The sequence below is a fragment of the Qipengyuania sp. B-5 genome (assembly GCF_056857815.1).
Genome location: NZ_JBSXNU010000045.1, coordinates 1 through 54350 on the forward strand (window position 1 = coordinate 1; position 54350 = coordinate 54350).

General features: G+C 60.5%; 62 protein-coding genes and 1 tRNA gene (1 of these 63 running past the window's edge). 30 read left to right on the plus strand and 33 right to left on the minus strand.

Translation table 11 applies throughout. The features are described from left to right. The first annotated feature begins 330 nt into the window (after positions 1-330). Entirely contained in the window at positions 331-828 is a 498-nt protein-coding gene (locus AC13CE_RS07475; RefSeq protein WP_482972051.1) for a rolling circle replication-associated protein, read from the plus strand. Positions 829-962: 134 nt separating this feature from the next. After that, positions 963-1259 carry a hypothetical protein gene (locus AC13CE_RS07480; RefSeq protein ID WP_482972052.1) on the plus strand — a complete coding sequence of 99 codons (297 nt, stop codon included), beginning with the start codon at positions 963-965 and terminating at the stop codon, positions 1257-1259. A gap of 5 nt (positions 1260-1264) precedes the next feature. Here the strand turns inward: AC13CE_RS07480 and AC13CE_RS07485 are convergent, their stop codons facing one another. Next, the gene (locus AC13CE_RS07485; protein WP_482972053.1) at positions 1265-2575 is read right to left on the minus strand and encodes an SH3 domain-containing protein; all 1311 of its coding nucleotides are present in this window, start codon (positions 2573-2575) and stop codon (positions 1265-1267) included. 189 nt (positions 2576-2764) lie between these two features. Here AC13CE_RS07485 and AC13CE_RS07490 point away from each other — a divergent pair, with 189 nt between their 5' ends. Then, positions 2765-3364 (plus strand): tyrosine-type recombinase/integrase, encoded by a 600-nt coding sequence (locus AC13CE_RS07490; protein ID WP_482972054.1) that lies wholly within the window; start codon positions 2765-2767, stop codon positions 3362-3364. Here the strand turns inward: AC13CE_RS07490 and AC13CE_RS07495 are convergent. Together AC13CE_RS07495 and AC13CE_RS07500 are read right to left on the minus strand one after the other, a co-directional pair. Continuing rightward, positions 3357-4472 carry a tyrosine-type recombinase/integrase gene (locus AC13CE_RS07495; RefSeq protein WP_482972055.1) on the minus strand — a complete coding sequence of 372 codons (1116 nt, stop codon included), beginning with the start codon at positions 4470-4472 and terminating at the stop codon, positions 3357-3359. The two genes, AC13CE_RS07490 and AC13CE_RS07495, sit on opposite strands and share 8 nt — an antisense overlap. 219 nt (positions 4473-4691) lie before the next feature. Beyond that, positions 4692-4768: transfer RNA gene (locus tag AC13CE_RS07500), tRNA-Arg, on the minus strand. Between the two features lie 110 nt (positions 4769-4878). On the opposite strand from AC13CE_RS07500, the gene AC13CE_RS07505 reads away from it, so the two are divergent. From AC13CE_RS07505 to AC13CE_RS07540, 8 genes are all read left to right on the plus strand, one after another. Beyond that, the gene (locus tag AC13CE_RS07505) at positions 4879-5277 is read left to right on the plus strand and encodes a hypothetical protein (RefSeq protein WP_221538090.1); all 399 of its coding nucleotides are present in this window, start codon (positions 4879-4881) and stop codon (positions 5275-5277) included. 47 nt (positions 5278-5324) lie between these two features. Beyond that, entirely contained in the window at positions 5325-5810 is a 486-nt protein-coding gene (locus AC13CE_RS07510; RefSeq protein ID WP_221538091.1) for an MmcB family DNA repair protein, read from the plus strand. Positions 5811-5860: 50 nt separating this feature from the next. Continuing rightward, positions 5861-6577, plus strand: coding sequence for a sterol desaturase family protein (locus AC13CE_RS07515; protein ID WP_221538092.1), 717 nt, complete (start codon positions 5861-5863; stop codon positions 6575-6577). Then, the gene (locus AC13CE_RS07520; protein WP_221538093.1) at positions 6574-7020 is read left to right on the plus strand and encodes a DUF2141 domain-containing protein; all 447 of its coding nucleotides are present in this window, start codon (positions 6574-6576) and stop codon (positions 7018-7020) included. The genes AC13CE_RS07515 and AC13CE_RS07520 overlap by 4 nt, the downstream gene beginning before the upstream one ends. Positions 7021-7120: 100 nt before the next feature. Next, positions 7121-9130, plus strand: coding sequence for a PAS domain-containing protein (locus AC13CE_RS07525; RefSeq protein ID WP_221538094.1), 2010 nt, complete (start codon positions 7121-7123; stop codon positions 9128-9130). A 41-nt stretch (positions 9131-9171) separates the two neighbouring features. Beyond that, on the plus strand, positions 9172-10278 hold the full coding sequence (locus AC13CE_RS07530) for a phosphatase domain-containing protein (RefSeq protein WP_221538095.1): 1107 nt from the start codon (positions 9172-9174) through the stop codon (positions 10276-10278). A 120-nt stretch (positions 10279-10398) separates the two neighbouring features. Next, positions 10399-11781, plus strand: coding sequence for a M48 family metalloprotease (locus tag AC13CE_RS07535; RefSeq protein WP_221538096.1), 1383 nt, complete (start codon positions 10399-10401; stop codon positions 11779-11781). Between the two features lie 19 nt (positions 11782-11800). Next, positions 11801-12487, plus strand: a complete 687-nt coding sequence (locus AC13CE_RS07540; protein ID WP_221538097.1) for a DsbA family protein — start codon at positions 11801-11803, stop codon at positions 12485-12487. A gap of 25 nt (positions 12488-12512) precedes the next feature. Here the strand turns inward: AC13CE_RS07540 and AC13CE_RS07545 are convergent, their stop codons facing one another. Beyond that, positions 12513-13121, minus strand: coding sequence for an HD domain-containing protein (locus tag AC13CE_RS07545; protein ID WP_221538098.1), 609 nt, complete (start codon positions 13119-13121; stop codon positions 12513-12515). Positions 13122-13194: 73 nt separating this feature from the next. Between AC13CE_RS07545 and AC13CE_RS07550 the strand changes: the two genes are divergently transcribed. From AC13CE_RS07550 to AC13CE_RS07565, 4 genes are all read left to right on the plus strand, one after another. After that, the gene (locus AC13CE_RS07550; RefSeq protein WP_482972056.1) at positions 13195-14412 is read left to right on the plus strand and encodes a sensor histidine kinase; all 1218 of its coding nucleotides are present in this window, start codon (positions 13195-13197) and stop codon (positions 14410-14412) included. Further along, positions 14409-15212, plus strand: a complete 804-nt coding sequence (locus tag AC13CE_RS07555; protein ID WP_221538100.1) for a LytR/AlgR family response regulator transcription factor — start codon at positions 14409-14411, stop codon at positions 15210-15212. The genes AC13CE_RS07550 and AC13CE_RS07555 overlap by 4 nt, the downstream gene beginning before the upstream one ends. Positions 15213-15329: 117 nt before the next feature. Further along, positions 15330-16187: a carboxylating nicotinate-nucleotide diphosphorylase gene (gene nadC / locus AC13CE_RS07560; protein WP_221538101.1), complete on the plus strand. Its 858-nt coding sequence runs from the start codon at positions 15330-15332 to the stop codon at positions 16185-16187. Further along, positions 16184-16882 carry a ribonuclease T2 family protein gene (locus AC13CE_RS07565; RefSeq protein ID WP_482972057.1) on the plus strand — a complete coding sequence of 233 codons (699 nt, stop codon included), beginning with the start codon at positions 16184-16186 and terminating at the stop codon, positions 16880-16882. The genes nadC and AC13CE_RS07565 overlap by 4 nt, the downstream gene beginning before the upstream one ends. Before the next feature lie 31 nt (positions 16883-16913). On the opposite strand, the gene AC13CE_RS07570 is transcribed toward AC13CE_RS07565, so the two are convergent. Together AC13CE_RS07570 and AC13CE_RS07575 are read right to left on the minus strand one after the other, a co-directional pair. Beyond that, positions 16914-17417 carry a YbjN domain-containing protein gene (locus AC13CE_RS07570; RefSeq protein WP_482972058.1) on the minus strand — a complete coding sequence of 168 codons (504 nt, stop codon included), beginning with the start codon at positions 17415-17417 and terminating at the stop codon, positions 16914-16916. Between the two features lie 112 nt (positions 17418-17529). Further along, positions 17530-17985, minus strand: coding sequence for a nucleoside deaminase (locus AC13CE_RS07575; RefSeq protein ID WP_221538104.1), 456 nt, complete (start codon positions 17983-17985; stop codon positions 17530-17532). Positions 17986-18141: 156 nt separating this feature from the next. On the opposite strand from AC13CE_RS07575, the gene rpmB reads away from it, so the two are divergent. Continuing rightward, positions 18142-18429, plus strand: a complete 288-nt coding sequence (gene rpmB, locus AC13CE_RS07580; protein WP_221538105.1) for a 50S ribosomal protein L28 — start codon at positions 18142-18144, stop codon at positions 18427-18429. Between the two features lie 150 nt (positions 18430-18579). Here the strand turns inward: rpmB and AC13CE_RS07585 are convergent, their stop codons facing one another. The 3 genes from AC13CE_RS07585 to xseA are packed head-to-tail and all read right to left on the minus strand — an operon-like array spanning position 18580 to position 21179. Further along, positions 18580-19482 carry a peptidoglycan DD-metalloendopeptidase family protein gene (locus AC13CE_RS07585; RefSeq protein WP_221538106.1) on the minus strand — a complete coding sequence of 301 codons (903 nt, stop codon included), beginning with the start codon at positions 19480-19482 and terminating at the stop codon, positions 18580-18582. Further along, entirely contained in the window at positions 19479-19688 is a 210-nt protein-coding gene (locus AC13CE_RS07590; protein ID WP_221538107.1) for a DUF2093 domain-containing protein, read from the minus strand. The genes AC13CE_RS07585 and AC13CE_RS07590 overlap by 4 nt, the downstream gene beginning before the upstream one ends. Before the next feature lie 24 nt (positions 19689-19712). Next, entirely contained in the window at positions 19713-21179 is a 1467-nt protein-coding gene (gene xseA, locus AC13CE_RS07595) for an exodeoxyribonuclease VII large subunit (protein WP_221538108.1), read from the minus strand. Here xseA and purD point away from each other — a divergent pair. Further along, on the plus strand, positions 21178-22452 hold the full coding sequence (gene purD, locus AC13CE_RS07600) for a phosphoribosylamine--glycine ligase (protein ID WP_482972059.1): 1275 nt from the start codon (positions 21178-21180) through the stop codon (positions 22450-22452). The two genes, xseA and purD, sit on opposite strands and share 2 nt — an antisense overlap. A 12-nt stretch (positions 22453-22464) precedes the next feature. Then, complete coding sequence (locus AC13CE_RS07605) at positions 22465-23673, plus strand: tetratricopeptide repeat protein (protein WP_221538110.1); 1209 nt, start codon at positions 22465-22467, stop codon at positions 23671-23673. Positions 23674-23685: 12 nt separating this feature from the next. On the opposite strand, the gene AC13CE_RS07610 is transcribed toward AC13CE_RS07605, so the two are convergent. Next, on the minus strand, positions 23686-24681 hold the full coding sequence (locus tag AC13CE_RS07610) for an adenosine kinase (protein WP_482972060.1): 996 nt from the start codon (positions 24679-24681) through the stop codon (positions 23686-23688). 118 nt (positions 24682-24799) lie between these two features. Here AC13CE_RS07610 and AC13CE_RS07615 point away from each other — a divergent pair, with 118 nt between their 5' ends. Together AC13CE_RS07615 and AC13CE_RS07620 are read left to right on the plus strand one after the other, a co-directional pair. After that, on the plus strand, positions 24800-25486 hold the full coding sequence (locus AC13CE_RS07615) for an EI24 domain-containing protein (RefSeq protein WP_221538112.1): 687 nt from the start codon (positions 24800-24802) through the stop codon (positions 25484-25486). Continuing rightward, positions 25479-25907 (plus strand): hypothetical protein, encoded by a 429-nt coding sequence (locus tag AC13CE_RS07620; RefSeq protein ID WP_221538113.1) that lies wholly within the window; start codon positions 25479-25481, stop codon positions 25905-25907. The genes AC13CE_RS07615 and AC13CE_RS07620 overlap by 8 nt, the downstream gene beginning before the upstream one ends. Before the next feature lie 6 nt (positions 25908-25913). Here the strand turns inward: AC13CE_RS07620 and AC13CE_RS07625 are convergent, their stop codons facing one another. The 12 genes from AC13CE_RS07625 to AC13CE_RS07680 form a co-directional block, all read right to left on the minus strand. Beyond that, positions 25914-26273 carry a HesB/IscA family protein gene (locus AC13CE_RS07625; protein ID WP_221538114.1) on the minus strand — a complete coding sequence of 120 codons (360 nt, stop codon included), beginning with the start codon at positions 26271-26273 and terminating at the stop codon, positions 25914-25916. 155 nt (positions 26274-26428) lie between these two features. Then, the gene (locus tag AC13CE_RS07630) at positions 26429-26932 is read right to left on the minus strand and encodes an SUF system Fe-S cluster assembly protein (RefSeq protein WP_221538115.1); all 504 of its coding nucleotides are present in this window, start codon (positions 26930-26932) and stop codon (positions 26429-26431) included. Further along, positions 26929-28146, minus strand: coding sequence for a SufS family cysteine desulfurase (locus AC13CE_RS07635; RefSeq protein ID WP_221538116.1), 1218 nt, complete (start codon positions 28144-28146; stop codon positions 26929-26931). The genes AC13CE_RS07630 and AC13CE_RS07635 overlap by 4 nt, the downstream gene beginning before the upstream one ends. Further along, positions 28143-28898, minus strand: coding sequence for a SufD family Fe-S cluster assembly protein (locus tag AC13CE_RS07640; RefSeq protein ID WP_221538117.1), 756 nt, complete (start codon positions 28896-28898; stop codon positions 28143-28145). The genes AC13CE_RS07635 and AC13CE_RS07640 overlap by 4 nt, the downstream gene beginning before the upstream one ends. Continuing rightward, positions 28895-29290 (minus strand): hypothetical protein, encoded by a 396-nt coding sequence (locus AC13CE_RS07645; RefSeq protein WP_221538118.1) that lies wholly within the window; start codon positions 29288-29290, stop codon positions 28895-28897. Before AC13CE_RS07645 ends, AC13CE_RS07640 begins: the two co-directional genes overlap by 4 nt. Continuing rightward, positions 29287-30036 (minus strand): Fe-S cluster assembly ATPase SufC, encoded by a 750-nt coding sequence (gene sufC, locus AC13CE_RS07650; RefSeq protein ID WP_221538119.1) that lies wholly within the window; start codon positions 30034-30036, stop codon positions 29287-29289. The genes AC13CE_RS07645 and sufC overlap by 4 nt, the downstream gene beginning before the upstream one ends. Then, positions 30029-30547 (minus strand): endonuclease domain-containing protein, encoded by a 519-nt coding sequence (locus tag AC13CE_RS07655; RefSeq protein ID WP_221538120.1) that lies wholly within the window; start codon positions 30545-30547, stop codon positions 30029-30031. The genes sufC and AC13CE_RS07655 overlap by 8 nt, the downstream gene beginning before the upstream one ends. Continuing rightward, positions 30544-30792, minus strand: a complete 249-nt coding sequence (locus AC13CE_RS07660; protein WP_221538121.1) for a hypothetical protein — start codon at positions 30790-30792, stop codon at positions 30544-30546. Before AC13CE_RS07660 ends, AC13CE_RS07655 begins: the two co-directional genes overlap by 4 nt. Beyond that, positions 30789-32270: a Fe-S cluster assembly protein SufB gene (sufB, locus tag AC13CE_RS07665; protein WP_221538122.1), complete on the minus strand. Its 1482-nt coding sequence runs from the start codon at positions 32268-32270 to the stop codon at positions 30789-30791. Before sufB ends, AC13CE_RS07660 begins: the two co-directional genes overlap by 4 nt. After that, positions 32267-32677: an RrF2 family transcriptional regulator gene (locus tag AC13CE_RS07670; RefSeq protein WP_221538123.1), complete on the minus strand. Its 411-nt coding sequence runs from the start codon at positions 32675-32677 to the stop codon at positions 32267-32269. The genes sufB and AC13CE_RS07670 overlap by 4 nt, the downstream gene beginning before the upstream one ends. A gap of 107 nt (positions 32678-32784) precedes the next feature. Next, on the minus strand, positions 32785-33693 hold the full coding sequence (locus AC13CE_RS07675) for an AraC family transcriptional regulator (RefSeq protein ID WP_482972061.1): 909 nt from the start codon (positions 33691-33693) through the stop codon (positions 32785-32787). Between the two features lie 25 nt (positions 33694-33718). Next, complete coding sequence (locus AC13CE_RS07680; protein WP_221538125.1) at positions 33719-35524, minus strand: DUF885 domain-containing protein; 1806 nt, start codon at positions 35522-35524, stop codon at positions 33719-33721. Between the two features lie 336 nt (positions 35525-35860). On the opposite strand from AC13CE_RS07680, the gene AC13CE_RS07685 reads away from it, so the two are divergent. From AC13CE_RS07685 to AC13CE_RS07695, 3 genes are all read left to right on the plus strand, one after another. Then, positions 35861-36889: a quinone-dependent dihydroorotate dehydrogenase gene (locus AC13CE_RS07685; RefSeq protein WP_221538126.1), complete on the plus strand. Its 1029-nt coding sequence runs from the start codon at positions 35861-35863 to the stop codon at positions 36887-36889. 11 nt (positions 36890-36900) lie between these two features. Continuing rightward, positions 36901-38601 (plus strand): gamma-glutamyltransferase, encoded by a 1701-nt coding sequence (gene ggt / locus AC13CE_RS07690; RefSeq protein WP_221538127.1) that lies wholly within the window; start codon positions 36901-36903, stop codon positions 38599-38601. Between the two features lie 99 nt (positions 38602-38700). Beyond that, on the plus strand, positions 38701-40503 hold the full coding sequence (locus AC13CE_RS07695) for an AMP-dependent synthetase/ligase (protein ID WP_221538128.1): 1803 nt from the start codon (positions 38701-38703) through the stop codon (positions 40501-40503). Here the strand turns inward: AC13CE_RS07695 and AC13CE_RS07700 are convergent. From AC13CE_RS07700 to AC13CE_RS07720, 5 genes are all read right to left on the minus strand, one after another. After that, a complete protein-coding gene (locus AC13CE_RS07700; protein WP_221538129.1) occupies positions 40500-40979 on the minus strand; it encodes a hypothetical protein in 480 nt (159 codons plus the stop codon). The two genes, AC13CE_RS07695 and AC13CE_RS07700, sit on opposite strands and share 4 nt — an antisense overlap. A 3-nt stretch (positions 40980-40982) precedes the next feature. Beyond that, a complete protein-coding gene (locus AC13CE_RS07705) occupies positions 40983-41510 on the minus strand; it encodes a hypothetical protein (RefSeq protein WP_221538130.1) in 528 nt (175 codons plus the stop codon). A 69-nt stretch (positions 41511-41579) separates the two neighbouring features. Further along, a complete protein-coding gene (locus tag AC13CE_RS07710) occupies positions 41580-41876 on the minus strand; it encodes a GNAT family N-acetyltransferase (RefSeq protein ID WP_221538131.1) in 297 nt (98 codons plus the stop codon). Positions 41877-41890: 14 nt separating this feature from the next. Next, positions 41891-42862 (minus strand): sulfur carrier protein ThiS, encoded by a 972-nt coding sequence (gene thiS, locus AC13CE_RS07715; RefSeq protein WP_221538132.1) that lies wholly within the window; start codon positions 42860-42862, stop codon positions 41891-41893. Between the two features lie 12 nt (positions 42863-42874). Then, the gene (locus AC13CE_RS07720) at positions 42875-43279 is read right to left on the minus strand and encodes a MerC domain-containing protein (RefSeq protein WP_221538133.1); all 405 of its coding nucleotides are present in this window, start codon (positions 43277-43279) and stop codon (positions 42875-42877) included. Between the two features lie 139 nt (positions 43280-43418). On the opposite strand from AC13CE_RS07720, the gene AC13CE_RS07725 reads away from it, so the two are divergent. The 4 genes from AC13CE_RS07725 (at position 43419) to rpsI (ending at position 45946) form a co-directional block, all read left to right on the plus strand. After that, positions 43419-44441: a COX15/CtaA family protein gene (locus tag AC13CE_RS07725; RefSeq protein WP_482972062.1), complete on the plus strand. Its 1023-nt coding sequence runs from the start codon at positions 43419-43421 to the stop codon at positions 44439-44441. Next, a complete protein-coding gene (cutA, locus tag AC13CE_RS07730) occupies positions 44438-44764 on the plus strand; it encodes a divalent-cation tolerance protein CutA (protein ID WP_221538135.1) in 327 nt (108 codons plus the stop codon). The genes AC13CE_RS07725 and cutA overlap by 4 nt, the downstream gene beginning before the upstream one ends. Before the next feature lie 178 nt (positions 44765-44942). After that, entirely contained in the window at positions 44943-45422 is a 480-nt protein-coding gene (gene rplM, locus AC13CE_RS07735) for a 50S ribosomal protein L13 (protein ID WP_221538136.1), read from the plus strand. Beyond that, a complete protein-coding gene (gene rpsI, locus AC13CE_RS07740) occupies positions 45422-45946 on the plus strand; it encodes a 30S ribosomal protein S9 (RefSeq protein ID WP_247710259.1) in 525 nt (174 codons plus the stop codon). The genes rplM and rpsI overlap by 1 nt, the downstream gene beginning before the upstream one ends. Before the next feature lie 183 nt (positions 45947-46129). Here the strand turns inward: rpsI and AC13CE_RS07745 are convergent, their stop codons facing one another. The 3 genes from AC13CE_RS07745 to AC13CE_RS07755 are packed head-to-tail and all read right to left on the minus strand — an operon-like array spanning position 46130 to position 48143. Next, positions 46130-46990, minus strand: a complete 861-nt coding sequence (locus tag AC13CE_RS07745; RefSeq protein ID WP_221538137.1) for a metallophosphoesterase family protein — start codon at positions 46988-46990, stop codon at positions 46130-46132. After that, positions 46980-47837 (minus strand): diacylglycerol/lipid kinase family protein, encoded by an 858-nt coding sequence (locus tag AC13CE_RS07750; RefSeq protein WP_221538138.1) that lies wholly within the window; start codon positions 47835-47837, stop codon positions 46980-46982. The genes AC13CE_RS07745 and AC13CE_RS07750 overlap by 11 nt, the downstream gene beginning before the upstream one ends. A 39-nt stretch (positions 47838-47876) precedes the next feature. Further along, the gene (locus AC13CE_RS07755) at positions 47877-48143 is read right to left on the minus strand and encodes a hypothetical protein (RefSeq protein ID WP_221538139.1); all 267 of its coding nucleotides are present in this window, start codon (positions 48141-48143) and stop codon (positions 47877-47879) included. Between the two features lie 201 nt (positions 48144-48344). Between AC13CE_RS07755 and AC13CE_RS07760 the strand changes: the two genes are divergently transcribed. After that, positions 48345-48635, plus strand: coding sequence for a UrcA family protein (locus AC13CE_RS07760; protein ID WP_221538140.1), 291 nt, complete (start codon positions 48345-48347; stop codon positions 48633-48635). A gap of 75 nt (positions 48636-48710) precedes the next feature. Here the strand turns inward: AC13CE_RS07760 and AC13CE_RS07765 are convergent, their stop codons facing one another. The 3 genes from AC13CE_RS07765 to AC13CE_RS07775 all read right to left on the minus strand — a co-directional run bounded on the left by AC13CE_RS07765 (position 48711) and on the right by AC13CE_RS07775 (position 52272). Continuing rightward, complete coding sequence (locus AC13CE_RS07765; protein ID WP_221538141.1) at positions 48711-49451, minus strand: LytR/AlgR family response regulator transcription factor; 741 nt, start codon at positions 49449-49451, stop codon at positions 48711-48713. Then, positions 49444-50619 carry a sensor histidine kinase gene (locus tag AC13CE_RS07770; protein WP_482972063.1) on the minus strand — a complete coding sequence of 392 codons (1176 nt, stop codon included), beginning with the start codon at positions 50617-50619 and terminating at the stop codon, positions 49444-49446. Before AC13CE_RS07770 ends, AC13CE_RS07765 begins: the two co-directional genes overlap by 8 nt. Positions 50620-50754: 135 nt before the next feature. After that, positions 50755-52272, minus strand: coding sequence for a fumarate hydratase (locus tag AC13CE_RS07775; protein ID WP_221538390.1), 1518 nt, complete (start codon positions 52270-52272; stop codon positions 50755-50757). Between the two features lie 161 nt (positions 52273-52433). Here AC13CE_RS07775 and AC13CE_RS07780 point away from each other — a divergent pair, with 161 nt between their 5' ends. Together AC13CE_RS07780 and AC13CE_RS07785 are read left to right on the plus strand one after the other, a co-directional pair. After that, positions 52434-53027: a protein-L-isoaspartate O-methyltransferase family protein gene (locus tag AC13CE_RS07780; protein ID WP_482972064.1), complete on the plus strand. Its 594-nt coding sequence runs from the start codon at positions 52434-52436 to the stop codon at positions 53025-53027. 18 nt (positions 53028-53045) lie between these two features. Next, positions 53046-54350: the 5' portion of a TolC family outer membrane protein gene (locus tag AC13CE_RS07785; RefSeq protein ID WP_345719419.1), read on the plus strand. 186 nt of this gene lie beyond the right edge of the window; 1305 of the gene's 1491 nt are visible here — the first part of the coding sequence; the start codon lies at positions 53046-53048; its stop codon lies off the right edge, out of view.

Here is a 54350-nt window from a genome sequence, read left to right on the forward strand (position 1 = left end):
TTCAACAACCGGCGCCTGCTCGCGCCCATCGGCAATATCCCGCCTGCCGAAGCTGAAGCACGATACTACGCCATGCTGGACGACACGCCCATGGCGGCATAATTTAAACCGAATGGCCTCCGGCAATCCCGGGGCGGTTCAAAGCAAAGGTCACGAGGGAAAACCTAGCCGCATTCCTCGACCAATTTGGCTCAGCAAAGCCCACCGACAGGTAGCAATCTCGCAAGTAGCTCGCACCGTGAGTCTAAGGAACTGATTGACCCGAAATTCTGGTCCAAATAACTTACTCTTATAAATAAGCCATATTTAATATTAAATATGGAGTTATAATTGAGTATTGTTCAATCTAAAATCATTCAAAATTCTGTTCGTGATTATTTTTCAAATTTCAAGTTTGAAAAACCTGTTGCTGTAACTTTGACACTGAAGCAAGGCATAAGGCTCAATGGTGGAGATGGTCCTGGCTTCACATCGATAAACCCTGATCGAGCTAGCCAAAATCTACGTCATTTCTTGAGCCTGTTGAACTCTCATTACCACGGCAAAAAGGCTTCTCGCTTTGGCTACCGGATGCCGACAATTGCGGTTCTTGAGGGCACCGGGACGACCAGATTGCACTATCACCTTCTGGTTGATTGGCCAAAGGCCGAGAGCCACGAGCAGATTGCAGGTCGAGTTTCGACCCTTTGGGGAAAGACGCAGTGGGGCTTCTCTGAAACCCATGTGGAACTCAATGCCGACGAAGGTTGGCTGAGCTACATCACAAAGCTCCGTGGCAAGAGTGATTTTGCCTCATCCATCGATTGGGAAAACTGCACTCCGGGTTAAATTCCTGAGTGTTCCAATTGCTGGGTATAGACCCCTCTTGGCCCCCAGTCTTTCGTAAACATCCACTTGGCGAACCTCGTTCAGCCTTGATGGATGAATCTTATCCAAAACAATCAACCTAAAAGGTAGAAAACATGAAGATCGAAACCAAACTGATCAATTTCAACGTACCCGAAAAAACCAAAGTCAGATTTGACGAATATTGTCAGATCCTCGGGACAACGAGAAGCAGAGTTCTCAATGAGATGATCGAAGACTTCTTGATACAAAATGAGGAACTTGTCACAGAGCGCATTGCTAAGAAACAGCAGCTAGCCGAGCTGAATCAGAGTTCCTCGACAATCATGAGATTTCGCCAATTTATGCAATCTCAATCGCACATCGATGAGGAAGAAGGTCCTCCAAGATTCTTCATCTCCGAGCATGAATGAGGCCATCAATAGTCGAGGACTTCAGTTGTGAACCATCCTTTGGTGCCATCCTTTGAAATGCAGTCGATTGGATCGCCACTGTCGGTTCCATAATGAAAGACGCTTTCTCGTCCGTCTGGTGCAGTGACGGAAACGACCTCAAAGGGATGATTGCTGGCCCGATATCGCCTGAAAATATACCCATCCTCGTTCGCACTATCGATCTGCCTTAGTCCTCCCTCTTGGTTCCACTTTGGCACCCCGTAGTAGAGATTGGCTAAATCTATGATGGCAACCTCAACCTCTTCTCCTCTGACGAATCCCGGAACAAGGAAAAAGGAACAGGTCCACTCTCGAGAAGCCAATGCCATGTCGTCTTCGTCAGATGGATAAATTGGCCTCAGGTTCCCCCCCCAGACATAACGCTCTACGTTGTCCTCACTAACCTTGAGCCATTCTTGGTCTGGTCCGGCCCCATCACCTAACCACTCCCCGGACAGCCTTTCTCCAGCCAATACCTCCCCAACGATCTGGCTGCCTTCAGTCGTCGGGGCATCACGAACGTTCGTGTAGTCGGTCACCAAGAATGCGTCCTGATTTCTGGAAACTGGTCGTCCGAATGTCGTCCAAACCAAGGTGCCTATGGCAACTACCCCGAGGATAACTACGCCAATACCGACCATTTTGGATCGTGTGTCGGTGTAAGCAGAGGAGCCATCTGCCTCCAATCCGACGAAATTTGGGTCTTCGTCACAATAAACCGGCTCTTCTTGAGTAACATTTTTGTCGGCCCTCAAATCGACATAAGGTTCATCCGCAGAATGGGTATATTTATCCCCAAATGGTATGACGTCTCTTATGCCGTCCCTCAGAGTAGACAGTAGTCCTGGACCGTAAATTTCAGGGTTTTGCTTTCTATACTCAGATGCAGCCTTGTTGCTTCCATATATAATCAACCCCGAGCCAACCAACCAAATTGGCCAACCCCAATGCAAAACAACGGAATTTGACACGACTTCGCCTAGAAGACCGGCCAAGGAGCCATATTCCTCCGTATTTGCAGCGAACTTTTCGGCTTTCTCCTTCATTTCGGAATATTGGAGAAACACCACACCAACGAGCAGTGCGTTAACGAAGCCAGAAAACATCGCTATTCGAGAGAGATTAAATGCGGCTAGCAAAAGAGCCAAGACAGCAAATGCTGAGGCGATATAGGCTAATTGTGCTTCTAAAGTCAGGAGGTTTGCTTGTTCATGCAGAGGGGACGATAGCATCGGCGTGAATGGGCTGATCAAGCAAATGATGCCACCAACTGCTACAAAGTTTACCCCCTTCAAGTCCCTGACCTCCACCGAAGATTACAGTTGAACCGACCCTATCTAGTCCGGTTATTTAATTACAATTCTATAATCAGTTCACCTAAGCCATTAAACTCAATCGGCTATTTCTGGACACTCTACGGTGTACCTATGTTTCTGATTATATTATATTTTTTGGAGTGATTGATATAATCAGAAGAGGGAAGAATGGCCCTAAGACGACAAGCAAGAGTTCTAACAAAGCTAAACCTCGCAAAAGCATTGGCCCATGTTCGTTCGAAAAGGAATAGCCTTCGGAACGAGGTGATCCTTCTCCTCTCAGTGAAGGCAGGCCTGCGAGCCAAAGAGATTGCGAGCCTCACTTGGCCGATGGTCCTTGATGCCGATGGAACCATAGGAAACCACATCCTCCTTACCGACGAGGCATCAAAGGGCAAATCGGGCAGGTGCATCCCGATCAACAAAGATTTGAAGACTGCCCTTTCGGCACTGCTTCAGACTTCTACCAAAAATGGCACGAGCCCGATTGCATTCACCCATATCGTGACAACGGAAAGGAAGGGCCGAACCACCCCTCAGGTCATCGTGAATATGTTCCATCGATGGTATGCTGAAATGGGATTGCAAGGATGCTCCTCCCACAGTGGCCGACGGACTTTCATAACGAATGCAGCAAGGAAGATATCGACCGTTGGTGGTTCTCTTCGTGATGTTCAGGCACTTGCTGGCCATCAGTCTCTCCACACCACGCAGAGGTACATCGAGTTCGATAGCCAGGCACAATCGAGGGTCGTCGAGATCATCTGATTCCCAAGCCACCCTTGGTCAATTGCACAGCAACATCGGATGTCACGGTTTGCCCGTAGAACTTCTCAAGCATTTCTACGGAGGTTCCCATTTGCCGAGCCAGCAAAAAGGGATTGGTTTCATTGCTTAGTCGTTGAGTGGCATAGAAGTGCCTTAGTGAGTAGATCGTGCGAGACATACCATCCCGTGTCTCAGGGACACCGGCATACTCAAGCAGGTTCCGAAAGGCCCTCTTGAAGCTAAGAACTCTTTCCCCGTTACGATGGCAAACAACCAGTCCGTAGTTTGGGGGTTCAACCCCTAGTTCCTCTTTTCTGAGTTGTTTCAATCTTTCGATATAGGTCGGCCCAGAAGGCTGAAAAACGAACTCTCGTGCCCCCGTTTTTCCGGTAACGGTACCTACCATCCTAGGCCCCTCGACGGTCTTGACGGTCCTTAGATCGGCCCATCGAAGGCCCCTGAGTTCACCGACACGTAGCCCCGAGTTTGCCAAAATAAGGAACACCTGTTGGAAGACATATCTATCTCTCCAGTTAGCCTTCCCTTCAGCCTCCTTGACCCAACTCCTCAGTTTCCGAATGAGGACCCGATATTCCTGTAACGTGAATGTTGGCCGTCGAGCATGTTTTGCCTTGGGCACGACCATCTCCGGCACCGATGTAATGTAGCCTTTGGAAACAGCATATTTGAACACCGGAACAATCGCATTTCGTTCCCTTCCGAGGGTGCCGTTTGAAGGCTTCTTTTTGGCGAAGTTGGTTCTTCTCCACTCCCAAAAAGCTCCAAATTCCTTTGGGCCGATTTGCTCGATCTTCATCGAGCCAAAATAGGGAAGGGCATAGGTCCTCACCCTTTCGAGACTGGCATTCCACGACCCACCCTGTCGGTTCGGTGCCAACTGGTCGAGGCCCTTCTCCCATTCCTCAAAAACCTGCTTGAATGTCTTCGAGTGAATTTGCCCACCGTTCATCACATGCAGGTAGGTCTGCTCATAGAGATCGGTGGCAAATCGCTTTGCCTCATCCCAGTTGGAGGTCTTGCTGGAGACGATCCGATAGCCGGTAGCATTTGGTACCCTTATCCGAACTTGCCACTTCGGCTTCTTCAAGCCCTCTCGTTTGTAGAGAACGATCCGACCGTCACCACGAATATCGATTGGCCCATTTGACGAGTCGGCATGATGGTCGTCTGTCATCTGTCGAGTATATTCAGACGGTTACGGATTTAAACCTGATTTGTACAACATTTGTAAATGAAACAAATGGGGAACATATGCAAACGTCGGATCATCGTCCTCGTATTAAGCCATTAAATTAATTTGAGAAAATGGCGCACCCGACAGGATTCGAACCTGTGGCCTCTGCCTTCGGAGGGCAGCGCTCTATCCAGCTGAGCTACGGGTGCATGCCGTGGCCGGGGCGCTTAGCAAGGCGTCCGCCATGCTGCCAGAAAAATCGCGAATGCGAATCCTGCGTTAGGAAATTGGCAAGCGCGCTGGCGTAGCTTCGCAAGCTATGAGCGCGATGTCCCACGAATTCGACCTGTCGCTAGCGACGGTGCTGTCACCAGCCGACAAGCCGGGCATGCGCACGGACAGGCTTACTGCGCTCACCGCACAATGGGAGGCGGTGCACGAAGCGGCAGCGGCGGTCGGAATCCTCGCCCAACTCGGCGAGGAAGAGGAGAGCGAGGAAATTCGCAGTCTCCCGCAGCGGGCATTGGAACTTGGCGGTCTGAACCTGGAATCGGTGGCGCGCGGCGTCGACGATCTTGCCGCAGTCATGCAACCGGGCCTGCGGGCACTGCTTTCGCTGACCGCAACGGGGCACGACACCACCAGTGCCGCGCTCACCCTGTGGCGTGAATTCCATTGCGCGCGGGCAGCCATACTTGCTCTCGCACCGCCGGAGTAGCGGTTCGCGCGCTTGACCGCGTTCGCTTTCTGTTCCATTTGGTCGCCATGAGCGATTCCCCTGTTATCGAAACCCCGCTCGATGCCGGCAGCGTTTGCCGCGGCATCCAAAGGTTATTTGCCCGCAACGATATCTGGCTGATGCCTGAAATGCCGCTGCGCAACGGCCGCCGCGCGGATCTGATGGGTCTCGACACCAAGGGCAGGATCGTCATCGTCGAAGTGAAGGTCCAGCGGGGTGATTTGCTGGGCGACGGCAAGTGGCCCGATTATCTCGACTTCTGCGATCGCTTCTATTGGGGCCTTCCGCCGCAGCTCGACCGGAATATTCTCAATGGCGAGGACTATCGCCCCGATTGCTGCGGCATCGTGGTAGCCGATAGTTACGATGGCGAAATCGTTCGGCCGGCGCCGCTGCACCCGCTGGCCGCCACGCGCCGCAAAACCGAGGTGGAGCGGCTTGCCCGAGCCGCCATGCGCCGGGCCACTGTTGCCATCGATCCGCATTGCGCGCCCTGGGGCGGCAGCGAATAGCCGGTTTGCCTGTGAAAGCGGGGTGTTTTGCGGCATAAGGGCGCTACGCCATGTGGACCGCCATTCTACTTTCCGCCGCCGCCATGACCGGGATCGTCGCCCTGCGCTATCTCGCGTCGAGCGGGGTGTTCGCCTGGCTCACCCATCGCCGGCTGCCGGACTATCACGCGAAACTGGGCGAGCAGATTCGCAAGGAAATCGGCTGGTCGCTCGCCTCGGCGGCAATTTACGGCATACCTGCGGGGGTCGTCGCCTGGGGCTGGCAGGAGCGGGGTTGGACGCGGATCTACACCCATTGGGACGCGCTGCCGCTGTGGTACCTGCCGCTGGCGCCACTGATCTATCTCTTCCTGCACGATACATGGTTTTACTGGACCCACCGCCTGATGCACCGGCCCGCCTGGTTCCGGGCAATGCACGCGGTGCACCATGCCAGCCGCCCGCCCACCGCATGGGCCGCGATGAGCTTTCATCCCTGGGAAGCGATCACCGGTGCCATCGTCATTCCGCTGCTGGTCTTCGCCGTGCCGATCCACGTGGCCATGCTCGGCCTGGTACTGCTGGTGATGACCGTAATGGGGGTGACCAACCACATGGGCTGGGAGATGTTTCCGCGCAAACTGGTTCACTCGGCGTTAGGGGGATGGCTGATAACCGCCAGCCACCATCAACGGCACCATGAAGAGTATCGATGCAATTACGGCCTCTATTTCCGGTTCTGGGACCGTCTGTGCGGAACCGACAAGGGGCTGAGCAAGGCGCTATGAAGCGGTTGGCGTTCCTGCCGCTCGCTGCGCTGGCACTGGGTGCAGGAGTCCCCGCCAAGCAGGACGGATCGACGATTACGATCACCATCACCAACCTGCGCAATGCCAACGGGATCGTGCGCGCCTGCATGACCGGTGTCGAAAAGAGCTTCCCGAAATGCCGCGGAGTGGCAGGTGCCCATGCTGCGACCGTAGATGCACGCGAAGGCACGCTAACCCTCACTTTCAGGGGCGTGAAACCGGGGCGCTATGCAATCGCACTGTTGCATGACGAGAATTCCAACGGCAAGGCAGACCGTGCGCTGGGCATGATGCCAAAGGAAGGCTTCGGCTTTTCCCGCGATGCGCCGGTGCGCATGGGCCCGCCGGCCTTTTCCGATGCCGTGTTCGAAATGACGGGCGAAGATCGTTCGATGGCAATCAAGATGCGGTACATGCTCTGACGCTGCAGCGCGCAGGAATCGATTAACCTTAACCATTTTTTCAGCACGCGCGGCGCATAGCCTTGCCCGATAACCACTCGTTTCGGGGGCACTTGCTGCAATGGACAGGCTTGGCGGAGAATTCGGCGCATTCGGTGCAGGCCGGGATTTCGACGATAGCGATGAAGGCGGCTATGCCGACGACGGCGCGCATTCCAACCCGCCTCCTTCGCCGGTAGGCCAGGACGAACGCCGCATGCAGGTGCGCGCCTACAATCACTGGTCAAGCCTGCTAGGCAGCGAGAAGCTACCGCATATCGAGGACCTGGAACCCGAATTTCTTGGAGATTTCGGCCCTTACAGCGTCTTGCTCGATTTCTCGACCGGCAGCACCACGCCCACCATCCAGTTCATCGGCAGGGAGCTGAGCAGGGAATGCAGGCTTGGTGATGCCATCGAAACCTTGCAGGAGATTCCGCGCAATTCACTGCTGAGCAAGATCGCCGAAAATTACCTCCAGGTAGTCTCGGCACAGGCCCCGGTCAGTTTCGAGGCCGAATCGGCCAATGGCAGGGGCAAGACCGTCGCCTATCGCGGCATCCTGCTACCCTATTCGAGCGATTTCGACACGATCGACTTCGTTTATGCCGTCATCAACTGGAAGGAAATCGCCGACGCCCAGACCGCGGATGCGCTCCTTGAGGAAATAGACCGCGCGATGGACTTTGGCACAGTGGCAGAAGGCGCGGTGGTGGAAGACACACCGGCAACGACCGCCGACATCGTTCATTTCGACGCTTATGACACAGCTGAAGAACCGGTCGAAGACATCGAAGACACCGCTGAAGAAACCCACTGGGATGGCGAAGATAACATCCTCGACCTGCGCGATGCCCAGGTGGAGACGGGTTCTTCCGGTGAATTGCCGACCCCCAGCTTCGGTTACGACGACGGCCTATCCCATTCAGAGGATTCCCGGAGCTATGAAATGCCCATGACGCCCAAACGCAACCGGGCGGTGGATGCGCTCGGCAATCCGGTTGTTGGAGGCGCTTCAACGGAAGTAGGCGCTGAGGAAGACGTTTCTCCCACCGGTATCACCACCGCCGCCGATTACGGCCTGCCCGATTGGGACGAGGAAGAGCCGGAAGCTGAAGATGTCGACGAATTGGTGAACCCGCTGGCGAACATCGATCTCAACAGCCGCCTGCTGGCGCTGGTCAATGCCGGCACGCGCGGGAAAAAGACGGTCGATCTCGGCACGCTGTCCGATAAAACGTCCGATGACGAGGAAGAGGCGCAGGAAGAACGGCAGCTTTTCCGTCCCAAGGCACCATCGGTCGATACGTTGCTGTCGCCCGAGCCTTACGAAGAAGAGGACGAGCTCGAAGCTTACGACATGGCCGGGGAATTCGCCTGCGAAGTCCCGGTGGAGGATGTGTCTTACAGCCACGGCGAGACGGAACCGGCACATGTACCGTCCAGTCAGTTTGCCGAAATGGCAGAATCCGGCCCCACCGAGACTGCGAATGTCGAGCACGCGGAGGAGGCTTTCGCAGAACCGCTCGAGCTGGGCGAGGAAATGATCATCGAGGAAACCTCCGGCGAGACGGAAGCCGAGGTGACGGAGGCATATGCCGAAGTGGAGGCCGAAGAGCCGGCCGCAGAAGCCGAGTACGGCGAATTCGAAACCGCCGAAGCCGCGTCGCCCGAGGAAGCTTTCGAAGAAGAGTCGGTCGCGCTGGTGGAAACCGGTGGAGCCGAAGCTCAAGAAAGCGGCGATGCTTTGCAGACGCAGGATCCCGAGAGCCTTACCGGTTTGCTCGCCGCGGTGCGCGACCTGACGGAAGCTGCCCGTACGACCGATGATCTCGGCCGCAGGGCACTTTACGAAGCTGTCGGGCGCGCCTTCGACGTCAGCATCAAGGCGGTGATCGCTTCGGAACGCCATCCCGGCACGAGCCGGGGCGTGGTCGAGCAATTCCCGGTCGATGCGGTATCGCAAAACGGGCCGGAACTAGCGCTGGTAATGGTCCGCCGCAAGGCGAATGGCGAAACGGAAGTTGTCGGCGAAGTGCCGCATGACAGCATCCTGATGGAAACGGCCACGCTCAAACTCGCCAGCAAATAAAGGCCTTGGGAACCGGCGGCGCGCAGGCTAGCGCACCGCCCATGCCATTCGCATTCCGCGCGCCCGTCCGCATCCAGCCGTATTTCGGTTATCGCAACCGGGAGCGGCTATTTATCACCGTGCGCGCCCTGCGCTCGCGCAAGAGCGAATTCGGCAAGAGGGGCAAATGGCGCGCGCTTCGCACGATGATGGCCCAATTCGCCAGCCATGAGGTGAAGGACCTCCCGGTCGAGCTGGAAGTGCAATCGCCCGGCGGTGAAACGCGGCGTCACCAGGCGATCACCGACAAGGAGGGCTTCGTCCATTTCGACATCCGGCTGGAGGGCGAATGGGACTATGAAGAGCACCCCCAGTGGGAGACCGTAACCCTGCACTGGAACAACGGTGAAGGCGCGCAATGCATCGACGGCCATGTCCTTGCCCCCGGCACGGCGACCGGACTGGCGGTAATTTCCGATATCGACGACACGATCATAGAAACCGGCATCACCGGCAATTTTCGCGCGGTCATGCGCAATTGGCGCCGCGTGTTGATGGAAATGCCCGAAGAACGTATCCTGGTGCCCGGCGCGGACGTGTTCTACAATGCCCTCGGTGGCAACGAGGGCCTGCCCGAAGGCAAGGGCCACACTGGCGAGCACCAATACGCCTCGCGCCGCCCGTTCTTCTACGTCTCATCGAGCCCCTGGAACCTGTTCTCCTATCTCGTCGCTTATATGAAGGGACGCGGTTTGCCGCTCGGGCCCATCAGCCTGCGTGACTGGGGCCTGAATCGCCAGACGTTCGCCTCTTCCAGCCACGGGGCGCACAAGCGCGCTGCAATCGAAGCGATCGTCGCGACTTATCCGGAGATGAAATTTGCGCTGATCGGTGATGATTCGCAGGGCGATCTGACGGCCTTTTCCGACATCGCGGTTGCCAATCCCGCACGAATTCGCGCGGTCTTCATTCGCAAGGTCGGGGAGACGATGAGCCCGGAAGAACTGATTGCAAAGGCAGCGCTGGAAGCGGCAGACATCCCTCTTTGGCTGGGCGAGGGTTACAGCGAAGGCCATGAATTTCTCGCCTCGATAGGCCTCCTGGAAGATGACGAGGCGACGAAGATCGTCGACTCGGTCGGCAAGGGCGAAGCAGAGGCGATGACGTGAGACGGCGCCCATCCCTTGCGGCGCAATCCGCTCGTTTTTCGTCCGGGTCGTGAAATTCCTCCGCAGCGCAGTTCCGGTTTCAGTTCCGGTTCAGGCCGAAACGCCCTAGTGTCGCGGCCGATGCGCTTCCTCTCTCATTTCCTCGCCCTTTTCGCGCTCGCGGTACTCGTCGCGCAGCCCGCAGCTGCGCAATCGATCCTGCGCGACGCGGAGACCGAAGCTTTCCTGGACGAGATTTCAGCGCCCCTCATCGAAGCGGCCGGGCTGGAACCGGGCAATGTCGATGTCGTCCTCATCAACGACCCGTCGATTAATGCCTTCGTCGCCGGCGGGCAGGCGGTCTACATCCACAGCGGGCTGATCGATGCGGCAGACACCGCCAATGAAGTGCAGGGCGTGATCGCGCACGAATTGGGGCACGTTACCGGGGGACACGTGATCCGCACCGGCGAAGGCCTGGCCACGGCCAGCAGGATCTCGATCCTGTCCATGCTCGCCGGGATCGGTGCGGCCCTTGCAGGAGGCGGTGAAGCGGCCATGGGCATCATTGCCGCAGGACAGCAGGCTGCGCTGGGCAAATTCCTCGCCTTCAGCCGCACCCAGGAAGCGAGCGCCGATGCCGCCGGCGCCGATTATCTTTCCAAGGCAGGCATTACCGGGAAGGGTTCGCTCGCCTTCTTCGAAAAGCTCCTCAATCAGGAAAATCGCCGCGCCATTCTTCAGAACGACGAGGCAGGCTTCTATCGCACCCACCCGTTATCGGGGGACCGCATCTCCAAGCTGACCGATACCTATCGCAAGGATCCCGCCTGGGATGCCCCGCTCAACGCAGCGTGGGAAAGCCGTTTCCAGCGGGTGAAGGCGAAACTGCAAGGCTATGTCGCCGATCCGGAACATACACTGCGCGATTACCCCGAGGGCGACGATTCGACCCCGGCCCTGCTTGCGCGCGCCTATGCCTATCACAAGGAGGCGCGAATCGATCGGGCACTGGCGGCTGCGGACACGCTTATCGAGCGGTCTCCCAACGATCCCTACTTCCTCGAGCTGAAGGGCCAGGTCCTGCTCGAATCCGGGCGTGCGAATGAAGCGCTCGATCCGCTGCGAAACGCCACCGAACTGACCCGTTCCGAACCGCTGATCGCTTCCATGCTGGGACACGCGCTGATCGCGACCGAGGACAAGGCGAATTACGAAGAGGCCGAGCGCGTTCTGCGCGCCGCAGTGGGCCGCGACCGGTACAATCCTTTCGCCTGGTACCAGCTGGGCGTAGTCTATGCCGCAAGGGGCGACATGGCGCGCGCACGACTCGCCAGTGCGGAACAGCAGGTGATGAACCGGCAATATCCCCTTGCGCTTCGCAGTGCTCAGGCGGCCGAAGCAGAATTGCCTTACGGTTCGCCCGACTGGCTGCGCGCGCAGGATATCGCCATGGAAGCGCGTGCGCTGATGGAACAGTTGTGCGAAATGGACAGGGCCGAATGCGACGATCGCAGGCGCTGAACAACAGGGTGGGTAAAGTATGAAACATGTGCTGACCGTAGTGGTCGCTCTGCTGGCGGGCTTCGCCGGTGCAGCGGCCTTTTCCTATAGCGGATTGGGCCATTCGCAAACGCGCGAATACCTCGTGAGCAATCCCGATATCCTGCCCGAAATGGCCAATGCCTATCAGGCACAGGAGGCGCAGGATCGGCTGGCATCGGTTTCGGGTGATCTTTCCCAGCCATTCGAAGGGGCCGTGCTGGGCAATCCGAACGGGTCGAAAACACTGGTCAAATTTACCGATTACGCCTGCGGGTACTGCCGCTCCAGCGTCCCCGACATCGACCGCCTGATTGCCGCCAATCCCGATTTACGGGTGGTCGTGCGCGAGTGGCCGATCTTCGAGGGAAGCGAAGCCGCCGCGCGCATGGGTCTTGCTGCGGCGGAGCAGGGCAAGTTCGAACAATTCTATCACGCCATGTTCGCCAACGGCCAACCCACCGCGGCCGGCATCGCGGGCGCTGCTGAAGCCGCAGGCATCGATATGGACGCCGCCCGCGAATTCGGCTCTTCGGACGAAGTTACTGCAGAACTCGCGCGCAATGCTGCCTTCGCACGCCAGCTCGGCTTCACGGGGACGCCCAGCTGGGTGTTCGACGATCAGGTCTTCGAGGGCGCAGTCGGCTACGACCGGCTGGCGCAGATCGTCGGCGATAGCGACGGCTGAACCGGTACCGCGGCCAGCTGAGGCCCTATTCCTCCATGGCTTTCGCGTACATCGAAGCCAGCGGCTTCGCCATCACGCGGCGGACCATGGGTTCGAAGAACTCCAGCGGCTCGCTGTCATAATCCGGATCGAACGCGGCCTGATCGTATTTCTCGCAGAATTCCGCGCAGGCTTCGAAATGCGGAGAGGCGCGGAAATTCTCCCGCACATCGCGGTCCATCCCGAGATGGTGGAAATAGTAATAGCCCTGGAATGCGCCGTGATTCTGGCAGATCCAGTGGATTTCCTCGGTCACGAAGGGCTTGATGATCGCCGCACCCACCTCGGGGTGATTGTAACTGCCAAGCGTATCCCCGATGTCGTGAAGCAGCGCCATCACGACATATTGCTCGTCCCGCCCGTCGCGGTGCGCGCGCGTGGCAGTCTGCAAAGAATGCTCCAACCTGCAGACGGGAAAGCCCCCGAAATCGCCGTCGAGCAGTTTCAGATGCTCCAGCACGCGGTCGGGCAGGTCTTTGGCAAATTCGCGGTATTCGGCCCCGATGATCGCCCAGTCTTCCTTGGTCCCTTCCTTCATTTCGCGAAACTTGGCGCGTTCGGCCAGCGAATGGGCGAGGTTTTCGGGCTTGTTCATCATCTCTCTCCTGCTCACGTGCGATAGTAGCGACTGGCATTGCCCCGCGCAATTGCGCTAGAGAGCGAAGCAGATGGCCGTGTTGCCCCTCACCCCTACGCCCTTCTTCGAGAACAAGAACCAGGCGTTCTGGAACCTCCAGCTGGCCGGCTGGGGCGGAACGGCCGTGCTACGCGCCATGTCGGCCTTTGCCGGCGGCCAGCCGCTGGAATTCTTCTTTGTCATCCTGATCGCCATGATAACCGGCTTTTCGATCAGCCTGATCCTGTCGGTGGTCTATGCCTATCTCATCCGGCAGCGCCCGCTGGTGACATGGGGCGGGACGGCAGTTGCGCTCGCCATCGCGGTCAGCGTCTATTCCTTCATCGACAGCTGGGTACTGGGCCTGACGGGCTCCTCAGGCGATTCCGACTTCGTGCGCATCTTCATCGGGATCTATTTTTTCGATCTGACGCTGCTGGGCGCGTGGTCCGCGCTTTATTACGCCATCAACTTCTTCCTTCAGGTCGAACAGCAGGCCGACCGGCTGGAACGGCTCGAAGCGCAGGCGACCAGCGCGCAGCTGGCCATGCTGCGCTACCAGCTCAATCCGCACTTCCTCTTCAACACGCTCAATTCGATCAGTACGCTGGTGCTGCTCAAACAAACCGAGCCGGCCAATGCCATGCTGACGCGCCTGTCCAGCTTCCTGCGGCACACGCTCGTCACCCAGCCCGGCGGCAAGGTTACCGTGGCGCAGGAGGTGGAGACTCTAAAGCTCTACCTCGAGATCGAGCGGATGCGGTTTGAAGAGCGGTTGCAAACCGATTTCCGCGTCGAGGAGAATGCCGCCAAGGCGCAGATACCCTCCATGCTGCTCCAGCCGCTGATCGAAAACGCGATCAAATACGGCGTCAGCCCACAGGAAGAAGGGGCGGAGATTTCCCTGCTCGCCCAGATTGTGGGGCCGAGGCTGCGGATCACGGTTTCCGACACCGGCCCCGGCGTGGATGTCGTGGGCACATCGGACGATCTCCCCGCTGTTATGGCCACGCACAAGCGGCGCGATTCCACCGGCGTGGGACTTGCCAACATCCGCGACCGTCTGGCGCAGGCCTATGGCGACGATCACCGTTTCGAAATCCGCTCGCCCGAGAGCGGCGGTTTCACGGTGCTGATCGAGATTCCGCACGAATTCGCCGATCAGATGGAGCCGTCTGCCGCACCGCCCGCGACAACCGCCGGGAAACCGGCCAGCGCTTCAGCCGTTGCAACCGAGAATTCCCCCCAAAAGGTAAGTACCGCCAAATGACTATCCGAACGATCCTCGTCGACGATGAGAAACTCGCTATCCAGGGCCTGCAGCTGCGGCTGGAACCCTTCGAGGATGTCGAGGTGATCGAAACCTGCCAGAACGGACGCGAGGCGATCCGCGCAATCAAGACTCTGAAGCCCGATCTCGTGTTCCTCGACATCCAGATGCCCGGCTTCGATGGCTTCTCGGTCGTCCAGGGAGTGATGGAAATCGATCCCCCGCTGTTCGTCTTCGTCACCGCCTTCCAGGAACACGCAATCCGGGCTTTCGAAGCGAACGCGGTCAATTATCTGATGAAGCCGGTCGACGAAGACAAGCTGGCCGACACGGTCGAACGTGTGCGCCAGCGCCTGGCCGAAAAGAAGAGCAGCGACGAGGCCGACCGGCTGCGCGGCGTGCTGTCCGAAGTGGCGCCCGAGGCGGTTGAGGACATGGATGGCGACGAGACCGAGTCGACGACCGGCGGCCGCTATGAAAGGCTGATCAACATCAAGGATCGCGGCCAGATTTTCCGCGTCGAGGTCGATACGATCGAGCATATCGAGGCTGCAGGCGATTACATGTGCATCTATACCGGCGACAATTCGCTGATCCTGCGCGAGACGATGAAGGACCTTGAGCGTCGCCTCGACCCGCGGACCTTCCAGCGCGTGCATCGCAGCACCATCGTCAATCTCGACCAGGTCCGCCAGGTGAAACCGCATACCAATGGCGAATGCTTCCTCGTGCTGGATAGCGGGGCCGAGGTGAAGGTTTCGCGATCCTACCGCGACGTCGTGGCGCGGTTCGTACACTAGGGCTGAGTCCTCGATCCGTTCGCCCCGGGCTTGTCGAAGGGCCGTACCTCTTTTCTAGCGCTGCGCCCAAAGCAAGAACGGTGCTTCGACAGGCTCAGCACGAACGGGAGTTGTCAGTTGTTCAAGCTCGACGGTTTCGATCTTTCCGCTTTTATCCGTGATACGCTTGCCGAAGACCTCGGCGAAGGAATGTCCGGCGGCGGACGCGATGTTACCAGCGAAAGCGTAATCCCCGCACAGGCCCGCTTTTCCGGAACGATGGACACACGCGATCCGATCCATGTCGCGGGCCTGCCCGTGGCCGCGGCCTTCTTCCGCGCGCTCGATCCCGATATGCAGATCGACATCCTCGTCGAGGAAGGTGCGCAAGTTCCCGCCGGGACCGACCTGATGCGGCTCGAAGGTAATGCCCGCGCCATGCTCACCGCCGAGCGCAGCGCCTTGAATACTGTCCAGCACCTCTCGGGCATCGCCACCATGGTCGCCGAATACGTCCGAGTGATGGACAATCCGGCTTGCACCCTGCTCGACACGCGCAAGACCATTCCGGGCCTGCGCCATCTCGAAAAATACGCCGTGCGCATGGGCGGCGGGGCGAACCACCGCATGGGATTGTGGGATGCGGCGATGATCAAGGACAACCACGTGCTCGTCGCAGGAAGCGTGGGAGAGGCGGTACGCCGCGCGGTCGAGGCCGGGGTGAGGGACATCATTTGCGAGGTCGACCGGATCGATCAGATCGAACCGGCTCTGGAAGCGGGCGCAACGCGGCTGTTGCTGGACAATATGGAACCGCCGACCCTGCGCGAAGCCGTGGCGCTGGTGGCAGGGCGCGTGCCCACCGAAGCCAGCGGCGGGATCAACCTGGACACGATCCGCGCCAAGGCGGCCACCGGGGTCGATTATGTGTCGGTAGGAAGGCTTACCCAGAGCGCGCCCGCAGCCGATATCGGTCTGGACTTTATGCCGCTATGAAATCCGCCGCGGCAATCGCGGCAGCAGTCGCGCTCGCAACGCCGGGTGCAGTTGCGGCCCAGGCCTTTCAATGCACTATCCCCGGCAGCACCCATGTGCCCGATGTCGACGAGGGCGAGCCGCGGCGCCTGCCCGTGACGGGCTATACGCTTGCCTTGAGCTGGACTCCCGAATTCTGCCGCTTCCGCGAGAGCGAACGCCGCCATGCGCGGCAATGCTCGGGGCGCGAGGGACGCTTCGGCTTCACGGTCCACGGGCTCTGGCCCGACAGCGGGCGCAGCTGGCCGCAATGGTGCAGCCGCACACCGATCGAGCTGGCCGCGCTGCGCAAGAACCTCTGCATCAGCCCCGACGCTGCGCTGGTCACGCGCCAATGGGCCAAGCACGGCACCTACATGACCCGCCGCCCGGAAACCTACCTCAAGGTCACGCGCATTCTGTTCGGCGGCCTCCGCTGGCCCGATTTCGTCCGCATCAGCCGCGAGGACGATCTCACTGCAGGCACTATCCGCACTCGCTTCGCCGATGCCAACCCGGGCTGGTTCCCCGAAGCGGTAGGCGTGCATCTGGACGGCAAGGGATGGCTGGAGGAACTGCGCCTCTGTTACGATAAACGCTTCATGCCCAAGGCGTGTGATGAGCGCCGGTCGGGAGCGAAGGATGGCGAGGCGGCGAAAATCTGGCGGGGGCTATAGCCAGCCCAGCAGCATTGCGATTTCGCGATTCCTATTCCGCAGAATCGAAGTAGCCGTAAAGCTTCTCCAGCGACATCGACCATAGCTCGATCTGCCGGCGGTAATTCTCGCGAGTGATGCCGCCATCGGAGATTATGTATATTCTGACCGAAAGAGTGCCTTCGGGATCGACATAGGCGCGGCCGAAGTTCTGACGGTAATTATAGGCCGATACCGCTTCCGCAATATCCGCCGGGCTCGCATTTTCGGGCGGCGCGAAGGTCGCAAGAATCGAGGTGCCGTAACAATTCTCCAGAATGTCCGAATCCTCGCACGCCATCAGGGCGGCATTCGCGTGAAAGCCGTTCGAGAAAATCACGTTGATCGAGTTATTATCGGGATGCGCTTCCCACTTCGTATCGTTCGCTCCTAGCGCCACCTCGAGATCGCTGCGCGAAAAGGTGCCGATTGTCTCGCTGCCCTGTGCCATCGCTGACGCACCGGACAGCACGAGACTTGCACCGGCGACGAGAATCGCAGTCCCAAAATTCGTCATGCAGTATTTCCCCCTTCCGGGCAGGACCGTAACCAAAGCTCGACGGATTGCCCACCCGCTTCATGCAGCCCTTTTTCTAAATGGAAACACTATGCTGTGCGGACGGACAGTTTCAGCGACGCTCCCTGAAGAAGTCGCGAAGCAACTCCGCCGCTCTTGCTCCACCAAGCCCCGCGTAGACCTCCGGGCGGTGTAGGCATTGTTTCTGTTCAAACACGCGCGCGCCGTGTTCGACCGCACCGCCCTTGGGGTCGCTTGCACCATAATAGACCTTGCCCAGCCGCGCGTGGACGATGGCGCCGGCGCACATGGCGCAGGGCTCCAGCGTGACCCAAAGCTCGCAATCTGTCAGACGCTCCTGCCCGAGCGCCACCGCCGCGCGGCGAATCGCCAGCATCTCCGCATGGGCGGTGGGATCGCTGGTCTCTCGCGGCGCATTGTGCGCCTCGGCGATCACCTCGCCGCCGCGCGTGATCACCGCACCCACAGGCACTTCGCCCGCCGCGGCCGAGGCTTCGGCCAGTTCGAGCGCACGTTGCATCGGTTGCGGAAGGGTCCAGCCTGTCATACCAGCGCCTCGCTAGCCCCCGGTTCGATCCCGCGCAACGTGCTTGACGATTCGCACCCTCGCCGCTATGCGCGCCGCTTTCCGGGATAAATGAGGCCCCCGTCCGCATTTGCGGCCAAGGGAACTCGCCCAGCCATTCGAACGAGAGACAAATCCATGTCGCGCATTTGCGAACTCACCGGCAAGGGCCGTCAGGTCGGTCACAATGTGAGCCACGCCAACAACAAGACCAAGCGGGTCTTCCTGCCGAACCTGCAGAACGTCACGCTGATGAGCGAGAAGCTGGATCGCAGCTTCAAGTTCCGCGTGTCGACGCAGGGCCTGCGTTCGGTCGAGCATAATGGCGGTCTCGACAACTGGCTGCTGAAGACCAGCGACGAAAAGCTTTCGGCCGGTGCGCTGAAGGTAAAGCGCGAGCTGAAGAAAGCTACCGCCGCCTCGTAAGCTGCGCGGCGCTTCGGCGCTTTCCTCATCGATCACGCAAAGGCGCGCGGGTTCACCTGCGCGCCTTTTGCCGTGTCCAGTCTCTACGCCACCGGTTTTCGGGACTGGGAGCATCCCCCAGATCGACGTAGCTGCGGGGCAGCCAGGTCGTCAGGGCATCGGCGGCAGGAACAGCAGCGGATCGAGCCGCAGGTTCCGCCACACGAGGCTCCAGTGGAGGTGCGGCCCCGTCGCGCGGCCCGACGAGCCGATGCGGCCCAGCGGCTGCCCCTGCTTTACCGTCTGCCCATCGCGCACGAAGAGTTCGGAGGAATGCAGGAAGGCGCTGTTGAGGCCCTGCCCGTGGTCGATGATGAGGAGCTGTCCTTCGAGGCTGAAATCGGGTTCGGCCAGTACCACGATGCCGTCGGCGGGGGCGACATAGGTCGTTCCCGCGCCGCCCGCGATATCGAGGCCCGAATGATAGCTGCCCGGTTCGCCGCGGTAGATGCGCTGCGATCCGAACCGGCCCGAGATACGTCCGGTCACCGGCCAGACCATGTCCTGTCGCCAGCCCTCGGCCGGGGTTTCCTCCTGCCGCGCGTTCCAGATTGCTTCGAGCTCGGGTCGGCGGCGCGCAAGAAAGGCTTCGGAAGAGGACGAGGGACGCCTGGCGACATTGACCCGCTCTATGTCCCAATCGCGCGGCGAAATGGCGACTGGGCTCTCGATCACCCTGCCATCGGCCAGCGTGGCGACGAGCGTTTCGCTCGGCCCTGCATCGCGGTCGAATGCGGCGAAGAAATTGCCCTTCTCGTCGAAGACAAGCTCGTTCTCGCCCAATGCCGCACTTTCGGTCCCACCGGGAACCGTGCCGCGGATCCAGCCGCCCTGCGTCAGCTCGCCCTCGAAGGAGAATACCGCCGGGCGAGAAGGCGCGGGCGCAGGATCAGGTTCGCGCACCGGCTGCACAACCTCGCTGGGCGGTGCAGGCTCAACCGGCACCGGCTGCGAGGGCGCCACACAGGCTGAAACGGCAAGGAGGAAAAGCGGCGCGACCCGGCGTAATCTCACGGTTTTAGCCGCTCCGTTGCGAGCTGGGGCGTGGCGTAGGCCTCCTGGTGCTCGACCGACCAGTACCGCAATTCCTCCAGCGGAATCGGCACACCGCTCGCCGCGCAGAACACGTGATTGCCCGCGCGCAGCACGCGAAAGCCATTGGGTCCGTATTGCAGCTTGGCCTCGCCCGAAGCGGGACCCGAATTCTTGTTCATCAGCATGGGAAGCTCCCTAGCAGGTCGTGTCTATCCGAACAAATCGTCCTGCGCGGGCGGCGTTCCCTTTTTTGCTGGTTTGGGCCGCGGTGCTGGCGAGCTTGGGGCAGGTGGCGCGGCGCCGGTCGAGACGGCAAGGTCGCCGTCGCGGAACTTGAGCGTCAGCAGTGCCTCCTTCGCGGCCTCGACGCGGTCGGTCAGGGTCCGCCCGTCGGGGCCAGTAACCCGCACATAGCCGCGTTTTAGCACCGTATCGGGGTCCAGCGAGCGCATCACGCGTTCCAGCGCCGCCAGCCGTTCGCGGCCTTCCGCAATCGGTTTGCGCACCACCGCAGGCGACAGGCGCACGCCCGCGAGCGAACGCTGCGCCTCGCGCAAGCCGCGTGTCAGCATGGCTGGCGAAAGCCGCAAATTGCCCAGCTTTTCGCGCCCCTGCCCTGCACGGTCCTGCAATCCGCGCCGCAGCCGGTCGGCCAATTCGTCGAGCTTTTGCGCCTGCGGTTGCAACAGCGCCTCGGGCGAGGGCAGCCGCTCGGCGCGCGCCTCCAGCCTTTCGCGGCCCAATTGCACCGGGCGCAGGATCGCGCGTTTCTTGCGCGCACCATAATCGGCGAGGGCGGCGGCAAGTTCGGCACGGACAGGTACGGCAATCTCGGCAGCGGCAGTGGGCGTCGGCGCACGACGATCGGCAGCGAAATCGGCCAGCGTGGTGTCGGTTTCGTGCCCCACCGCGCTGATCGTGGGGATCGAGCATTCGGCGATGGCGCGCACCACCGCCTCCTCGTTGAAGCTCCACAAATCCTCGATCGAGCCGCCGCCGCGCGCCACGATCACCAGATCGGGCCGATCGGGATGGCCTTGCGCCATGGCTGAGAAGCCGCGGACCGCGCCCGCCACCTGATCTGCCGCGCCCTGTCCTTGCACCAGCACCGGCCAGACGATCACCCGGCTCGGAAAGCGATCCGCCAGCCGGTGCAGGATGTCGCGAATCACTGCGCCGGTGGGCGAGGTGACCACACCGATTGTGCGCGGCAGGAAGGGCAGCGCCCGCTTGCGGCTCTCGTCGAACAGCCCTTCGGCCTGCAGCCGCGCCTTGGTCTTTTCGAGCAGCGCCAACAGCGCACCTTCGCCCGCCAGTTCCATCCGCTCGATCACGATCTGGTACTTGGAGCGGCCCGGATAGGTCGTGATCTTGCCGCTGGCGACCACTTCCAGCCCGTCTTCCGGCCGGAAGGGCAGACGCCCAGCATTGCCCTTCCACATCACGGCATCGATCACCGCCTTGTCGTCTTTCAGGGCGGCATAGAGATGGCCCGATGCCGCGCGCTTCACGCCCGACAGTTCGCCGCGCAGCCGCACGAAGCCGAAGCGATCCTCCACGGTCCGCTTGAGCATTTGCGAGATTTCGCTCACCGACAGCGGCTCGGCGTTGTCGCCGGGGCGGGGCTTCGCTACCAGTCCGTCATTGTCTCTATCCGGTGGGAAACTTGCGGCCATGAATATCCTCTTGCTCGGCGGCGGCGGCCGCGAACATGCGCTGTGCTGGAAACTGGCGCAATCGCCGCGCTGCGACAAGCTGTGGGCGAGCCCCGGCAATCCGGGCATGGAAGAATGCGCCACCTGTGTCGCGCTCGATAGCAGCGATCATGGTGCGGTGGTCAAGTTCTGCGAGGATAACGCCATCGGCCTGGTGGTGATCGGCCCCGAAGGCCCGCTGGTCGAAGGGTTGGCGGATAGCCTCGAGGAGGCGGGCATCCTCAGCTTCGGCCCTTCCAGGGCAGCAGCGCAGCTGGAAGGCAGCAAGGGATTCACCAAGGATCTGTGCGCCCGCGCCAATATTCCCACCGCGCGCTTCGAACGCTGCACCTCGCTGGAGGCGGCATGGGGTGCGCTCAAGAAATTCGACCCGCCCTTCGTCCTCAAGGCCGACGGGCTGGCCGCGGGCAAGGGCGTGGTTATCGCCGAAACTCGCGAGGAAGCGCAGCACGCATTGTCGGAAATGTTCGACGGCCGCTTCGGCAGCGCAGGCTCCGAAGTTGTGATCGAGCAGTTCCTGACCGGCGAGGAGGCGAGCTTCTTCGCGCTGACCGACGGCAAGACCATCGTGCCGCTCGCCAGCGCGCAGGACCACAAGCGCGTGGGCGACGGCGACGAGGGACCGAACACAGGCGGGATGGGTGCCTATTCGCCCGCGCCCGTGCTCACCGATGCCCTGCGCGACCAGGCGATGCGCGAGATCATCGAACCCACCGTGCGCACCATGCGCGAGGAAGGCATGCCCTACACAGGCGTACTCTACGCCGGGCTGATGCTGACGAAGACCGGACCGCAGCTGATCGAATACAATGTGCGTTTCGGTGATCCCGAATGCCAGGTGCTGATGATGCGGCTGGAAAGCGACCTCGTGGAACTCATGCTGGCCTGCGCCGAGCGGCGGCTGGGCGAGATCGAGGCGCCCAGGATGAGCGACACTTTCGCGCTGACCGTGGTGATGGCGGCGGAGGGCTATCCGGGCACGCCGAAGAAGGGCGGCAGCATCGACCTGGGCGAGGCCGAGGCGAACGGTGCCAAGGTCTTCCACGCGGGGACAAAACTGGAAGGCGGCCAGCTGGTCGCCAGTGGCGGCCGCGTCCTCAACGTGACGGCAAGCGGGTCAAGCGCGACCGAAGCGCAAGCCGCCGCCTATGCCGCAGTCGATGCGATCGACTTTCCGGATGGTTTCTGCCGCCGCGACATCGGCCAGAGGGAAGTGCGGCGCGAGCGGGGATAATTTAACCATCCCATGTTCGATAATGTTTCTCCGCAAATCTGGATCGCCCTTGCTCTGGCAATAACGGCTTTGGCTCCAGCGACCTATGCTTGGCGGTACTTTACTCATGGCAGGGTGCCCCGCGACATTACTCTTCCCGAGGAGGACTTGAGCTGGAAATCGGAACCACAGCTATATCGAAGCCTCGCGATACTTTTGGGCTTGATTGGAATAGGCGTATTCATTTTCACTCCTCTTGCCGAGGATTTTGCCAAGTCTGACTACTTTGCTCCGACGTTGTTCGGCGCAATGGGGAGCTACGCTTTCGGGACGGCCGTATCCGGCTGGCGCAGCGGAGAAATAGAACCTCTGGTTCGCGGCGTGGCTCAGGCCTATCGCAAAGCCGAACACCCCAAACGCTATTGGGCATCGCTTATTTGGAACGGTATTTTAGGGGCGGCACTTTTTACCGCGTCGCTAGGAGTAATTTACGACAACGAATACCCAGATTGCAACGATTTTGGCGAACGAAACGAACTGATCGAAGCCTTGGAATCCTGTAACTCCATGCTGGCAGAGGATAGCCTTAGTCCAGAACGGCGTGCCAAGCTGCTCGCGGGTCGCGGACGCGTCCATCACCGCCTGGGCAAGGATGCGCTCGCGCTGCGTGATTACACCGGGGCGCTTCAGATCGATCCCGAAGATTCCTACGCTCTCTACAATCGTGCAGTTATTTACGAGCAGCAGGGCAATCTTCCTCTGGCGATAGAGGATTTCACTGCCTCACTCGATTTGCGGCCAGACAATGAGGAAGCATACCTGCTCAGGGGTTTAGCGTATCTGGATTCCGGACGGTTTCGAGAAGCAATCGATGATTTCACACAACTTCATCATAGCGATCCGGACAATCCCTATGCACTTGCAAACCGCGGAATCGCCCATGCATGGCTTGGGAATCGGAAAATGGCCGAGCTCGATTTCAAACATATAAGGGAGGGCGATCCCGGTTGGCCGGTTGTTTTACGCGGACAGGCGGTTCTGGCCTTTCAGAGCGAAAACTATCCCATAGTAATCAGATATCTTACACAGGCATTGGAGATCGATCCAGAGGACTATTTCGCCTTGCGGATGCGGGCCGATGCCTACTGGAACATCGGAAAGCACGATTTGGCGCGTGATGATGATGATCGATCAATGGCAATTGATGCGGCGAGGCGGCAAGTCGATATCGTAACCCGATGATCGGTCCGGGGGCTACCCCAGCTTCTCAGCCACCAGCGCCTTCAGGTCCTTCTCGCTGCGTGCGCCGATGTGACTGATGATCTCGCCCGCGCAGATCGCGCCCATGCGCAGGCAGGTCTCGAGATCCTCACCGCGGGTGTGGCCAGTGAGGAAACCGGCGGCGAAGAGATCGCCCGCGCCGGTGGTATCGACCACCTTGGCGATCGGCTCGGCGGGGACTTCGGCCCGCTCGCCATCGGCGATGACCACTGCGCCCTTGGCGCTGCGGGTGGCGACGAGCGTGGGAACCTTGCCTTTCAGCGCGTCGAGACCGGCTTCGAAGTCCGGTTTGCCGGTCAGCGTCGCCAGCTCGTGTTCGTTGACGAAGAGGATGTCGATCTTTCCTTCTTCGATCAGCGCGCGGAAATCGTCGCCATGGCGCTCGATCACGAAGCTTTCGCTGGCAGTGAAGGCGACCTTGCGGCCCGCACCGCGCGAGACGTCGATCGCGCGGCGCATGGCGCTGCGGGGCTCTTCCGGGTCCCACAGGTAGCCTTCGAGATAGAGCACGCCCGCGCTGGCGATCAGCTCTTCGTCGAGCGCGGCGGGCGGCAGAAATTGCGAAGCGCCGAGGAAGGTGTTCATCGTCCGCTCGCCATCGGGCGTAACGAAGATCAGGCAGCGCGCAGTCGGCGGATCGCCTTCCCGCGGGGTAGTGTCGAAATCGATGCCCACGGCGCGAATGTCGTGCGCGAAAATGTCGCCCAGCTGGTCCTTCGCAACCTGGCCGACGAAGGCGCATTGCGCGCCCAGCGCGGCCATCCCGGCGAGCGTGTTCGCCGCAGAACCGCCCGAGATTTCGGTGGCGCGGCCCATCGCGTCGTAAAGCTCCTGCGCGCGCTCGGTATCGACCAGCGTCATCCCGCCCTTGGCAAGACCGAGCTCTTCGATCAGCTCGTCTTCGCAGGGGGCCATCACGTCGACGATGGCATTGCCGATCGCGACGACGTCGTAACGGGGGTCGGTCATGAAAACTCCGGAAGGTGAACGAAACTTGGAATGTGTCGGGCGCGGTTAGCGGTTCGTCGTACAAAGGCCAAGGGCGGCGTTGACTTGTCTGCGTGCACGGGCGATTCGATCCGGCAAGATGATCTCACTTCCGCGCGCCCTTGCCCTGTCCTTCAGCCAGCTGGGCGATCCGGCGATCCTCAAGGTGCTGGGAAAGAGCCTGCTGATCACGCTGGCAATTTTCCTCCTTCTCGGCTGGGGGCTGAGTTTCGGGTTCGAAGCCGCGCTGGAATGGGCGGGGCTGGAAGAGGGGAGCGATGCCGGAACGCTGCTGGCCGTCCTCGCCACGCTGATCGGCGCGTGGCTATTGTTCCGTTTCGTCGCCCTGTTCGTGTTGCAGTTCTTTGCGGAAGAAGTGGTCCGGGCAGTCGAGGCGAGGCATTACCCTGAAGCCGCCAGCGCCGCACGGTCGCTCGCCTTTCACGAGGAGATGCGGAACGGCGTGCGGTCCACCCTGCGCGCATTGCTGGTCAATCTCGTCGCCCTGCCGTTCGCGATCCTGCTCCTGGTCACCGGTATCGGCACCGCATTGTTGTTCTGGGCCGTGAACGCCTTTTTGCTCGGCCGCGAGCTGCAGGACATGGTCTGGCTGCGGCATCGCAGGGATACGGCCGAGATCGCACCGCTGGGCCAGGGCAGGCGCTTTCTGCTTGGCGGAGCAGTCGCGGCGCTACTCATGGTCCCGTTCCTCAATCTGCTCGCCCCGGTTCTTGGTGCGGCGAGCGCCACCCACCTTGTGCATCGCAGGAGAGCCACCCTTGCATAAGATATTCGCCCTTGTGGCGCTCGCCGCAAGCCTCGCAGGCTGCGTGAGCGCGCCCAAGACCTATACTCCGGCAGAACAGCGGCCCGTGACGAGTACTCGCCCACCTCCACAGCAGCCGGTGCGGCCTGCGCCTTCGACCGGGGCATTCATCGCGCCTAAGGTGATGAACGTGCCAGGTCTCGAGGGGGTTATCGGCCGGAACGCGACGGCGCTCGCCAATATCTTCGGCCCGCCGAGGCTGGAGGTTAAGGAGGGCGACGCGATGAAGCTTCAGTTCAGCGGCAGTCCCTGCGTGCTGGATATCTATCTATATCCGCTCCGGCCTGGCGCAGAACCCAGCGCCACCCATGTAGATGCACGGCGTGCAAGCGATGGCGAGGACGTGGACCGCGCAAGTTGTGTCCGGGCCCTGCGGCGCTAGTCAGCCTCAGACCATGAAACTTTCGCCGCAGCCACAGGCGCCCTTGGCGTTGGGATTTTCGAAAACGAATCCGGCAGAGAAATCGTCCTCGACCCAGTCCATCGTGCTTCCGATGAGGTAGAGTACGCTGGCCCCGTCGATGTAGAACACTCCGCCTGGCGTCTCGATCTTCTCGTCGAACTTGGCCTCTTCGGAAACATAGTCGACCGAATAGGCCAGCCCCGAGCAGCCGCGGCGCGGGGTCGAGAGCTTGACCCCGATCGCATCCTCGGGTGCCTTGGACATCAGTTCGGCAATGCGCTCCTCGGCACGTTTCGTCAGGACGACGGCGGCCTTGGGCGCGGGGCGGGTTTTCGTTTCGGTCATCGTTCGCTCTCCTGAGCGGTGTCCAGATTGGTGCTATCGCGCCGCGAGAATGGTGCCGCACGAGAACCGGGGCGCAGCGGACTTCCGGTCCGTGAGCACCGGAAGCGCAGTGCGGTGCCGTTCGCAGCAAGCGAGAGTGCCGGGCTGGGCATCGCTCACAGCATCCCCAGTTCGAGACGGGCCTCGTCAGTCATCTTTTCGGGGCCCCAGGGCGGATCCCAGACGAGATTGACCTCGGCATCGCGGACACCGGGTACGCTGGCGGCGCGCAATTCCACTTCGCCGGGCATGCTTTCGGCCACCGGGCAATGAGGTGTGGTCAGCGTCATGATGACGGTGACATCGCACTCGTCGTCGACCTCGACGCCGTAAATCAGGCCCAAATCGTAAATATTGACCGGAATTTCGGGATCGTAGATTTCCTTGAGCGCATCGATCACCGCCTGCTGCAGTTTGCCGCCCGGACCCGAAGCACTTTCCGTCTCGGGCTTTTTGGCGAGGAAGCCTTCGAGATAATCGCGCTTGCGCTCGAGCTTCTCGCCAGCAGTCTCATCGGAATCGACGGCGTCCGCAACACGCGCCCGCGGGGGTTTGCCGACAATCGTATCGGCAGGCGAGGGGGCGGCAATGAAATCCTTGTCGTCGCTTGGCTTGTTCATCCGAAGATCCTCCGGGTCCTTTCGATTCCGCGCATCAGCGCGGCTATATCGTCTTCGTCGCTATAGAGGCCGAAGCTGGCGCGGGCCGTGGCCGGAACGCCCAGATACTCCATCAAAGGCTGTGCGCAGTGATGTCCGGCGCGGATGGCGACGTTTTCTTCATCCAATATGGTGCCCAAATCGTGCGGATGAACCCCATCGAGTGCAAAGGATACGATTCCGGCGCTTTCCTCAGGTCCGAAAAGCGTCACGTCGTTCAGCTTGCGCAGTTCGGCGCGTAACTTGGCTGCCAAGGCAGTTTCATGTTCGAACAGCCAATCCGGTCCGAGCGCGTCGACATAGTCGATGGCGGCATGCAGCGCGATTGCCTCGGTAATCATGGGTGTCCCCGCTTCGAAGCGCTGCGGAGGCGGGGCATAGGTCGTGCCGTCGAATGCGACCTTCTCGATCATCGAACCGCCGCCTTGGTATGGAGGCATATGGTCGAGAATGTCCTCGCGCGCCCAAAGTACGCCGATGCCGGTGGGACCATAAAGCTTGTGGCCGGAGAAAACGTAGAAATCGCAATCCAGCGCAGCCATGTCGAGCTTCATGCGTGGGGCGGCCTGACAGCCATCGAGCAGGATTTTCGCGCCGACAGAATGAGCCAGATCGGCGGCCCTGCGTGCATCGAGTACCGAACCTAAAACATTCGACACATGTGCCAATGCTACCAATTTGGTTCGCTGCGAGAGGAGTGCTTCCAGTCCGCCGAGATCGATCCGGCCGTCTTCGGTCAGCGGGCAAACCTCGATTTCCGCTCCGGTCCGTTCGGCAAGCATTTGCCACGGCACGATATTCGAATGATGTTCGAGCGTGGAGAGGATGATCCGATCGCCCTGGCCAATGCGGGTCATGCCCCAGGTCGCCGCCACAAGGTTGATGGCTTCGGTTGCGCCGCGTACGAACACCACCTCGTTCTCCGACCGCGCACCGATGAAATCGGCGACCCGGCGGCGGGCTGCTTCGTATCCCAGGGTCATCTGCGCCGAACGGCCATAGACGCCGCGGTGCACGGTCGCATAGTCGCGGCCGAGCGCCCGGCTCATCGCGTCGACAACGACCTGCGGCTTCTGTGCCGAGGCGGCCGTGTCGAGATAGTGCCACGGCTTGCCGTCCTGGGTGACAAGGCCGGGAAAATCGGCTTTCCGCGTAAGGGTGGCAGCTTCGCTCACAAGTGCTTGTCCAGCTTGTCCAGCGCGATCTGCATCAACCGCTCCTGCGTTTTCTCGTCATCCAGACCCACCAGCGCATCGCCGATGAAGGCCTGTACCAGAAGTCGGCGAGAGAGGTCGGGCGAGAGCCCCCGCGCGGCCATGTAGAAGCGTGCGCTCTCGTCGAGCTGGCCCACGGTGGCGCCATGCGCGCACTTCACATCGTCGGCGAAGATTTCCAGCTGCGGCACGGCATTCACGCTTGCACCTTTTTCGAGGAGCAGGCCCTTGAAATCCTGCGCCGCGTCCGTCTTCTGGGCGTTTCGCACCACATCGATGCTGCCGAGGAAGTTGCCCGTTCCCTTGCCCCAGTGGACGCTCCGTACGGTCTGATTGCTCGTTCCATCGGGTTCGGCATGGATCACGTGGGTGACGAACTCGCGCACTGTATCGCGGCCGCCGACGGTGATGCCGCCCATTTCGAAATGCGCGCCCTTGCCGAGCGTCGCTTCCACTTCGACCCGGGCATATTCGCCCGAAGCAATGACGCCAAAAATCTCGCAGCGGGCATTCTCGCCGAGGTTCACGCGCAGCTGGACCAGCTCCGTTTCGCCGGAATCTTCGTCGCTTATGACGACAAGTTCGCGCACGCTCTCGCCTGCCGCCACGTCGAGCTGACGCCATTTGCCGAGATCGTCCGCACGCAGTTTCTCCACCGCGGCATAGCGCCAGGCTTCATCCTTGCGGGTCGGAAGGTCGAGCGTCCCGCTCATTCTGCCGCCCTCACGATGGCGATGCGGCGCTTACCCTCGCGGTGGGCCTTTTCGATGCAGGGCTGAACCTCGTCCATCACTTCCTGCATCTGTGCCTTGCGGTCTTCGGCGGGTGCATCGGAGGCGGCGATGGTATCGAGCTCTTCTGCGCGAGGCGCATAGCAGCCGATCATGGCACCGCAGCGCAGCAGGTCGACCGCCTGGTCGCCCGAACTCTGCTTCATGCGGCACGTCAGCTTGTCGTCCTCTTTCTTGTAGACGCCGCCCTGCCATTTATCGAACACCTTATCGATCGCGGCAGTTTCGCGCGCGACGTCCTCTTCGGTCGGCGTCGATGCGGCTGCAGGCGCGGCAGATTGAACAAGCAGGAGGGTGAGTGCAGCGAGAATCATGCGGCCTCCATCACGGCATCGTAGCCTTCGCTTTCGAGTTGCTGGGCAAGTTCCGGCCCGCCGGTCCTGACGATCCGCCCCTTGCTCAGGATCGACACGCGATCGGGTTTCACCACCTCGAGCAGGCGCTGGTAATGAGTGATCAGCAGCACGCCCTTGGCGGGATTGCGCATGATTGCGTTGATCCCTTCGCCCACGACGCGCAATGCGTCGATGTCGAGACCGCTGTCGGTTTCGTCGAGCACGGCAAAGGCGGGATCGAGAATGCCCATCTGGACCATTTCTGCGCGCTTCTTCTCGCCGCCGGAAAAGCCGACGTTTACGTGGCGCTTGAGCATGTCCATGTCGAGCTTGAGCAAAGCGGCCTTTTCCTTGGCCAGCTTGAGGAATTCGCCGCCCGTAAGCGGTTCTTCGCCGCGCGATTTCAGTTGCGAATTAAGCGCTTCACGAAGGAACTGAACATTCGAAACACCCGGGATTTCGACCGGATACTGGAAACCAAGAAACAGGCCGGCAGCAGCGCGCTCGTGCGGTTCCATGTCGAGCAGGTCCTGCCCCCGGAAGGTGACTGATCCGCCCGTCACCTCATATCCCGGTCGACCGCCCAGAACATAGGAGAGCGTCGACTTGCCGGCACCATTGGGGCCCATGATGGCATGGACCTCTCCGGCAGGGACTTCGAGACTTAGGCCGTCGAGGATTTGCGTACCGCCCACTTCGGCGGTGAGATTGTCGATCTTAAGCATTGTCGTTCCTGGTGTAGCGGGGGCGCGGCGCGCTGCTGCGCTGGTGCTCGCGGCGCGCCTGTTGCTTGTCGGCGATGCGGCTGCGCATGCCGAGCGTTATACGTTCGAGAACCGCGTCCATGTTCTCGAGGATGTCCCTGGCGGCAATCCGCATCACGCGAATGCCGACCGATTCGAGGCTCTTGTCGCGGCGCTTGGCGAGGGCATCGTCCTGCCCTTCCTCGTCGATCATGATCGCCATGCCGAGATTGTGGCAGTTGAAATCGACGATCGCACTGCCGACGACGGCGTGGCGCTTGAAGGTATAGCGGCCCATGTCCGCCTTGGCGAAACGCTCGGCCAGCGCCTTGTGCGCCTCGGTCGAATAGCGCCGCATCTCGCGCGCCTGTTCGTGCAGGGCGTCGAGACGCTTCTCCGAAATTTCCCAACCCCGGCCCTTCTTCTTGATCGAAGGGGCCTCGTCGGCGGTCTCGGATGGATCGCGAAGCTGGAGCGTCTTGCGGTCAGTCATTGGACGAAGGATCCTACCGAAGTCCAAACCACCGAGAGTGGCAGGTAGATGAAAATAACGATGCCGACCGCCTTCAGCATGATGTCAAACCAGAACATGCGCGGCTGAACCTCGCGATTGGTCCAGTAGCCGAAGACATAGCTGCGGCCCGTGCGCAGCTCCACGCTAATCCTATAAGCCAGAAAAGCGGCTACCGCGGCGGGGAAACCAATCAAGAAAAGTATCGACAAGAGTCCGAGCATCACCCCACACTCCCCTCAAGCGAAATCGCCAGCAGCTTCTGCGCCTCTACAGCAAACTCCATCGGCAGCTGCTTCATCACGTCCTTGGCGAAGCCGTTGACGATCAGTGCCATCGCCTCTTCCTCATCCAGACCGCGCTGCATGGCGTAGAAGAGCTGGTCGTCGCTGATCTTGCTGGTGGTCGCCTCGTGCTCGATCTGGGCGGAGGGGTTCTTCACCTCGATATAGGGCACGGTATGCGCGCCGCACTGGTCGCCGATCAGCAGGCTGTCGCATTCGGTGCGGTTGCGCACCCCGTCGGCATTGGCCGCCACGCGCACAAGGCCACGATATGTGTTGTTCGACTTGCCTGCCGAAATGCCCTTGGAAATGATCGTCGAGCGGCTTCCCTTGCCGTTATGGATCATCTTGGTGCCGGTATCGGCCTGCTGGTAATTGTTGGTGACGGCGACCGAGTAGAATTCGCCCACGCTGTTTTCGCCATTGAGTACGCAGGAAGGGTATTTCCACGTCACCGCACTGCCGGTTTCGACCTGCGTCCAGCTGATCTTGCTGCGCGCACCCTGACAGAGCCCGCGCTTGGTGACGAAATTGTAGATCCCGCCCTTGCCCTCGGCATTGCCGGGGTACCAGTTCTGGACGGTCGAATACTTGATCTCCGCATCCTCCATCGCGACCAGTTCGACCACGGCGGCATGGAGCTGGTTTTCGTCGCGCATAGGTGCAGTGCAGCCTTCGAGATAGCTGACATAGCTGCCCTTTTCGGCAACGATCAGCGTGCGTTCGAACTGGCCGGTATTCTCCGCATTGATGCGGAAATAGGTGCTGAGTTCCATCGGGCAGCGCACCCCTTCGGGGATGTAGACGAAGGTGCCGTCCGAAAAGACCGCGCAGTTGAGCGTGGCGAAATAGTTGTCCTTCTGCGGCACGACCTTGCCGAGCCACTTCTTCACCAGCTCCGGATATTCCCTGATCGCCTCGCTGATCGACAGGAAGATTACGCCCGCCTTCTTCAGCTCCTCGCGGAAGCTGGTGGCGACGCTGACGCTATCGAACACTGCATCGACCGCGACCTTCTTCGCCCCTTTGACTCCGGCAAGGACCTCCTGCTCCCCAAGCGGGATGCCAAGCTTGTCGTAAACTCGCTTGATCTCGGGATCGAGTTCGTCGAGCGATTCCAGCTCCACCTTCTTCTTCGGAGCAGCGTAGTAATAGGCGTCCTGGTAATCGATCGCCGGATAGCCGAGCTTCGCCCAGTTGGGTTCTTCCATTTCCTGCCAGATGCGGAAGGCCTTGAGACGCCAGTCGAGCATCCATTCGGGCTCGCCCTTCTTGGCCGAAATGAAGCGAACCGTATCCTCGGTCAGCCCCTTCTCGGCGAATTCGGTCTCGATGTCCGACGACCAGCCATGCTCGTATTCCGCAGCCTTCGCAGCGGCTTCCTTCGCTTCGCGGTCCTGGATGTCCACCTGTTCGTTCACGCTACTTCCTTTTCCTGCGCCAGCTGCGTCAGCGGGATCCCCGCCAGCGCGCCGCGCAGAGCTTCGTTGACCATCGGCCAGTGCGGCCTGATGCGGCATTCGTGTTCCACCACGCATTCGGTACCTTCGATGCAGGCGGTCAGTGCGATCGGCCCCTCCACCGCCTCGACAATATCGGCAAGGCTGATCGCAGCGGCCGGGCGGGCCAGTTGCAGCCCGCCACCGGCGCCGCGCACCGACCGCAGCAGCCCTGCACCAACCAGCTTGCTGACCAGTTTCTGTACAGTGGGTGCCGGAAGCCCGGTTTCGGCTGCGAGATCCGACGCACTGACCCTGCCCCCGCCGCAATGGCGGGCAGCCTGGCTCATCGTGACGACGGCATAATCTGCAAGGTTCGAAAGGCGCATAATTTCAAATCGGACGAATCCGCTCCGATTAACCAGCTATGGGCCGGACCTTCGAAATTCAACGGAAAACCGCCAATTGCGAGTCGTTAGCAATTGGCTCAGGGCCTTCAGCCGCGTCCCAGTGCCTCGTCCTGACTGCCGCCGAAGAGATCGACCGAGCCATAGCCGGGTTCGCCGAGGGTTTCCTTGACGACCGACTTCTCTTTCGGTTTCAGCCGCCTCGGCGTGCGGCCGGTGAAGTGACGTATTTCCTTGATCATGTGAGCCTGATCGTAAAACGCCTCGCGGATTTCGGCTTCCAGTCCAGGCGCAAGCTCCGGCAGCGATAGCAACGTAGCCGCGCGGATCGCGCGGTAGCGCCGAATCAGTCTCACGGGAGGCTGGCCGAAAAAGCGCGCAACCAAACGCTGCACCTGACGCTCCGAATAGGGCAGCGCTTCGTAAAGCGTCGCGACCTCCGGCTTGAGGGACGACGACAGCCATAGGAGTGTGCGATCAATCACCTGCCTGTGGCGAACCGGTATCGGGGAAATCCCGTCCCGCACAATCGAAGCGAGCTCTTCCAGCGCCTCACGCTGCGAAAGTGCACCGGCGCCTATGCGCGGAGAGATCGCAAGAAGGCGCTCGGCAAGTGGTTTGGAAAGAACCTCCTCGACGGGCAGGGCGCAATCCCTGAATTTATCCACGGAGAGGCCCGTTAGTGCAGCCCAGCCGCGGAAATTGAGCGACACACCGAGCATGACGGTATCCGGCTGGATTTCGAACCTGTGCGCCCGGGTTAACGGACATTGGAAAAAAGCAGAGCGGGCATGGGCCAGACCGCCGCCAGCGAAGAACATTTTCCCGCCGCCCTGCAACAATACCACCAGCTGCCCGGAGTACGCAGGCATCATATCTTCGACCACGGCTCCACCAGAGCGCAGAATGTAGAGAGAATTCAGATAGGGCGCGATATCGGTGGGCGATTCCACCCACTCGAACGCATAATCTGCCGCGCCCGTGTCCCCCTCGGCCATACTGTCCGCCCCGTCAGCGCAAAGATCAGCTTGCAGACCGGTTTTGCGCGATCCAGCTATCGACGTTCTCTTCCATGATCGAGAGCGGTACGGGTCCGCTGGTGAGAATGACATCGTGGAAGGCGCGGATGTCGAAATCTTCGCCCAGTTGCTCCCGGGCGCGTCCGCGCAGCTCCATGATCTTCAACTTGCCGATCATGTAGGCGGTCGCCTGTCCCGGATAGACGACGTAACGCTCGATGGCCTTCCGGATATCGCCATCGGGATTTGGCGTGTTCTCGGTGAGATAGGCAATCGCCTCTTCCCTGCTCCAGCGCTTGTGGTGGATGCCGGTGTCGACCACCAACCTGGCCGCGCGCCACAGCTCCATGCCAAGCCGTCCGAAATCGGAGTAGGGATCGGTATAGAAGCCCATGTCCTTGCCCAGTTCCTCGGAATAAAGGCCCCAACCTTCACTATAGGCCGTAACTCCGCCGAAACGCCGGAAGGGTGGCACATCCCCCAGCTGGGTCTGGATCGAAAGCTGGAGGTGATGGCCAGGAAGCCCTTCGTGATATGCGAGAGCCTCCAGCTCGTTCTTCGACATGTCGTTCAGATTGTAGAGGTTCACATAATAGGTGCCGGGCCGCGAGCCATCGGGTGCGGGACGTTGGTAGAACGCCTTGCCCGCACTCTTCTCGCGAAATGCCTCGACCGGCTTGATGACCAGCGGATCTGTGGGAAGCGTGTTGAAATATTCGGGCAGTCTCGCTTCCATCGCATCCAGCTTCGCTTCCGCATCGGCCAGATAGGCTTCGCGGCTATCATAATAGAAGCGGTCGTCGCTGCGGGTATACTGGAAGAAATCCTGCAGATCGCCTTCGAAGCCGACCTGCTGCATGATCGCCCGCATTTCGCCGTGGATCCGCTCGATCTCGCGCAGCCCGATATTGTGAATTTCGTCGGCGGTCAGGTCGGTGGTGGTGTAGTTTGCCAACAGCGCTTCGTAATAGGCTGCGCCCTCGGGAAAACGCCAGATGCCGTCATCGGTCGGCGCGATAGCCTGTTGGCGCTTCATTTCCGCCAGCAATCGCTCATATGCCGGCCTGGCGCTGGAAGCCCATGCGCTTTCGGCCGTCTCGATCATTGTCGCGCTGCCATCGAGTTCGGCGACCTTTCCTCGGAAATCCTCGAGAATTGCGTTGTCGTTACCTGCTGCCAGCAGGTTCTCGATGTCCGAAATCACGTAGGGATAGACCCAGTCGGGCGGCATGATGCCGGCATCGGCATGCTCGCGCGATTGTGCAAGCAGCGTATCGAGTGCGGGGCCCATGCCTTCGATCCGGCTGATATAGGCTTCGGCATCGGATGTATCTGTTACGCGGTGAATATTGATGAGAAACGCCGGAAGCTGGCTTTGCGCACCGTTCATCTGGTCGAAGATGTAGTCATAGTCGCGGAAGGGAAACCTTGCTGCGCTGCGCTCCGCCATGGCGGCGAACAGACGGTAGCTCAGCGCGTCTTCGGCCGAGAGAGCAGAAAGATCGAAGTCGCTGCGCATCTTCGCTGCAGTCGATTGCAGCAATTCCTCCTCGCGCACTTCGGCGGCCTCGGAAAAATCGCCCCATTCCCCGTAATCCTCATCCCGGATTCCGCGATAGGCTTTGCTCAGGGGCGACAGCTCGAGCGAGGCGCGGTCGTATTCCTCGAACAGCCCGGCGAGACGTTCTTTTTCCGATTGCGAGCGTTCCGGCGCCTGGGCGTTTTCCGCGGGCATGGGTTGGGTTGTCGCACAGGCCGACAAGGCCAGTGCCGATATGCCCGAAGCGAAAAACTTGCTGAAAAGCCGCATTTTTACCCTCTCGTGATGTCGCTGGAGTACGTCCAAGCATGTCGGGGTCTACCAGTAAACAGTATAAATACGACAAGGATGGAGAGCCCTGCGATATTAGACAAAAAAAGGGCGGCCCACAGGGAGCCGCCCTCTATAGGTGAGAACTCGTTGCATTACTGCTTCGAGCCCTTCGGGTCGCAGGAATCGTGATAGCGGTTCTCTGTTTCAAATGATTGTATCCACGCGACATGGTCGTGCCGGAGAAGCCACTTTGGCGGAATTTTACAATAGAGTCCCGCCGCAGGACAATGGGTATACTCGACATGGTCCTGCACCTCGGTCATAGGCCGCGCAATGCTGTTCGATCTCCTTCGCCCCGCGGTGTTTGCCCTCGATCCGGAACATGCGCACCGGCTGACGCTGGCGGCCCTCAAGATGGCTCCTTTGGGGCCGATTGCGGAAGCAGGTCCGCTGGAAACCGAAGTGGCGGGCATCCGGTTCCCCAATCCGCTGGGCATGGCCGCCGGTTTCGATAAGGATGGCGAGGTCCCTGACAAGCTCCTCGCCCTGGGCTTCGGTTTCGCCGAGGTGGGTTCGATCACCCCGCGGCCGCAGGCGGGCAATCCCAAGCCACGTCTTTTCCGGCTGGTCGAGGACAGGGCAGTCATCAACCGCATGGGTTTCAACAATGGCGGCGCCGAAGCAGCAGCACAAAGGCTTGCGCAGAGGAAACAGCGCGCCGGTGTCCTCGGCATCAACATAGGCGCGAACAAGGACAGTACCGACCGCATCGCCGATTATGCCGAGATGACCCGGATCATGGCGCCGCTGGCCACTTACCTCGCGGTGAACATTTCCAGCCCGAACACACCGGGGCTTAGGGCGTTGCAGGACGAAAGTGCGTTGATCAGCCTGCTCGATGCGGTGTTCGATGCGCGGGGACCAGGGGGTCCGCCCGTGTTTCTCAAGGTTGCTCCTGATCTGGAACCGGCCGACATCGACGCCATCGCAAGGATTGCAATCGACAAGCAACTAGGCGCGCTGATCGTTTCGAATACCACCATTTCCAGACCCGCCCTTGCCTCTCCCCATGCGGGCGAAGCAGGCGGTTTGTCTGGAGCGCCATTGCACGATCTCGCACTGCAGCGCCTACGGGATTTTCGCAAGGCAACCGGGGGAGCAATACCGCTCGTCGGCGTCGGCGGTATCGCCACTGCGGAGCAGACCTGGGCGCGCATCAGGGCCGGTGCCAGCCTCGTCCAGCTTTACAGCGCAATGGTCTACGAAGGTCCGGGCCTGCCGCGAAAGATTATACACGGCCTAGAACACCTGATGCTGCGTGACGGCTTTTCCTCGATTGCAGAGGCGGTTGGAAGCGAATAGCGTCGCGCGTGATGTTACGGACACTGCCCCTTGCGATCGCCGCGCTTGCGATTTCCGCCTGCGCCACCGCCCCTCTCCAGCCCGAAGCGAAGGCCTTCGTCGGCCAGGTCAGTGCTGCCGACCCGCGCGCGCAAGCTGCCGGAGAGGAAATTCTTCGGCAGGGAGGGAGCGCCACAGATGCCGCGATCGCGGTGATGCTGGCGCTGACCGTGGTGGAACCGCAGAGTTCGGGCATCGGCGGGGGCGGGTTCCTCGTCCGGGGCGAGGCCGATGGCGATGTCATCACCTATGACGGGCGTGAAACCGCACCGGACGGCGCAACACCGGACTGGTTCCTCGATGGAGAAGGCAAGGTTCCGCCCTTCATGGATTCCGTTCTGAGCGGGCTGAGTGTAGGCGTGCCGGGTAATATCGCACTCGCGGCAAAGGCTCATGAGGCGCATGGCAGGCTCGCCTGGGCCGAGCTGTTTGTGCCCGCCATACGCCTTGCGCGGGGAGGGTTCCGCATCAATCCGAGACTGAACAACTCGCTATCCACCGCAAAGAATCGCGCCGCTTTCAGCGAAAGTGGCCGCGCGCTGTTTTTCGATGCTTCGGGCGAACCGTACCCTGTAGGCACGTTGATACGAAACGAGGACCTGGCCCGCACGCTCGAGACCATCGCAAAGCAAGGGCCGGAAAGTTTCTACTCGGGAGATCTGGCGCGAGAACTGGCTGCTACTGTAGCCGCAGCAACGCCCCGGCCGGGTGCGATGACTTTGGATGACATCGGAGGGTACGAGGCCAGGCAGCGCGAAGCGGTGTGCACGCCCTATCGCGAGTACCGCATCTGCTCGATGGGTCCGCCCACTTCGGGAGGTGTGGCGGTGCAGCAGATGCTCGGCCAACTGGAACGCTTCGATCTCGCGGAAATGGGGATCGATAATCCCGTCACCTGGCACCTGTTCCTGGAATCGCAGCGTCTCGCCTATGCCGACCGCGAGATCTATCTTGCCGACAGCGATTTCGTCAGCGTGCCGGTTGAAGGATTGCTCGCCGAAGAATATCTGACGCAGCGCAGTGCCCTGATTTCACAAGATAATGCCATGGCCAATGTGGAGGCCGGGAATCCGCGAGGTGCGTTCCAGGCACTGGCCGATGGCGACGAGCCGGAGGAGAAGGGCACATCCCATCTCGCAGTAATCGATGGCGACAGGACAATGGTCAGCTATACTACGACCATCGAGGGCGCTTTCGGTTCTGGGCTGATGGTAGGCGGCTTCTATCTCAATAACGAGCTCACGGATTTCAGCCGCTCGCCAGAAGTCGGAGGGAAGCCCGTTGCCAACCGGGTGGAGGGTGGCAAGCGTCCTCGCAGTTCGATGTCACCGACCGTGGTCTACGACCCGCAAGGCGAGCCTTTCATGGTTGTCGGCGCCGCGGGCGGCAGCACCATTCCCGTACAAACCGCCCGCAGCATCATAGGTGCTATCGATTTCGGACTGGATGCGGAGGAAACGCTGGGCCTTCCTTTCGTGATGGCTTTCGGAAACCAGGTACTACTGGAAGAAGGTACATGGTTGGAAGCGTCTGCCGATGCCTTCCGCGCGCTCGGACATCGGGAATTGCAGATCCGCCCCGCTCCGCTCAAGGGCGGCGCCCTGCTGTACCGCGGCGGCGAATGGCAGAGCGCGCGCGATCCGCGGCTCGCCAGCCAGCTCGAAATGCCCTGAGGAGTCGAGAGCCTCTCTTGCCGTAGCGTCGGGGGGAGCTTAAGCATCCGCGCTCAGTTGGTCGCACAACAAAAGAATAATAATTTCGAGGAGCCTGCCGTGCTGTCGGATATCGATTCCGCCAACAACCTTGTCGAACTCTTCCTGAAACGCGCGGACGAGCGGCCCGATCGCGCCTTTCTCGGCGCCAAGCGCGACGGAGAATGGCAGACGATCACCTGGCGCGAAGCAGCCGATCAGGTCTGCCTGCTGGCGGAAAGCCTCCGTCGCCTCGGCCTGCAACCCGGCGACCGCGTATGCCTGGTATCGGAGAACCGGCCAGAGTGGTGCATATCGGACCTCGCCATCATGGCTGCTGGATGCATCACGGTACCCGCCTACGTTACGAATACCGAGCGTGACCACATTCACATCCTCGACAATTCGGGGGCGAAAGCGGTCATTGTTTCGGATCAGAAGCTTCTTGGCCCCTTACACGGAGCCTTGCAGGCCACCGGTATTGCCGAGCATGTGATCGGGATCGAGGATCTCCACCGCCAGCAGTCAGGCAGTTTCAGCTATTATGATTGGGCGAAAATGCTGGAAGGCGATCCGGCACAGGCACGCAAGGCGGTCGAAGAGCGCATTGCGAAGATCGGTCGCGGCGATACCGCCTGTATCATCTACACCAGCGGCACTGGCGGCGCACCGCGGGGCGTTATGCAGCACCACGGAGCGATCCTCTGCAATATCGCGGGCGCGGCGGAAATCCTGATTGAGGATTTCGGTATCGACGATGAGGAGCGCTTCCTCTCCTTCCTTCCCGCCAGCCATGCCTACGAACACACCGGCGGGCAATTCCTGCCGATCGGCGTGGGCGCGCAGATCTATTATTCCGAAGGCCTTGAAAAGCTGGCCAGCAATATCGAGGAAACTAAACCGACCATCATGGTCGTTGTCCCACGCCTGTTCGAGGTCTTGCGGGCACGCATCATGAAGCAGGTCATGAAGCAGGGCGGCCTGGCCGAAAAACTGATGATGACCGCGCTGGAGGTCGGCGAGCGGCGGGCAGAGGGGAAATCGAAATTCGGCGACGGGATCAAGGATGCGATCGTCGGCCGTCTTTTGAAACCCAAGATACGCCAGCGCTTCGGCGGACGCATCAAGGCCATGGTTTCAGGCGGCGCACCGCTCAATCCCGAAGTCGGCATTTTCTTCGAGGCGATGGGACTGACCATGCTGCAAGGCTATGGCCAGACCGAAGCCGGTCCGGTCGTGGCGTGCAATCGCCCAAGTGCCGGGATCGCCATGCATTCTGTCGGTCCCGCTATGCGCGGAGTGGAGGTCCGGATCGCGGAAGACGGCGAGATCCTGTGCCGCGGCGAACTGGTTATGCACGGTTACTGGCAGAACCAGGCTGAGACCGAACGGACGATCAAGGACGGCTGGCTCCATACCGGCGATATCGGCCATCTCGACGAGAAGAACCGCATCGTCATCACCGACCGCAAGAAGGACATGATCGTCAACGACAAGGGCGACAACATCGCCCCACAAAAGGTCGAAGGCATGCTTACGCTACAGCCCGAGATCGGTCAGGCAATGGTGGCCGGTGACAAGCGCCCCTATATCGTCGGCCTGATCGTGCCCGATGCCGAATGGGCACTCGAATGGGCGCGCGAAAACGGCAAGAAATTCGACATAGCCGCGCTGCAGAACGATCCCGAATTCCGCAGTGCTGTGCGAAAGGCAGTTGACCGGGTGAACAAAGATCTGTCGGTGATCGAGAAAGTGCGCCAGTTCACCTTTGCCGACGAAGGATTCACCATCGAGAACGAAGAAATGACCCCTTCGATGAAAATCCGCCGCCACAAGATCAAGGAACGCTATGGCGACCGGATAGAAGGGCTCTATCGGAACTAGCTCGACAGATCTTTTAGATCGGCCAAAGCGGACTCCAATTCCTTTCGTTCGTTGATAATCGCTTCGAGAAAAGCCACTGCTTCAATGGCGGAAATCGGGGTTTTGGTCGAGACGGCCACACCCTTTTTTACTTCGACAGTCTCATTCACCAACGACCAATCCTTCGCATCATTTCCCCTCACGGTAAAACAGCCGTGAGCGAGCGAGTTTCGCTGTTTCTCTCGTAGTGACCAATGGAGGAGACGAGCGGCAGCTTTCGCAGCTTTAGGATTTTTGCCGAAACTTTGTTTCAAGGCCGAAGCTAGATTGCGGGTCCGCTGAGCGGCGCTCTCGTGTAGTTTTGGCGGAGGGTTAGCATTAGAAATGCCATGTGAAGAGAATGCTTCAATTATCGCCCTCTCGACGCGAGCGAAGTTATCAAGACACTGGCCGCGCCAATGATTTACAGCTGAAATCGCCTCGGTGGAATTTGCCATCAATCAAGCAGCCACTTCCTCGATAAATTCGGGATAGAAGCTCGGCGCGCGGTCGCTCCACCCGGGAGCCGTCGCTGCGGCTTCGCTCAATGACTGCAGCAACATCTTGCGGCGTTCGGGGCGAATTTGCGGCAGAGCAGCGGCAGCGCAGAAGGCGCTGGGCAGCCATGGACGAGCATCGGGGCCAAGCAGACGTTCGTACAAGAAGCGGAAGGCCGAGAAACACTCGATTCGTTCCTGTGCGAGATCGAACGCAGCAACGCGGGTGATCTTGCCGATGAAGCTTTCGATGGCATCGAAGCCCGATTCATGCGGGATGGCACCACGCAGGGCCTTCAGTTCCTGATAGGCAACATACTGGCTACGGATCGCCGCGGTTTCGCCCTGGGTACGGCCCCAGATGCGAAAGGCATCGCAACGACTTAACCCGATATCGAGGCTGCGGCGGATATAGCGCTGCTCGGCAGCGGTGAAGCCGGCGAATTCGCGCATCTCGGCGATGGTCAGCGATGCAGCATTGGTAACAGCCATGATTCGACTCCCCTGTCGAATCGGAGTGTCGGCGAATATGGTTAATTTTTCGCTGCAAGGACGGAAGGGCTAGAGTTGAACGACGTCCTGCCATTCCTTGTGGCGCTGCGCCAGCGCGTTGAAGAAGGGGCAGAGTGGAATAATGGAAATGCCCTTCTGCCGCGCATCCCTTACCACAAATTCGGCAAGCCGCTGACCGATACCCTGGCCGCGCATAGTGTCGGGAACACCAGTATGATCGACGATGATTCGCGTAGGGCTGACCCGCGAGAATGTAATCTCCGCTTCATCATCGGTACCTTCCGGGCGGTAGAAATAGCGGCCCTTGCTATCCGTTTCCTCAAGTTCGATTTGCAAGTCCGTCATCCTTCCCCCGACCTTCAGATTAGTCCCGCGAGTGGCGAGCTCGGATCGGCATATTTGCGCCGGCCCATCCGGCCTGCGAGATAGGCTTCGCGCCCTGCCTCGACGGCGAGCTTCATGGCACGCGCCATGCGGATCGGGTCCTTGGCTTCGGCAATCGCGGTATTCATCAGGACCCCGTCGCAGCCCAGTTCCATAGCCACTGCCGCATCCGAGGCCGTGCCGACGCCCGCATCTACTAGCACAGGGACACTCGCCCCCTCCACGATAAGCCGGATCGTCACCTGGTTCTGGATACCGAGCCCGGAGCCGATCGGCGCCCCCAAGGGCATGACCGCCACCGCACCCGCTTCCTCTAGCTGCTTGGCAGCGATGGGATCGTCGACACAGTAAACCATCGGGTGAAAGCCCTCCTTGGCCAGCACCTCTGTCGCCTTCAACGTCTCGCGCATGTCGGGATAAAGCGTTTTCGCCTCGCCCAGCACCTCGAGCTTCACGAGGTCCCACCCCCCTGCTTCTCGCGCGAGGCGCAGTGTGCGGATGGCTTCGTCGGCCGTAAAGCAACCTGCGGTATTCGGGAGATAAGTGACCTTCTTCGGATCGATATAATCGGTCAGCATCGGCGCGTTCGGATCGCTCACATTGACCCGCCTGACAGCCACGGTGACGATTTCGGCCCCGCTGGCGTCGAGTGCAGCCGCATTCTGTTCGAAATCCTTGTACTTGCCTGTTCCGACGATCAGGCGGGAATGGAAGGTATGCCCCGCGACACTCCAGCTATCGTCCGCATGTCCACCGCCAACGAAGTGCACGATCTCAAGCACGTCGCCATCGGCAACCGTATGCTTGGAGAGTTCGCTGCGCGGCGCAATAGTGCCGTTATGCTCGACCGCGACCTTGGCGGGGTCGAGATCCAGTTCGCGCACGAGTTCGGCGATGGTGGAGGCGGCGGTGCGGCGGGTTTCGCCATTGACGGTCAGGCTTATCATAGCCCGCGTCACTTAGTCCCCGCAGCGCTCCTTGCAAGCCGCAGAGTGGCAGTGACGAAGGTTGAGGATGTGGCCGAGCGACACGAGGCCGACCCCGATGATCGTCAGCACTGCTTCCTTGTAGCCGTGCGGAACGGCGAGAGCGGCGCCCATAAAGGTCAGCCCGGTCATCGCAATGACGAAGGGCATGGCCATCCGGTGACGCAGCGCGCCCCACCCGATCGCGACGGCCGCGACCAGCGTTGCCACGACCAGACCCCAACGGTGAATATCAGGCGCGAGAAAGAGTTCGCCGCCGATACCAAGCCCCGAAACCAGCACAATACTGGCAAGGCAGTGCAGCGCACACAGACCGGACAGCCCGATGCCGATACGATCGAGCCGCTGCCGAATCGGATTGATGGCGCGTTGCAACATGTCATGGCAGATATGTGATAGTATTACCTGTTACAAGAGCCAGTTTCTATCGGGACGTATTTCGTCATTTGCCGGGTCGCTACGTCGATTGAGGCATTTGCACTTGCGAAAACCCGTCATCGAAGCGAACACGCCCGCCATGACCGATGCTACATCGCATGCCCGCCCCAGGCTACTTGCCAACTGGCTTTTCATCGTTGCCGCCCTGGTCGTGGCCATCGTCACGGTCGGCGGCATAACCCGCCTGACCGAAAGCGGGCTTTCCATTACCGAGTGGAAACCGCTTCTGGGGGCGTTGCCGCCGCTGAGCCAGGCTGACTGGCAGGCGGAATTCGAACTCTACCAGCGTATTCCGGAATATCAGCAGATCAACGGGCCGGCAGGCATGGATCTGGAAGCTTTCAAGTCAATCTACTGGTGGGAATGGATTCACCGCCAGTTAGGCCGTGTCATAGGGCTCGCACTGGCAATGCCGCTGATAATCTTCGCGATCCGCCGAATGATTCCCCAAGGTTATTTCTGGCGCCTGTTTGCGCTGGTGGCGCTGGTCGGTCTGCAGGGCAGTTTCGGTTGGTGGATGGTGGCCTCAGGTCTCGAAACGCGGACGGATGTGAGTCATTTCCGCTTGGCCATACATTTGTGTACTGCGCTGATATTGCTTGGCGGGCTTATCTGGACCGCACTGGATCTCAGGCGACTGGCTGCCGGACAGGCGAAGCCCGCCGGGCTGACTGCGCTGGCAGCATGGACCGGAGTGATACTTTTCGCCCAGCTACTCCTGGGGGCATGGGTCGCCGGGCTGAACGCCGGACTCGCTTCGGACAGCTGGCCGTTGATGCAGGGACGCTTGATACCTGAATTCGACCTTTCTCAGGGCCTGTTCTGGGCGGCAACGCATGATCCCTTCCTTATTCACTGGATGCACAGATGGTGGGCCTGGGTCGCAGTGGCAGCACTGATAATCATGGCCCGCAAGGTCAAAGCGCTGGATCGGCGTGTCTCGATTGCAATCCACACGGCATTCGGACTCCAGATCCTGCTTGGCATCGCAACCGTGATGACCGGCGTGGATTTCCATCTGGCCGTATTGCACCAACTCGTTGGCGCACTTCTGGTGGCGGCTTATATATGGGGAGCCCATGTGCTGGGACGAGCCCGATGAGCGCGCTGATCTACTGCCCCTTTCCCGACACCCAGAGCGCCCGCAAGATCGGAGAGCAGTTGCTGGATGAAGGCCTGATCGGCTGCATCAATGTCGGCGGCCCGATCCAATCGCTTTTCATATGGGGCGGCGAGAAGGGTGAAGGCGAGGAATATCCCGCACTCTTGAAGACCGATGAAGATCTGCTGGAACTGGCAATTTCGCGTCTCGAGGAACTACATCCCTACGACGCGCCTGCTGTACTCGGCTGGCAATGTGTAGCGGGCAAGGCCGCTGAAAGTTGGCTTCGAAATCTTGGCGGCGGCGGTAATATCCGCCACTGATTTTGCCCTCTACGGGCTTGGGGTATTATTTTACCCCACGTGAGACCCGCGGATTAGCTTGACGAATCACGCATTGGGCGCCATTGGGCGCGCGCTTTGCAGATCCGTTTATGCGGGTCCGCCAGACAAAACGCATCCTGCAGGGTGCGACAAACTCGAGCAAACGGACATCAAGCCCATGAAGGCTCTCACGAAAGTGACCCAGTCGGCGAAGCCGGCCGAGGTCGAAAAGGAATGGCACATCATCGACGCCGAGAATCTCGTCGTCGGTCGCCTCGCCGCGATCATCGCCAACATCCTGCGCGGCAAGCACAAGCCGAGCTACACTCCGCACGTCGATTGCGGTGATCACGTCATCGTCATCAATGCCGACAAGGTGAAATTCACCGGCAAGAAGATGACCGACAAAATCTATTACAAGCACACCGGCCATCCGGGCGGCATCAAGGAAACCACTCCGGCCAAGGTGCTGGAAGGCCGTTTCCCCGAGCGCGTCCTCGAAAAGGCCGTTCAGCGCATGATCCCGCGTGGCCCGCTTGGCCGCGCGCAGATGAGGGCGCTCCACCTCTACAACGGCACCGAGCATCCGCATGACGGGCAAAAGCCCAAGACGCTCGACGTTGCTTCGATGAACCGCAAGAACAAGGCTGTTGCATAATGGCTGACGAAAACAAGAACGACACCGTCTCGGATCTCGCCGATCTGAAGGATATCGCTTCCGACGCGCCGCAGGGCGATTCGGCTGACATCGCCGCCAAAGCCGACGTTCCCCTGCGCGAGCAGGAACTCGACGCACAGGGCCGCGCCTACGCCACCGGTCGCCGCAAGGACGCGACTGCCCGCGTATGGCTTGTCCCGGGCAGCGGCAAGATCACCGTCAACGGCAAGGACCAGGAAGTCTACTTCGCACGTCCGACCCTGCGCCTCGTGATCGACCAGCCCTTCGCCATTACGGACCGTCAGGGCCAGTACGACGTGGTCGCCACCGTAAAGGGCGGCGGTCTCTCGGGCCAGGCAGGTGCGGTCAAGCACGGCATTTCGCAGGCTCTCACGAAATACGAACCGGCGCTTCGTTCGACGGTCAAGGCTGCCGGGTTCCTGACCCGCGACAGCCGCGTGGTCGAGCGTAAGAAGTACGGCCGTGCGAAGGCACGCCGCAGCTTCCAGTTCTCGAAGCGTTAATTCGCCTCGATACAGATCGCAGGATCAGCAAGAAGGGCGGTTCCGCAAGGTGCCGCCCTTTTTCGTGTCCGGAAATCCGCCCTCCCGGGACTCGCTGCAAGCGTAGACAAGAGTCCCATCGCTTCCGCCAATATGCGCCGGAATTGTCGCAGCTAATGGTTGGGGTAGCGCAATTGCCCCCGGTTAATGCACGGGTGGATCAACCCGTGGCACCTGTCGGACCGGAGCGACGGGGTCGGCCGGTCCACGCGGAGGCATCGCATCCTCGGGTACGTCGTCTATCTGCATCGCACGAGTGTCGATGTCTTCGAGATTACGGACGCGAACAGTCAGCGTCTCTCCGTCCCAATCGATTTCGTTGAAGCTGGGCGGAGTGGAGCGGGTCCGCTTCGACAGCGTGCCAGCGCCGATCATGCGGACCGGACCATCAGTGGTGCTTTCCAGTATATCGAATGCATCGTGAACATGGCCGGACAGCACCGCAGCGACAGGGCGTTTCGCGAGGGCGCGGAGGGCCTTGTCACCGTTCTTCGTCAAGGCCGTTCCCTCCGTCCCGACTTCGCGCAGGGGATGGTGGACGGCCACCAATGCTTGCGTACCATCGGGCAGTGAATCGATGGCAGCAAGACATTTCTCGAGGGCCGCATCGGTCACCCAACCCTTGGACCAATTCAACCGCGGCTGGGCACGGACGGCTGTCTTGAGGGGCACAACCGCGAGGCTGCCGAGATCCAGTTCCTTTTCGACTTTCTCCGCCATTCCGCGGAACCGCTTGTAAGGCGAAAAAAAGCGCTCGATCGGATTGAAATAGGGCATATCGTGATTGCCCACTTCCACGGTGACAGGCGCGGTCAGCGAATTGATCCAGTGCGTTGCCGCTTTGAATTCGCGATGACGCGCACGCATGGTGAGGTCGCCCGTGATCGCGACTGCGTCCGGACGCTTTTCTTCGATTTCCTGTTTTACCCAATCGAGCGCACGATTGTTCTCGAGACCGAAATGGATATCGGAAAGGTGAAAAATGCGCCGCGCTTCAGAAGCCATGATGCGTCGCTAGCAGATCGACCTCGCAAGGGGCCACCGTGAACTTTGCCTTGGCGGGCAAGGTCGCCGGTTCACCGTCGATAAGTATCTGGAACGGGGATCCGTCGCAGGTTTCCAGGGTGATTTCATCCACCAGACCCAGCCGCGTATGAGGACCTTCCCGAAAGCTTCTGCGAAGCAGTGCAAAGCTTTGCTGCAGCAACTCGCCGGCTCCTTCCGCGTGAAATGCGTCGAGCTGGAGTCCACGGTGGCTGGGGGTGAACTCGATCAGGGGATAACCATCTTCGCGGCCGAGCGAAGGATCGCAGCAACGCACCATCGATCCCCCGATCGTTTCCGACCAGGCCTCGCTCGTTCCTTCGGCCATCGCCGGCAGATCGAAATCGCGCATGGCTTCGCGAACACTGACCCACGAGGTGCCCGGGCCGGCCAGCAAACCTGCCAGCGCGTCGCCAGCTTCGCAGCGAGCCACGAGCGGACGGACCGCACGCGAGGCACCCTTCGCCAAACGCTCGACAATCGTTTCGAGATCCGCATCCGGGCCGTGCAAACGCTTGCAAAGGAGATTCATCGTGCCACCCGGAAGAACGATGACTTCGCCAGCCCAACCGCCGAGATTCGTGATTGCCGCATTCAGTGAACCGTCCCCGGTGAAGATTGCCAACCGCCCGATCCCAGCGGCATCCAGATCATCGGCGCCCGGCAGTTCGTCATCGGGGAAGCGTATTTTCCGGTCGATCTCGAAGCCGTGCTGAAGGCAATGCCTCTCCAATGCTTCGATCGCCTCGTCACTATTGCTGCCGGATCGCGCATTCACGAGCAGCCAGATCGTTTGGTCGTTTAGCATGCTGCAGAAGCGCGCGCTCCCGCACGAGGTTCCCAAGGGTCAGACCCTTCCGGAAAGGATCAGCCAGCCAGTGCCGAAATTGAGCAGGCTGTAGATGCCGTAGGCGATCGCCATTCCCGGCCATCCGTTGCCAGTCAGAAGCATCGCCGCGAGCAGTATCACGAATTCGAACCACAGCGAAAAGCGACCTCCTCCAGACCTATAGAAGCCAGGCAGAGCGTCGAGCATGGGATGGCGGCTTTCCAGAACCGCCTTGTGAACGGCGAAATTGCCGATCCCCAAGAGAAACAAGGCGAAGAGCAGCATGCAGAATACATAGGGATGCCGTTCGCCGATTGCCAATCGCGCTTGGTCGAGCCGAACCGGTCTCGGTCCAGAAACTTACGACACCGGTCGACCGGGCAGTGCAATTACTGTTGTAACCGTTCAATACACAAACGCGGCGGACCTCGACAGTCCAGTCCCCCAAACCCCGAAGGGGTCCGCCGCAAACGAGGAGAAATTGCCATGAAAACGCTAATTGCAGCAATTGCTGCCGCCGGCATCGTCCTGCCCGCGAGCGCCCAGGAAGTTCACTTCGAAGTGACCTACCGCGATCTCGATCTTGCCAGCGCGAAGGGCCAAAAGGAACTCGATCGGAGGATCGACAGGGCCGCGAGAAAAGCCTGCGGTTTCGACACATTGACGACCGGAACACGGATCCGGTCGGGCGATAAGCAAGAATGCTACGTCGAAATGAAGACGAAGGCCAAGCAGCAGTTCGCCACTCTCATTGAACAGGAAGGCAAGGGCGGCTGACACCCGAGTCAGCCGTACCTGGCACCCCGACCGGATTGCAGTCCCCCGGTCGGGGTGTCTCTTGGCTTTTGGAGTCTAGCGGCCTGCCATTGCCTTGACCTTGGGCAGATAGGTCCGCCCGATCCGCAGCGCCTCTCCACCTTCCATCTCGGCAGACCAGACACCCAGACCATCGTGGCGAAGGCCCTTGATCCGATCCTTACGCAAGATCGTCGAACGGTGGATCCGGATGAACTTTTCCGGATCGAGCCGTTTCTCCAACCCCGCGATTGTCTGGAGTAGAAGATAACTCCGATCCTCGACATGCAGGCGGACGTAGTCGCGTTCCGCATCGATCCGCGACACTTCTTCGGTGTCGATCCGGATCAGCTCGCTACGATGGGGTATCCAGAGCTCTTCCAGCCATTTGCCGTCCTTCGCACTCCCTTCGCCGCGTCGCGCAATCGCGCGCTGTATGGCGCGCTCCAGCCGCTCGGGCTTCACGGGTTTGAGAACATAATCGACGGCATCGAGATCGAAGGCCTCGACTGCGTAATTGTCGTGGGCTGTGACGAAGACGACGGCGGGACGCGGCTCGTCTGCTTCCGCCAAGGCCCTTGCAACCGAAAGTCCGTCGACTTCCGGCATCGTCATATCCAGCAGGATGAGATCGGGCTGAAGCGCCTCCACGAGTCGCAATGCCTGCGCCCCATCGCTAGCCGTGCCGACCACGTTCAGGTCATCCATCTTGGCACAGATCACCTGCATACGCTCTACTGCGAGCGGCTCGTCGTCGACAATCAGCGTACGCAGTGTGTCGCCTGCTTCCTCAGCCATGTTTCACCATCGGTAGCCTGAGTTCGGTTTCGTATCCGTCAATTGTCTGGCCCGAAGAAATCGTCGCTTCGCGCCCGAACCGAGCTTCGAGCCGATCGCGAACGTTGGCAAGGCCAATTCCGAAACCGCCCGAATGCCCGCTTGGCAGACCGGGCCCATCATCGCTTACGCGGAGAACCAGCCGACCATATTCTTCGCGTGCGACGATACAGATCGTCACGGGGCGGTTGCTGGCCGAAACACCGTATTTGACCGAGTTTTCGACCAGCGGCTGCAGGATCATGCCCGGAACCTTCAGCTGACTCAGCTCGGGCGGAAGATCGACGCGGGTTCTGAGCCGCTCGGGAAACCGGACGGCTTCAATCTCGAGATAGTGTTCCTGCAGGTCGATTTCGTCTTCCAGGCTCACGTCACCAGTGGAATCGTCGGCCAGCGAATGCCGGTAGAAACGCGAGATCGACTGGATCATCTGTTCTGCCCGGTCTTCTTTGCCCGTAAGCACGAGAGCGGAGAGCGAATTGAGGGTATTGAACAGGAAGTGCGGGTTCACCTGGTAGCGCAGGCTTCTTAGTTCCGCTGCCTTTGCCGCGCTCCGAAATCTCTCGCCGCGACGTTCAGCAGCTCTGGCCCGCGCACCTGCCACCATTGCCAGATAGAGAGCGGCCCAAGCCAGAAGGAGAAAATAGCGGCTCAGAGCCAGATCGGTCAGCCTTCGCCAATAGTCTGCCGGAGTAGGTGCGGGCTCGATGACGATGGACCTGGGACCCGCCGATGCATCGCTTCCCGGCAATTCAGCGCCTGTCATCTGGCCGGGAATATCAAGCAGCAGGTTACCCGACTCATCGCGGCGGATGTTGAGGCCGCGCTCTTCGCCGATCTTTTTGCGCACCTGGTCTTCGATCGGCGCAAAGATCATCGTATTGATTTGGGCAATGGCAAGGGATGCGGGCAGGGCCGCAACGATGGCTACGGCCACCTTTACGGAAAGACTTCGATCGTCGAAGAAGCGCAGGAATTGCCAGAGGAGTACGGTTACTCCCCCGCCGGCAAGGGACACGATAACGCGGCGCCAGAGAAGTTCGTCCTGCAGTTCCAGTCCGACTACGGCACCCCGCGCGGTGATCAGCAGGAAATAAGCCACCCACAATCCGAAGATTGAGAAAAGCACGACCTTCGCCGCTACGCGCGGCGATTCCGGATTAATCTGGGGTTCACTGTCCAAAACAGGTAGCTTCTGCTCCCAGCCGAGACAAATGGCCAGCGCCGCCATCGACCGCGCTAGGACGTTGGTCGAGCCGAAATGCTATTCGGCGGGCTCGACCTCACCCGCTGCAATCCTTTCGCGCCAGCGGGCCGGAGCAAGCGTGTGGACATTGTTGCCCTGCGCATCGACGGCCACCGTGACCGGCATGTCCTGCACCTCGAATTCGTAAATTGCTTCCATGCCAAGATCTTCGAAAGCGACCACCTCGGCACCCTTGATCGCACGGCTGACGAGATAGGCAGCGCCGCCTGTCGCCATCAGATAGGCGACCTTGAAGCGGCTGATGACCTCCACCGCGTCATGTCCGCGTTCGGCCTTGCCGATCATCGCGAGCAATCCGAGATCGAGCATCATCTCGGTGAATTTGTCCATCCGCGTGGCGGTGGTGGGGCCCGCGGGGCCGACGACTTCGCCCATTACCGGATCGACGGGACCGACGTAATAGATTGCGCGGCCCTTGAATTCGACCGGCAGTTCCTCACCATTCTCAAGCATATCGTGGATGCGCTTGTGGGCTGCGTCGCGACCGGTCAGCATCTTGCCCGACAGCAGCAGGCGGTCACCATGCTCCCAGCTGGCGACCTGCTCGGGGGTGAGATTGTCCAGATCGACCTTCTTCGCAGCCGCGTCGGGCTGCCAGGTCACGTCGGGGTACTCCTCGAGCTTCGGGGGTTCGAGATAGGCCGGGCCCGAACCGTCGAGCGTGAAATGCGCATGGCGCGTCGCGGCACAGTTGGGGATCATCGCCACCGGCTTGCCCGCCGCGTGACAGGGCGCATCGAGAATCTTGACGTCGAGAACGGTCGATAGGCCCCCCAGGCCCTGAGCGCCGATGCCCTGCGCATTGACGGCGTCGAATATGTCGATGCGCAATTGCTCGAGGTCGGTCTGCGCGCCGCGTTGCTTGAGCTGGCCCATGTCGATCGGCTCCATCAGGCTCAGCTTGGCAAGCTTCATGCAATGTTCCGCCGTGCCGCCGATACCGATGCCGAGCATGCCCGGCGGACACCAGCCCGCACCCATCGAAGGAAGCTGTTCGACCACCCAGTCTACGATATTGTCCGACGGGTTCATCATCTTGAATTTCGACTTGTTTTCGCTGCCGCCGCCTTTGGCCGCGACATCGATGTCGATCGTATCGCCGGCCACCATTTCTACCGACAGGACGCAGGGCGTGTTATCGCGGGTGTTGCGGCGGGTGAAGGCCGGGTCGGCAAGGATCGAAGCGCGCAGCTTGTTGTCCGGGTGGTTGTAGGCCTGGCGCACGCCTTCATCGACCACTTCCTGCAGGCTGCGCTGCGTGTCGAGACGGCAGTTCATCCCCCATTTGACGAAAACATTGACGATGCCAGTGTCCTGGCAGATCGGACGGTGGCCTTCGGCGCACATGCGGCTGTTGGTGAGGATCTGCGCGATCGCGTCCTTGGCTGCCGGCCCCTGCTCCGCTTCATAGGCTTTTCCCAATGCGCGGATGTAATCCATCGGATGATAGTAGGATATGTACTGGAGAGCGTCCTTCACGCTCTCGATCAGGTCTTCTTCCTTGATGACGGTCATGTCGCTCATCGCCGCGCGTTCCCATGTTGCAGATTTGCGCTCCCCGATAGGCGGGTTTGCGGCCATCGGTCAAAGCGCTTGGAAGCAAAAGGTCTTGCGCCTAAGGCAACGGGGAGCTTGCAAAGCCGTGTTATAGATGTAATACAGCGTTCGGAATTGACATGACCATCACCAAGACACGCCCCGACTACACCGCCGCCCGCAAGGCGATGATCGACAGCCAGCTGCGCACCAGCGGCGTCAACGAAGCCTTCGTGCTCGATCGCATGGGCACCGTCCCCCGCGAGGATTTCGTGCCCGAAGGCGCGAAGGGCACGGCCTATATGGACCGCGCGATCCGGCTGGGCGAGGGTGGCTACCTTCCTGCGCCGCTGTTTCACGGTGCGATGCTGGCCGAAGCCCGCCCAACGGGCGAGGACAGGGTCCTCGTGATCGACGGCGGCAGCGGCTATCTGACCGCCCTGGTCGAACCGCTGGTAAAATCGGTGAAGACCGTGTCGCCCGCAGAAGCACTCAAGGTGAAGAAGGGCGATTTTACCCTGGTGCTGGTCGACGGCGCGATCGAACAGATGCCGGCCAATTTGGCAAAATCGGTTGTCGAAGGCGGCCGGATAGTAACCGGGCTCGTCGAACGCGGCGTAACCCGTCTCGCCACCGGTCGGAAATCCGGGAATGCACTCGCGCTTCTTCCGCTCGCCGAAATGGGCGTGCCGCGGATGGGCGCTTTCGACAAACCGGAGAGCTGGAGTTTCTGAATGCACAAGGGAGGGGTCGTGAAACACCTGACAGTTTCGGGCAGTCTCATCGCGCTCGCCCTCGTTGCAGTTCCGGCATCGGCCGATACGCTGCAGGAAGCGCTGACCGACGCCTATTACAATAACCCGACACTGGAAGGGGCACGTGCCGGATTGCGCGCTACCGACGAGAACGTTCCGATCGAGCGTGCGTCGGGGCTGCCCTCTGCCGAAGCGAGCGCTTCGGTGACCGAATTCCTCAAGCAGCGGTCGACCAGTTTTTTCACGCCCGACCGCGCCCTTACAGCGGGAATCGACCTAAGCGTTCCCATCTATTCCGGCGGCGCGGTGAAGAATTCCGTGCGCGCCGCGAAAGAACGGGTGGAAGCTGGCCGGGCCGATCTTCGAGCCACCGAGAGCGCGGTTTTCACCCAGGTGGTGGCCGCGTATATGGATGTGCTTCGCGGGCAGGCTCTCGTATCCTTGTCGGCAAATCAGGTCGACGTGCTGTCGATCGATGTCGAAGCCACCAGCGACCGCTTCGAAATCGGCGATCTGACCCGTACCGACGTGGCCCAATCCGAGGCGCGCCTTGCCTTGGCGCAGGGCGATCTGCGCAGCGCACAGGCCAATCTGATCGCTGCGCGGGAAGATTATATTGCTCTGGTTGGCAAGGCTCCGACTGATTTGCAGGCACCGCCGCCGCTTCCCGGATTGCCGAGCGACGCCGCCACTGCCGTCGAAGTCGCCCTGGAGAACAATCCCGATCTCATCGCTGCACGTGAAAGTGCCGCGGCGGCGGGCTATGATATAGAGGTTGCAGGTTCCAGCCGCCTGCCCAGCGTGTCGGTTTTTGCCGGTTACGATTACGACAATTATCTCGGCAGCGTCGCGGATGGGCCGCTCGATCCTTCGGACCCCGGAAGCCCCGTCGTTTCCAGCGACCAGTCGGCCACCGCCGCTTCGGCAGGTGTTTCGCTGCGTATCCCGCTTTTCCAGGGCGGCCGTCCCGCAGCCTTGCAGCGGCAGGCGACCGCGCGGGCGACAGCCGCCCTCGAACAGGTCATTGCTGCCGAACGCGACGTGATCGCACAGGTCCGGTCCGCCTATTCGAGCTGGCAGGCGTCCCTCGCCATCATCGAAAGTTCACAAAGCGCAGTTTCCGCAGCGGAGCTGAGCCTGGAAGGCGTGCGGGCCGAAAATTCGATCGGAAACCGGACGATCCTGGACGTATTGAATGCGGAGCAGGAGCTACTGCAGAGCCGCGTCCAGTTGGTGACCGCGCGGCGCAATGCCTATGTGGCCGGCTTTTCTCTGCTTGCAGCCATGGGCCGGGCCGAAGCC

Excerpts from the sequence above, each read along its gene's own strand:
- AC13CE_RS07480 (WP_482972052.1), top strand. The coding sequence starts at position 963 with ATGAAGATCGAAACCAAACTGATCAATTTCAACGTACCCGAAAAAACC.
- AC13CE_RS07490 (WP_482972054.1), top strand. The coding sequence starts at position 2,765 with ATGGCCCTAAGACGACAAGCAAGAGTTCTAACAAAGCTAAACCTCGCA.
- AC13CE_RS07505 (WP_221538090.1), top strand. The coding sequence starts at position 4,879 with ATGAGCGCGATGTCCCACGAATTCGACCTGTCGCTAGCGACGGTGCTG.
- AC13CE_RS07510 (WP_221538091.1), top strand. The coding sequence starts at position 5,325 with ATGAGCGATTCCCCTGTTATCGAAACCCCGCTCGATGCCGGCAGCGTT.
- AC13CE_RS07515 (WP_221538092.1), top strand. The coding sequence starts at position 5,861 with ATGTGGACCGCCATTCTACTTTCCGCCGCCGCCATGACCGGGATCGTC.
- AC13CE_RS07520 (WP_221538093.1), top strand. The coding sequence starts at position 6,574 with ATGAAGCGGTTGGCGTTCCTGCCGCTCGCTGCGCTGGCACTGGGTGCA.
- AC13CE_RS07525 (WP_221538094.1), top strand. The coding sequence starts at position 7,121 with ATGGACAGGCTTGGCGGAGAATTCGGCGCATTCGGTGCAGGCCGGGAT.
- AC13CE_RS07530 (WP_221538095.1), top strand. The coding sequence starts at position 9,172 with ATGCCATTCGCATTCCGCGCGCCCGTCCGCATCCAGCCGTATTTCGGT.
- AC13CE_RS07535 (WP_221538096.1), top strand. The coding sequence starts at position 10,399 with ATGCGCTTCCTCTCTCATTTCCTCGCCCTTTTCGCGCTCGCGGTACTC.
- AC13CE_RS07540 (WP_221538097.1), top strand. The coding sequence starts at position 11,801 with ATGAAACATGTGCTGACCGTAGTGGTCGCTCTGCTGGCGGGCTTCGCC.
- AC13CE_RS07545 (WP_221538098.1), bottom strand. The coding sequence starts at position 13,121 with ATGAACAAGCCCGAAAACCTCGCCCATTCGCTGGCCGAACGCGCCAAG.
- AC13CE_RS07550 (WP_482972056.1), top strand. The coding sequence starts at position 13,195 with ATGGCCGTGTTGCCCCTCACCCCTACGCCCTTCTTCGAGAACAAGAAC.
- AC13CE_RS07555 (WP_221538100.1), top strand. The coding sequence starts at position 14,409 with ATGACTATCCGAACGATCCTCGTCGACGATGAGAAACTCGCTATCCAG.
- AC13CE_RS07565 (WP_482972057.1), top strand. The coding sequence starts at position 16,184 with ATGAAATCCGCCGCGGCAATCGCGGCAGCAGTCGCGCTCGCAACGCCG.
- AC13CE_RS07570 (WP_482972058.1), bottom strand. The coding sequence starts at position 17,417 with ATGACGAATTTTGGGACTGCGATTCTCGTCGCCGGTGCAAGTCTCGTG.
- AC13CE_RS07575 (WP_221538104.1), bottom strand. The coding sequence starts at position 17,985 with ATGACAGGCTGGACCCTTCCGCAACCGATGCAACGTGCGCTCGAACTG.
- rpmB (WP_221538105.1), top strand. The coding sequence starts at position 18,142 with ATGTCGCGCATTTGCGAACTCACCGGCAAGGGCCGTCAGGTCGGTCAC.
- AC13CE_RS07590 (WP_221538107.1), bottom strand. The coding sequence starts at position 19,688 with ATGCTGATGAACAAGAATTCGGGTCCCGCTTCGGGCGAGGCCAAGCTG.
- purD (WP_482972059.1), top strand. The coding sequence starts at position 21,178 with ATGAATATCCTCTTGCTCGGCGGCGGCGGCCGCGAACATGCGCTGTGC.
- xseA (WP_221538108.1), bottom strand. The coding sequence starts at position 21,179 with ATGGCCGCAAGTTTCCCACCGGATAGAGACAATGACGGACTGGTAGCG.
- AC13CE_RS07605 (WP_221538110.1), top strand. The coding sequence starts at position 22,465 with ATGTTCGATAATGTTTCTCCGCAAATCTGGATCGCCCTTGCTCTGGCA.
- AC13CE_RS07610 (WP_482972060.1), bottom strand. The coding sequence starts at position 24,681 with ATGACCGACCCCCGTTACGACGTCGTCGCGATCGGCAATGCCATCGTC.
- AC13CE_RS07615 (WP_221538112.1), top strand. The coding sequence starts at position 24,800 with ATGATCTCACTTCCGCGCGCCCTTGCCCTGTCCTTCAGCCAGCTGGGC.
- AC13CE_RS07625 (WP_221538114.1), bottom strand. The coding sequence starts at position 26,273 with ATGACCGAAACGAAAACCCGCCCCGCGCCCAAGGCCGCCGTCGTCCTG.
- AC13CE_RS07630 (WP_221538115.1), bottom strand. The coding sequence starts at position 26,932 with ATGAACAAGCCAAGCGACGACAAGGATTTCATTGCCGCCCCCTCGCCT.
- AC13CE_RS07640 (WP_221538117.1), bottom strand. The coding sequence starts at position 28,898 with ATGAGCGGGACGCTCGACCTTCCGACCCGCAAGGATGAAGCCTGGCGC.
- AC13CE_RS07645 (WP_221538118.1), bottom strand. The coding sequence starts at position 29,290 with ATGATTCTCGCTGCACTCACCCTCCTGCTTGTTCAATCTGCCGCGCCT.
- sufC (WP_221538119.1), bottom strand. The coding sequence starts at position 30,036 with ATGCTTAAGATCGACAATCTCACCGCCGAAGTGGGCGGTACGCAAATC.
- AC13CE_RS07655 (WP_221538120.1), bottom strand. The coding sequence starts at position 30,547 with ATGACTGACCGCAAGACGCTCCAGCTTCGCGATCCATCCGAGACCGCC.
- AC13CE_RS07670 (WP_221538123.1), bottom strand. The coding sequence starts at position 32,677 with ATGCGCCTTTCGAACCTTGCAGATTATGCCGTCGTCACGATGAGCCAG.
- AC13CE_RS07675 (WP_482972061.1), bottom strand. The coding sequence starts at position 33,693 with ATGGCCGAGGGGGACACGGGCGCGGCAGATTATGCGTTCGAGTGGGTG.
- AC13CE_RS07680 (WP_221538125.1), bottom strand. The coding sequence starts at position 35,524 with ATGCGGCTTTTCAGCAAGTTTTTCGCTTCGGGCATATCGGCACTGGCC.
- AC13CE_RS07685 (WP_221538126.1), top strand. The coding sequence starts at position 35,861 with ATGCTGTTCGATCTCCTTCGCCCCGCGGTGTTTGCCCTCGATCCGGAA.
- ggt (WP_221538127.1), top strand. The coding sequence starts at position 36,901 with ATGTTACGGACACTGCCCCTTGCGATCGCCGCGCTTGCGATTTCCGCC.
- AC13CE_RS07700 (WP_221538129.1), bottom strand. The coding sequence starts at position 40,979 with ATGGCAAATTCCACCGAGGCGATTTCAGCTGTAAATCATTGGCGCGGC.
- AC13CE_RS07705 (WP_221538130.1), bottom strand. The coding sequence starts at position 41,510 with ATGGCTGTTACCAATGCTGCATCGCTGACCATCGCCGAGATGCGCGAA.
- AC13CE_RS07710 (WP_221538131.1), bottom strand. The coding sequence starts at position 41,876 with ATGACGGACTTGCAAATCGAACTTGAGGAAACGGATAGCAAGGGCCGC.
- thiS (WP_221538132.1), bottom strand. The coding sequence starts at position 42,862 with ATGATAAGCCTGACCGTCAATGGCGAAACCCGCCGCACCGCCGCCTCC.
- AC13CE_RS07720 (WP_221538133.1), bottom strand. The coding sequence starts at position 43,279 with ATGTTGCAACGCGCCATCAATCCGATTCGGCAGCGGCTCGATCGTATC.
- AC13CE_RS07725 (WP_482972062.1), top strand. The coding sequence starts at position 43,419 with ATGACCGATGCTACATCGCATGCCCGCCCCAGGCTACTTGCCAACTGG.
- cutA (WP_221538135.1), top strand. The coding sequence starts at position 44,438 with ATGAGCGCGCTGATCTACTGCCCCTTTCCCGACACCCAGAGCGCCCGC.
- rplM (WP_221538136.1), top strand. The coding sequence starts at position 44,943 with ATGAAGGCTCTCACGAAAGTGACCCAGTCGGCGAAGCCGGCCGAGGTC.
- rpsI (WP_247710259.1), top strand. The coding sequence starts at position 45,422 with ATGGCTGACGAAAACAAGAACGACACCGTCTCGGATCTCGCCGATCTG.
- AC13CE_RS07745 (WP_221538137.1), bottom strand. The coding sequence starts at position 46,990 with ATGGCTTCTGAAGCGCGGCGCATTTTTCACCTTTCCGATATCCATTTC.
- AC13CE_RS07750 (WP_221538138.1), bottom strand. The coding sequence starts at position 47,837 with ATGCTAAACGACCAAACGATCTGGCTGCTCGTGAATGCGCGATCCGGC.
- AC13CE_RS07755 (WP_221538139.1), bottom strand. The coding sequence starts at position 48,143 with ATGCTGCTCTTCGCCTTGTTTCTCTTGGGGATCGGCAATTTCGCCGTT.
- AC13CE_RS07760 (WP_221538140.1), top strand. The coding sequence starts at position 48,345 with ATGAAAACGCTAATTGCAGCAATTGCTGCCGCCGGCATCGTCCTGCCC.
- AC13CE_RS07765 (WP_221538141.1), bottom strand. The coding sequence starts at position 49,451 with ATGGCTGAGGAAGCAGGCGACACACTGCGTACGCTGATTGTCGACGAC.
- AC13CE_RS07775 (WP_221538390.1), bottom strand. The coding sequence starts at position 52,272 with ATGACCGTCATCAAGGAAGAAGACCTGATCGAGAGCGTGAAGGACGCT.
- AC13CE_RS07780 (WP_482972064.1), top strand. The coding sequence starts at position 52,434 with ATGACCATCACCAAGACACGCCCCGACTACACCGCCGCCCGCAAGGCG.